Below are 56,083 nucleotides of genomic sequence, written 5' to 3'. Positions count from 1 at the left end.
TGGCCGCCTGTTCCTGTACGGCCTTGACCCAGTGCGGGTGGCAATGGCCAATCGAAGTGACCGCGATCCCCGCCCCGAAGTCGAGCAGGCGACGCCCCTCGGAGTCCCACACATAGACGCCTTCGCCGCGCGTCAGCGTGCAGGCGGGCGTGCCGTAATTGCCCAGTACAAACGAGGCATACAGGTCGGAAGTGGAATCCGGGGTGGTTACGTTCATGATTTGCGCTTACTGATTGACGATTTCTGTGCCGATACCTTTGTCGGTAAAGATTTCCAGCAGGATGCTGTGGGGCTGCCGGCCATCAACGAAGTGGACCCGGTGCACACCGTTGTGCAGGGCACCGACTGCGCTGTTGACCTTCGGAAGCATGCCCCGGGAGATAGTCCCGTCCTTGGTCAACGTCTCGACCTCGTCGATGTGGAGCGAGGAGATGAGCGTGGAGGGGTCGTTCGGGTCCCGCAGCAGGCCGGGGACGTCGGAAAGATAAACCAACCGCCGCGCCCGCAGGGCAGAGGCGACCGCCGCGGCGGCCACATCGGCGTTGGTGTTGTAGGGGTGGCCCAGTTCGTCCACTGCGATGGGGGAAACAATCGGCGTGTAGCCGTCGGCGATGGCCTTCTTGATCAGCTTGGCCTTCACGTACTGGATCTGCCCGACGAAACCGAGGTCCACCGGCTGCCCTTCGGCGTCTTCGGAGAGCATCTTGTCGCAGACGAGCACGTTGTTGCCGTGCATGCCCAGCGGCTTGCCACCCCGCGCCTGGATCAGCTCGCAGATGTCGAGGTTGACCGTTTGGTTGAGCGTTTTCTCGACAATCTTGATCGTCTCCTCGTCGGTCACCCGCAGGCCGTTGCGGAAGACCGGCTCCAGCCCGGCCTCGGCCATGCCCCGGGAGATCGCCTTGCCGCCGCCGTGCACGACGACGACGTGAATCCCCACCGCGGCCAGGAACACGATGTCCGTGGCCACCCGGATGCGTACCGCCGGGTCCGGATCGTCCATGAAACTGCCGCCGTACTTGACGACGAAGGTCGAGCCCCGGAAGCGCAGGATGTACGGCAACGCCTCCAGCAGCACCTGGGCCTTGGTCGTGATGTCGATATTTTCGGTAATCTTCACGTCTATGTGGTTATTCGCTCTTGTTGAAATCGACGTAACCCTCGGAAAGATCGGTGCTCAGCAGGCTGTATGCCCCCTGCCCGATATTCAGGTTGATCGAGATGGAAAAATGCTTCTTGGACACGGCCTGCTTCCACTGGGGGAGGTTGTCGTGCTGCGGTGTGCCCGCGAGGATGACCGGGATGTCGTCGTAGTGCATGTCCAGCCGCTCCTCGACCAGCCCGACCCGGGCGTACCCGGCGGCGTCGAGCAACCGGCCCCAGTTGGGGTCGTTGCCGAACCACGAGGTCTTGACCAGCAGGGAGTTGCCCACGGCCCGCGCCACCTTTTCGGCGGCGGTGTTATCCGGTGCGCCAGAGACATTGACCATGACCACCTTCGTGATCCGTTCGCCGTCGCCGACGATCTTCTCGGCCAGCTTCCGGCAGACCTGTCCCAGTGCCTCGCGGAAGGCTTCGCCCGCCTCGGAACCGGTATCCTCGACCGAGACCCCGCTCTGGCCGTTGGCCAGGACGAGCACAGTGTCGTTCGTGCTCATGTCGCCGTCCACCGTGATCGAGTTGAAGCTCGACCGCACGGCCGCGGCCAGCGCGGCCTGGAGCCCGGCCCGCGAAATTTCCGCGTCCGTACCGACAAAGGCGAGCATGGTGGCCATGTTCGGCTCGATCATTCCAGCGCCCTTGGCCATGCCGGAGACGGTCACCGTCTGACCGCCGACCTCGAACTTCGCGGTCACGGTCTTGGGCTTTGTGTCCGAAGTCAGGATGGCCCAGGCGGCGTTGAGCGAGTGCCCGGAATCGCTGGACAACCCGGCCGCAGCCTCGGCGATGCCGGAACGGATCTTGTCCATCGGCAGCGACCGGCCAATCCGCCCCGTCGAGCAGACAAACACCTGATCGGCGGAAATCCCGAGTCCCCGCGCGGCTTCGGCGGCCATTTCTTCACAGTCGGCCATACCTTGTGCACCGGTACAGGCGTTGGCGTTGCCGCTGTTGGCGACGATGGCCCGGAAGTCGTCCCGGCCCGCCAGAATCGCCTGGCAATGCCGGACCGGAGCGGCCTTGACATCGTTGGTAGTAAAAACTCCGGCGGCGACGGCGGGCTGCTCCGAGAAGATCAGCGCCAGGTCGAGCCGCTTGTTACCGGTCCCGCGCACGTCGCAATGGACGCCCGCCAGTTGGAAGCCCGGCACATCGCCCAGGCCCGGTGAATCATCCGTCAACGTCACATGCGTGCTCATCGTTTTTATCGGTTAGAGAAGTCCGTCCGTTTCCTTGAAGCCGAGCCAGAGGTTCATGATCTGAACCGCCTGGCCGCTGGCGCCTTTGACGACATTGTCCTCGGCGCTGGTGATGATAAAGTTCTTCGTCCGCTCGTCGTAAACCGCGGACATGTCCACCCGGTTCGTCCCGGTCACGTGCAGCGTGTCCGGGCAGGTGCCGCTGGGCAGCAAACCGATGAAGGGCCGACCGGCAAAGGCCGTCTCCCAGGCCGCGTAGAGTGCCGCCAGGTTGGGCTTGGCCGCCGGGACCGTGATGGTGGTCGCTATCCCCCTCTTCATCGGGGCCAGATGCGGGTTAAACTGGATAATGACCGGCTCGCCCGCCGCCGCGCCGAGTTGCTCCTCGATCTCGGACAGGTGCCGGTGTTTGGGCAAGCCGTAGGCTTTGACACTCTCGTTACGCTCGCAGTACAGGTAGGCTTCGGCCAGTTTTTTGCCCGCGCCGCTGACGCCGCTCATCGAGTTCACCACGATCCCCTGGCTGGAAACGATCCCCGCCCGCAGCAGCGGGGTCAGCGGGGTGATGATACTCGTCGGGTAGCAGCCGGGGCTGGCGATGAGCGGAGCCTTTTCCCAACCAGCGGGTGTAATCTCGGGGATGACGTAGGCAGCCTGTTCCAGCAGGGCCGGGGCGGGGTGCGCCTGGCCGTAAAATTCCTCATAGAGCGCGGTCGATCCCAGCCGGAAGTCGGCTGAGAGGTCGATCACCTTCCGCCCGGCCTCGACGAGCGGTACGGCGAATTCAGCCGCCACGCCGTGCGGGAGGGCGAGGAAAAACACATCGATGTCGTCCCGCGCAGCCAGCGTCGCCGGGTCCGAGTCACTGAAAACCAGATCCGCCGGGACCAAGCCCCGGAACTGTGGCATAACCGAGACCAGCGGCTTACCCACGAGCGAGCGCGAGGAGACCAGCGCAAGCTCCACCTGCGGATGCCGGGACAGCAGCCGCACGAGTTCTTCACCTGAGTATCCAGAGGCTCCAACAATCGCGGTTTTCATATAATTATTAATAATGAATTAAACGAAAATAAATGGGGCTAATTCATACCCCAAAAAACAAAAAGCCCTCCGGGCAAGCGCACGCGGAGGGCAGGAAAGCCGAGTCGGTACGCTTACCGCTTGGAGAACTGGAATCGCTTACGGGCACCCGGCTGACCGGACTTCTTACGTTCCTTCATGCGGGGGTCACGGGTGATCAGGCCAGCCTTCTTGAGGGCCGGACGCAGTTCCGGATTGTACTTCTGGAGGGCGCGGGCCAAGGCATGGGAGACGGCTCCGGCCTGGCTGACGCTGCCGCCACCTTCAACGAGGAAGGTCGCGTCCATCTGGCCAGCAAGTTCAGCCACGTCCAGCGGACGGGTGGCGCGCTTGGCCAGCATTTCAGTGAAGAAATAGTTTTCGAGCGGACGGCCATTGACCGTGAGCTTGCCCTCGCCCCGGCTGAGGCGGATGCGGGCCACGGCGGTCTTGCGCCGTCCCACGGCGGTAAAAGTTTCGCTGTCAGTTGCGGTACTCATGGGAATTAACCTTCGAAGGTGATGGGCTGCTGGGCTTCGTGCGGGTGTTCTTCACCGGCATAGACCTTGAGCTTCTTGATCATGGCGTTGGCCAGCTTGTTGCGGGGGAGCATGCCCTTGACGGCGTGCTCGATGATGAAGGCAGGCTTCTTCTCACGCATGGCGGCGGCACTGCGATAGTACTCATTGCCGAACCAGCCAGTGTGGAACATGTATAGCTTCTGCTCTTCTTTCTTACCGGTCAGCTTCACCTTGTCGGCGTTGATCACGACGACATAATCACCAGCGTCAATGTGCGGTGTATAGATAGGCTTGTGCCGGCCGCGCAGGATATTGGCGATTTTGACCGCCAAACGGCCCAGCGTCTGCCCGGAGGCGTCAACGACGTACCACTTCCTGTCGATATCGGGTTTGGCAAGAGTTGTCTTCATTTTGGGAAAAGCGTGCAAAGATAGATGTGCACCCACCCCTGTCAACGACTTTCCTTCGCTTTTGTGGAAAAAGATAAAAATCCAGCTCTGCGGCAGCCGCCACAGACCTTGAAGGAAAGCCGATCTCCAACCGGACAGCATCTGCTGCCAGCCGGGCCGGGAAAAATGCAAGCTCGCATCCAGTACATTTTTCCCATCAAGGGCAAGCACGGACTTCAAGATTCCGCACATTGCACCCAAGTTACCACCAGCCCGTACAACGACTCCCCGAAAGCGGGAAAAGAAAATCGCCCGCGAAGCCACGCGAAGGGACGCGAAGAAGAAAGAAGGCATGCGGCAGTACAGCCCCGCCGCCATCTTAAAAAGGATATAAAAAGGGGACGCACACGGAACGAAGCTCCCTAGCCCGACGTGACTCTTCGCGCATACTTCGGGTGGCTTCGCGGGCAACTCACCTCTCCCCCCCTTCCCTGACGCGTGCGTCCCAGCGCCGCGCATCAGTCGGGCATAAAAAAAGCCCGCGGCGATGGCCGCGGGCTCGAAAGTTCAGAGTCAACTACGATTAGTAGGTGAAGCCAACCGAGGCACCCATCCAGATGTTGTTCTGGTTGGGGGCGAAACCGCTACCCGAGTAGGGAGGGGTGACGGAGTTGCCGGACTGCGAGTAGTTGGAGTAACGGACACCGATGGAGGCGCTCACGTTTTCATTGAAAGCGTAAACGAGGTCACCGGTAACACCAGCGTAGATGAAGCTGGTGGTGCCGTTCATGGCGCTGGAGTCATTCGGGATACCCATGCCGATGTAGGCACCGGTGTCGAAGGACAGACCTTCCACGGTCATGTACTGGCTCAGGTCGAAGCTGTAACCGATGGAGGCTTCGATCGTGAGGATGCCGGAGTCGGGGCCGGAGCCGCCAGCCTTGGTGAGCTGGTCGACCGAGTAGTACACGTAGATCGCCGGGCTCAGGAGGACGTCGAAGGAAGCACCGATGTAGGGCTCGACGTAGGAGGTGGCATTGTTACCCATGGACGGGGCATTCACGTACCAGTAGTAGATGAAGCCGGCATCGAGGGTCACCATGTCGGTGATCGGGTAAGCGTAACCAGCATAGATGTCGATTTCGTTGGCATTGCCCATCAGGGTACCAGCGGCACCGCCACCGTTCTTGCCGGAGATCGGGAGGTTGCTCCAGATACCGACGTAGAGGTCACCACCGACAACCGGGAAGCCGAATTCGAGGCTCGGCTGGAAGGAGTCGTAGTTCAGCTTGACGCCACGGAACACGTACTGGGATTCGTAGGCGAAGGAGCTCGTGATCGAAAGGTCTTCGATGGAATTACCCGTCTGCGCAAACAGACCGGAGGTTCCAGCCGCCCCAACGATCGCCAGAGTTGCAATCAGTTTCTTCATTGTTTTGAGTTTGTTTAGGTTATTGGTGAGCAGAAAAATTGCTCAAGGACGACTATCTCTCATTTTCGTTCAATAAATCAAGCAGTTTTTTTGCCCCGCCACGGGAGAGAATGGCATCCCACAAACCATCCTAACGCACTGAAATAAAACACTTTAAGAACAACCAGCCACAATGACTACAAAAAACCAGACCGGCTCCTGTGAAAAATTGCTGTTAAAAATTCTGCTCTGGGCGGCCCTTTTCGGGTTTATCGGCGTGGCGCTTGGGGCCTTCGGGGCGCACGCCCTGAAGGATCTCCTGACCGAACGCGGCACCGCCGCCAACTGGCAGACCGCGGTCAAGTACCAGTTCGTGCACGCAGTGGCATTGCTCGCCCTGGCAAGCTGGACGCGCCTTGAGCCCGCCGCCCTCAAGTGCTGCCAGTGGACAGCCCGCCTCTGGATCGCGGGCACGGTTCTTTTCAGCGGGTCACTCTATTTGCTGTGTACCGTGGGCTGGAAATGGCTCGGCCCAGTCACCCCGCTGGGAGGGCTTTGCCTGCTCGGCGGTTGGGCGACTCTGGCGGCTTGCGCGTTTAAATGTTTGAAAAAGGGGCAGAATCACCAATAGATTGGACGGAATTACACCCTCTGGGGCTATCCCAGTACTGTCTAACATTAAATAATCACCCATTCCTATGGATTCTAAGACTGCCGCCACTCAACTTGAGCAGCTCAAGCAATTCACCAAAGTCGTGGCCGACACCGGCGACTTTTCCTCGATGAAGGCCTACAAGCCGCAGGACGCCACCACCAACCCGTCCCTGATCTTCAAGGCCGTGCAGATGGAGGAATACGCTCCGCTGCTGAAAAAGGCCATCGAAGAAACCAAGGACCTCGGCCTCAGCGGCGAAGCTCGCGTCAAGACCATCGTTGACCACCTGCTGGTGCTCTTCGGGAGCGAAATCCTCCAGATCGTCCCCGGCCGCGTCTCCACCGAAGTGGACGCCCGCCTGTCCTTCGACACCGAGGCGACCATCGCCAAGGCCCGCGAGATCATCAAGCTGTACGAAGACCGTGGCATCTCGCGCGACCGCATCCTGATCAAGATCGCCTCCACCTGGGAAGGCATCAAAGCCGCCGAGGTCGTGACCAAGGAAGGCATCCACTGCAACATGACGCTGCTCTTCTCCATGGCTCAGGCCATCGCCTGCGCCGAGGCCCACGCCCAGCTCATCTCGCCCTTCGTCGGGCGCATCATGGACTGGTACAAGGCCAAGACCGGCGAAACCTACTCCGGCGAGAACGACCCCGGCGTCCTCTCCGTGCAGAAGATTTACACCTATTACAAGAAGTTCGGCTACAAGACCGAAGTCATGGGTGCGAGCTTCCGTAACACCGACGAAATCGTCGAACTGGCCGGCTGCGACCTGCTCACTATCAGCCCGAACCTGCTGAAGGAACTGGCCGAATCCGACGCCCCGGTCGAGCGCAAGCTCAGCCCCGAGGCCTCCGCCAAGGCCGACATCGATAAGATCTCGATAGACGAAAAGACCTTCCGCTGGATGCTCAACGAAGACGCCATGGCCACCGAAAAGCTGGCCGACGGCATCCGCCTCTTCGCCGCCGACATCAACAAGCTCGAAGCCATCATCGCCAAGAGCCTGTAAACGCTCGCGCGCACAGCCGCTTTGCACACAAACCCGCAGCCCAACGGCTGCGGGTTTTTTTTATGCTGCCATGCCTGGGGGACAGACGGCTCTCGCCGCAATGCACCCATTTGACACCTAGGCACACACCAATCCGTCATCAACAATCATAAATTCGCAGTTTACAATTGAGCCGGTCGCCATAAGCTCATCATCGGACCTCACCTCCACGCCTATCCTGTATTGATGAAAAAAGTTCTGGTCATTGAGGATCAAGTCGTCCTGCGAGAGTTCATCTGTCGGCTGTTGCGGGACTTCCCTACCCTGAAACTCGAAGAAGCTTGCGGCGACGGGCAGGAAGGCTGGAAAGCCTACGAGCGCATCCGGCCCGAATTTGTGATTCTGGACGTGTTCCTGCCCGGGCTCAACGGCGTGGAAATCCTGCGCCGCCTCAAGCGCGACAACCCCGACGTTCTCGTGATGGGCTTTTCGGCCTTTCCGAACCGGCGCATCGTCAAAGACATGATCGAGGCCGGGGCCGACGGGCTGGTCCAAAAGTCCGAAGGGCTCGACGTGCTGGAGAAAGCCATCGCTATGGTCGCCAACGGGCAGACCTTTTACAGTCCGAACGTCTCCTCCATGCTCAAGCAGATCATGCTCAACCCGGATCAGGCCGACTCCATGGCCGGGCTCAGCGGACGCGAAAAAGAGATCCTCCAGCTCATTGCCGAGAGCAACTCAAACAAGGAAATCGCCGACAAGCTGCACATCAGCGTCAAAACCGCCGAGACCCACCGCAACAACATCATGCGCAAGCTCGACATCCACGACGCCGTCGGCCTCACCCGCTACGCCATCGAAAACGGCCTCATCAGCGGCACCCTCTACGAGTAAGCCTGCCCCCTGCTTTGATTAAAAAGAAGATTTAACAGGAAGGCCGGCAAAACCGGAACAGCCGCCCTACTCGCTGATGGAGAAAACGCGGTGCAGGCGCAGCAGCTCGATCACGCTGACGACATTGGGCTTGGCATTGAGCACACGGATAGGTTGACCGTCTCCGCGGAGCCGCTTTTGCACCCCCAGCAGGGCACCGATGCCCGAACTGTCGATAAAGTCCACTTGGAAAAAGTCGATATCCACATGGATGATCGTGTCCTGCCAGGTTTCTTCCAACTGCTGCTTGAATCCACTGACGCAGGAGGCATCGAATTTATTCGCGCCGATGGTGATAAGCAGCTGCGTGCCGCCTTCGGTCAGTTTAAACGTATAGTCAGCCATTTTTTAGTATCCATGAGCAGAACTTCACTCGCAGGCCCTGTCAAGGCCGTTTCGGATTGGCTTGGCCTTGGGCCGGGAAGTGTCATGGTAGTGATAATGGCCTCTCGTAACTCTCTTATTGTTTCTTCTCATGGCTGATGAACCGGTAAAAGGCGACCTCCGCATCCTGAGCGCCCGCGTGGAACTGGTCGAAACCCTGCGCGAAGATTTCGGTCTTTTCCTGCGCGATCTGGGCGTGAATGACAAACAACTGGCGTTCTGGCAGCTCATCCTGAGCGAGGCGACCGTCAACGCCATCCAACACGGCTGTAAAAGCGACCCCTGCCTCAAGGTGGAGGTCAAGTGGATGCGCCACGGGCGGGAAGTCCTGCTCGAAGTCAAAGACCCTGGCCCCGGCCCCGCCGAGGACGTGATCCGCTCCCCCGAACTGCCGGAAGACCCGTACCAGTCCCACGGACGCGGCGTGTTTTTGATCGAGAGCTTCGCCGACCGGGTGGAACACTGGAAGAGTGCCCACGGCTACTGCCTGCGCATTACCAAAACCCACGCCGAGATCGATTTGGAGGACGAGATCGACACCGTGCTTGAGCAGGCGCTCAACGAGCTGTCCGTCTGCTACGAGAGCCTGGCCGCTTTTTACCGCCTGGGTGACGGGCTGGTCCGGGCCGAGAGCGTCAGCCACTTCATTTCGCAGGCCATCGACGATTTGAAAAAGCCGTCGGCGACGCCCGCATGACGCTGTTTTTCAGCGACTCGCTGCAAGACCCGCTCCACGAGGAAATTTCCTCCCAGCCCTTTACCCGTATGTGGAGCAGCCTCGAAGGCCGGCTGGCAGAGGTGATAAAAACCCGCTCCGAGTTCGTCTGGGAGCATCCCGAGGAGGTCGCCGCCGACCCGGAACTGTCCGCCTACGCCTGCGGCATCTGCTGCCCGATCCAGGCCGCGGGCAAGCTTTACGGGGTCTTTGCCGTCGTGCGCAAGGAACTGCCCTACTTCAACGCCGGGGAGCTGAACAACGTGCGGACCTTCTCCGATCTCTTCGGCATCGCCCTTGCCAACGCCGACAACACCATTGTCCGCGCCCGCGAGCAGCGCGCCTTTCAGGAACTGGAAATCGCCGCCGAAATCCAGAAAATGCTCCTGCCCCTGCCCACCATCACCTGCCCGCCGCAGTGGCAGGTCTTCACCGCCCGCCGCTCGGCCCGCGACGTGGCCGGGGATTACCTGGAAGCCCTCCGCACCGACCACGGCGACACCTATTTCGCCGTGGTGGACGTCATGGGCAAGGGCGTCTCGGCCGCCTTCCTGGCGGCAATGTTCCGCACCGCCTTCAACATTCTCCAGCACATGGACTACACGCTGCTTGGCCTCGCCCAGCAGCTCAACCGCATCCTCTGCGAGCAGGTCGGCGACATGACACTGTTCGCCACCTGCGCCCTCGCCCGGCTGCCTGCTTCGCTCGACCGGATCGAGCTCATCAATGCCGGGCACTGCCCCGTCATGCTGGTGGACAAGGACGGCAAGCTTCGCGAATCCCACCCCTCGGGGCCGCCGTTCGGGCTTTTCAAGGACGCCCACTACCAGTGCGACAGCTTCCCCATCGCTCATGGGGACCGGCTTTTAATGATCACGGACGGGCTGTATGAATGGGAAACCGAAAAAGGTGTCTGGGGCTGGGAAGCCTTTCTGGCACTGGTCCAGGAGGAAGCCGCCACCCCCCCGGAAGAGTTTTGGAACAAACTTCAGGCTAAAATGCAGCGGGAATGTCCCGATATAGAGGCAACGAGGGACGATCAGACTCTACTTATCTGGGAATATTCCCCAGTGCGGTGCCCCTCTCACGCATAATGAAGACAATTCTCATCGCCGACGACGACCCCGTCATGGTCAAACTCCTCGAATTTAATCTCAAACGGGGGGGCTACCGCGTGGAAATCTGCCGCGAGGGATTGTCGGTCGCGGCCAAGGCGCACGATGTGAACCCGGACCTGGCCATTTTCGACCTGATGCTTCCGGGCCGTTCGGGACTGGAGTTGATCGTGGACTTCAAAAGTGATGACGCCCTGAAGAACATCCCCATCATCGTCGTCACTGGCCAGGGCAAGGGCAGCACCCGCCATGAATTGCTCGAAGCCGGAGCCAGTACCGTTTTTACCAAACCATTCAGCCCTACCATTCTTATTAACCGCATCAGCGAACTGCTGAACGGCTGATACCCTACCCCGCCAGAAGAAAAAGGCCCTGGTAATATGTGTTATTCATTTGTCTAAACCGGAACTTTCCGTCATTTCTACACAGACCTCCCAACGCCCATGTCGGACCAGCTCATCGCCCAGGAATCAGCACTTTTCTCACTCTCTCCGGAGCTGGAGCTCCTTGATCAGGAACAGATAGACCTGCTCACGGAAGCTTCCGAGAGCGATCCGGCCTTCATGCGCGAAATCGTGGATACCTTCCGGGGCGAATCCGGCTCCAAGCTTGAACAAATCGCAACCAGCGCAGCCGCCCATGACCCCTCGGCCCTGCGACCAGGCATCCACTTCATCGCGGGCAGCGCCGCCAACACCGGCCTGCTGCGCCTCTCCGAGCTTTGCCGCCGCATCGAGGAGCAGATTGACGGCGGGGTCTTCACCGCCTACGACGCCGTTCCCGCGCTGGTAAGGTTCGAGCACGACCGCGCCCTCGAAGCCATCGAGCGCAAAATCGGCTAGCCAAGCTCTTGCACTAAGTTTGTGCGGTGCGTGGCCGCACTCGACCATGAGAGACTGCTCCTCCACCCGGCACAAAGCGGCGGGGGTCATTAATCAGCGGGCCAGACCGCCGCACCGCCACCTTGTGGGCGTCACACGGCGATAAATGTGCCTGCCCATTGACCATTGACTAATGGCCGATGAGAAATGACTAATGGTCAGCTTCCCATGAGCACGTCCGCCCAAGACCAGCGCCGCCCGCGCGCCAGCCTGCACACGCTCGGTTGCCGACTCAACCAGAGCGAGACGCTGGCGCTGCGCGAAAAGCTGGTCGAAGCGGGCTACGAGATCGTGCCCTTCGGGCAGGAGGCCGACCTCGGGATCATCAACACCTGCACCGTCACCGCGCAGGCCGACTCGAAGTGCCGCCAGACCATCCGCAACTTCATCAAGCGCAACCCGGAAGCCTTCACCGCCGTGGTCGGGTGCTACTCGCAGATGGGCGCAAAAGAGGTGGCCTCCATCGAAGGAGTGGACTTGATCGTGGGCAATCAGGACAAGCTCGGCGTCCTCGACTACATCGGCGACGGCGAGAAAAACGATCTGCCCGTCATTGTGCGGGAAAAAATCGACCGCCGCGATTTTACCATGAATTTCGCCGGGGAGCGGCCCTTCAACCAGCGGGCCAACCTCAAAGTGCAGGACGGCTGCGACTTCGTGTGCTCGTTTTGCATTATCCCCTTTGCCCGGGGGCGGGCGCGCAGCCGCGACCTGGCCGACCTCATGCGCGAGGTGGACAGTCAGGTCTCGCGCGGGGTACGCGAACTCGTCCTCACCGGCGTCAACATCGGCACCTACGACAACTCCGGCCTCGACATCCTCGGGCTGGTCGATGCCCTCGACCGGGTGGACGGTCTCGACCGCATCCGCATCAGCAGCATCGAGCCAACCACCGTGCCGTGGGCGCTTTTCGAGCGGATGGCCGACCCGGCACACGCCCTCCTGCCCTACCTGCACCTGCCCCTCCAGAGCGGTTCGGACAAGGTTTTAGAGCAAATGCGCCGCCGCTACGACGCGACCGCCTGGGCGGACTTCGTCCAGCGCGCGGCCGAGGCTGTGCCGGATCTCTTTGTCGGGACGGACGTCATGGTCGGCTTTCCGGGTGAGACCGAGGAAGACTTTCAGGACAGTTGCCGCCTGCTTTTGGACAATCCCGTGGCCTGGGCGCACGTCTTTACCTACTCTGAACGCGAAGGCACCCTCGCCGCCCGCCGGGACGACCACGTCCCGATGCGCGAACGGCACAGGCGCTCCGCCCGCCTGCGGGCGCTGGCCGAACGTCTCCGCCAACGCTGGCACGAGGCACACCTGGGCCGCGAAATGCGTGTGCTCTTTGAAGACCCGCGCGAGGGCATCGCCCCGGGCCTGACCGACAACTACGTGCGCGTGGTGGTCCCCATGCCCGACCCGGTCTCGGTCCGCAACCGCCTCGGGCGCGTCCGCCTGCAACGCGTCAGTGCGGATTTCGTCGAGGGCGAGTTGGTCGAAGTGCTGGGGTAGCGTGCGCAGAAGGGTAATGCTATCCGTCTAATACCGTTTTTAAACAGGAAGGGCGGGAAGTGAGGAAAGCCAAGTCTCCGAACTGACTTTGCGTTCTTTCCGGCCTTCCTGTTAAATCCCTGACTTTATCAAGACTATTTGAAAGTGCTCTAACTCTCCTCATCCGGTGTGTGGTCCTGAATCCCCTTTATGTGCTCGGTTTCGTTGGGCGTGCATACCACTTTCCACATGCACCACACGAACAGCGTGCAAACAGTCCCGACCGAGAGAATCATCACTATCCAGCCGGCGGAGGTCATGAGTCGGCCTCCTGCTTCTGGTAGTCCTTGTAGCGCTGGACGGTTGAAACGATGAGCAAAAAGGCCACCCCGAGCGTCGCCATCAGCCCGACACTGAGCCAGGCGGCAACGTTCGGCTCGACAAACAGGTCCACGATGTAGCTGCTCAGCTCGGATTCGCCACTGGTGAGATTGAGGCCAAAGACGCTGGTCAGCACCCAGAGCACAAAAACTGTAATCAGAAACAGCGGGCACAGGAACTTGATAACGAACCGGTAAATACGCGGGATGCGGATGGCCGCCCCCCGACTGGCTTCGGACAGCCCGCGGTCCACCCCGAAGATCCAGCCGAACATGATGATCTGGATCGTGGCCAGCACGAAGATGAGGAAGTTCGCCGCCCAGAAATCCAGCGTGTCGAGCGCCTTGGCGTCCGCGCTGAAGTACACCACAAACGCGCTGCCCACCGCCGTGACAAACCCCAGGATCGCGGTCGAACGCTTACGGTCGGTCTTGAACGCCTCCTCGATAAACGCGATCCCCGGCTGGAGCATCGAAATCGAACTGGTCATGGCCGCCAGGAAGAGGAGGAAAAACCACAGAAAGCCGAACACATTCCCCAAGGGCATTTCCGAAAACACCAGCGGGAGCACCTTAAAGCCTAGGTCGAACGTGCTCAGGCCGATACCGGACAGCCCGGCCACCCCGATGAAAGCGACCGCCGCCGGGACGGTAATCAACCCCCCGAGCGCCACTTCGCAAAACTCGTTCGCGCTGGTGGCCGCCAGGCCGCTGAGCACGATGTCGTCGTCCTTGCGCATGTAGCTGGAGTACGTGATAATCACCCCGAAGCCGACCGAGAGGGAGAAAAATATCTGCCCGGCGGCGGCCAGCCAGAGCTGCGGATTGGCCAGCTGGGTCCAGATCGAGACCTCCCTGACCGTGTAACGCTCCGGGTCTTGCGCGGCCTGCTGGCGAAATTCCGCGATCAGGTGCTTGTCCACCACCTCGCGCTTATAGACCACCTCCCCGGTTGCCGGATCGGTCTCCTCGAAAAAGGTTTTGTTCGGGTTCCAGAGAAAACCGAGGCCGTTGTTGACGTTCTCGGCCGGCTCAGCGGGATCAGGCGCGCCCAACGTCATCACCCGGATCAGCACGACCAGCGCCAGCACCACCAGCGTCGGCACGGCCACCTTGCAGAACAGCTCGATCCCCCCGGAAACACCCCGGTAGATGAGCAGGAAATTCAGGGCAAAAACCGCCAGCAGGTACACGCCCACCCCTTGCAGCGGCCCCATTCCCTCCTTGGCCCCGCCAACGAGGGCCGCCCCATTTTCCCCGGCACCGATAAAGCTGGCCCACCAGCCCGTCGATTCCTTCGCCGAATCAAAGTCGAGATTACCGGCCAGAAAATTGACCGCGTAGCCCAGGCACCACGCCTCGATATTGACGTAGTACATGTAGATGATAACCGGGATCAGCACCCCGATGATGCCCACGTATTTGGCCGCCGGGCTGCGCCAGATGGCATTGAAAATACCGGGGCAGGAGTTGAAGCCCTTGCTTCCGCCGTGCCGCCCCAGCGTCCATTCCGACCAGCACATCGGCAGACCGATAATCAAAAACGAAATCACGTAGGCGATCATGAACGCCCCACCGCCATGCTCGGCCGCCTGACCGGGAAAGCGCAGGAAATTCCCCAGTCCAACCGCGCTGCCCGCCACCGCGAGGATGACACCGAGCCGGGAATTCCACCCTTCCTGTGAGCCGGAACAAGACATGAGTGCCTTGCATTCAACAGCTTCCATGCCACGGAGCCAGAAAAAAATCGACTTGCCCCCCGCCCGGGGTAAGCTGGCCGCTTGCATTAATCCATGAGCCTGCTTGACCGTTACGTCTTTTCCGAGTGGCTGAAAATCTTCGTGCTGGCGCTGGCGGCCACCCTGGGGATTCTGCTGCTGGAGCGCCTCTACGACGACCTGCCCGACTTCATCGGCTGGGGGGCGACGACGTGGGAGGTGCTCAAGTACTTCGGGCTCTACACCCCGAGCTTCCTGCCGACGATCATCCCGATCAGCCTGCTCATTTCGCTGCTGTTTTCCCTGGGTAATCTTCACCGCAACAACGAGATCGTCGCCATGCGCTCGGCCGGGATGAACCTCTGGCGCATCACCCGCAGCCTGTGGGTGGCCGGGGCCGTACTCTCGGCCCTGCTGCTGTACCTGAACGCCCGGCTCGTCCCCTGGTCGGTCGAGCAGAGCCGCATCCTCAAGGACAACCTCCACTTCGCCTCCGAGGAGGAGCGCGTGGACAAGCGCTACATCGGCAACATCCCCCTGCTGTGCTTCGACAACCAAAGCGAAGGCCGCATGTGGTTCATGAACAATTTCAGCGAGTACTCCTATGAGGGCTTCGGCATCAACGTGTACCAGCACGACGCCTACGGCCGCGAGACGGGCCGCGTCATGGCCCGCGAAGGCTACTTCGACGACGTGGACAACCACTGGGTCTTTATCGACGGGCGCGACCAGAAAATCGACCCCGCCAGCGGCGAGGTTTATTTCTCCCGGCCCTTTGAAAAGAAAGCCTACCCGGATTTCACCGAAGACCCGGTGCTGATGAAGACCCTGAGCAAGAAGCCGCAGGACCTTTCCTACTTCGAGCTGGAAATGCTGCTGGACAAGATCCCGGTCGAGTCCAACCCGAAAATGAAGTCCTACGAGATTCGCCTCATGAACATTCTGGCCAGCCCCTTCCGGTGCCTGGTCGTGGTGGGCATCGCCATCCCCTTTGCGGTGGCCGGGGTGCGGACCAACCCGCTCGTCGGCGTGTCAAAATCGGTCGGGCTCTTCGTCCTGTACTACGTGATCTCCAGCATCAGCCGCCTCCTCGGCGAGCAGGAACTGATCCCGCTGGCCATCTCGGCCTGGCTGCCGCTCGTGCTCATGCTTGGGCTCTCCGTCCACCTCTTCCGCAAGGTCTCCTGAGCGAAGGGCTTCCCCGCTCCCGAATTAACTCGTCAAGCCGGGCGCTTTAGCGTTTAGCCAGTGTTTACAAAAAAAACCGGGCAGCCGGATCAGCCCGCCATCGGCCCCGGGCACGGCCCTTTCTCTTTTCCCTTTAAATCAACCAGCCAATGAGCGCGTCCTTAAAACTCAAACCGGGTCCGTCCCCCCGCGTCCAGCGCGGGCACCCCTGGGTCTTCAGTGGGGAAGTCACCCGCCTGCTGCCCGACGAACACAACGGCCGGGAGGTCGAACTGCGCGACTCGCGCGGACGCTTCATGGGCATGGGCCTGTACAACGCCAAGTCGCAGATCATCTGGCGGCGCTACAGCCGCGACAAGGTCGCCTTCGACGAGTCCTTTCTCAAGGCCGCACTGGAAGCCGCCATCGCCCGACGCGCCCCCGATACGGCTCGCCGCCTGGTCTGGTCCGAGGCCGACGGCCTGCCGGGGCTGGTCGTTGACCAGTTCGGCCAGGTGCTCGTCGTGCAGGCCCTGACCGCCGGTATGGACCAGGCCCTGCCGATCATCACCACCTGCCTCCAGCGCCTGCTCTCGCCAGCTGATATTGTTTACCGCAACGACGCCCCCAGCCGCAAGCTGGAGGGGCTGGAAACCTCTGTCACCACCCTGAGCGGCAACCCCGCCGAGGCCGCCTGGCTGATGTTGGACGGGATCGAGTTCTTCATCGACCTGCACAGCGGCCATAAAACGGGCTTCTACCTCGACCAGCGCGCCCAACACCTGCGCGTGGCTGAGCTGGCCAAGGGCCGCCGCGTGCTCGACGGCTTCTGCCATCAGGGCGGCTTCGCCCTCCACTGCGCCAAGGCCGGAGCCGAGTCCGTGCTCGCCGTCGATATCTCTGAGGAGTGCGTGCAGGCCGCTCGTCTCAACGCGGGCAAGAACCAGCTCGCGGTGGATTTTTCCGTCATGAACATGTTCGACTGGTTCACCGCCAACCGGCAGGAGAACTTCGACCTGATCGTGCTCGACCCGCCCTCCTTCGCCCGGAGCAAGAAGTCGCTCGACGGTGCGCTGCGCGGCTACAAGGAGCTGAACCTGCGGGCTATGCGGATGCTCCCGCCCGGCGGCATTCTCGCCACCTACTCCTGCTCCCAGAATGTCTCCCCCGCCCAGTTCATGAGCGTGCTGGCCGAAGCCGCCGGAGACGCCCGCCGCGACTTCGTGGTGATCGAGGAAACCGGCCAACCCGCCGACCACCCGGTCCTCCTGACCATGCCCGAAAGCCACTACCTCAAGGGCGCGATCCTGCAACTGCGGTAGTGTGCCGAGTCTTAAGTTCCCGGCATAATTATTGCGGGCTTACGCAGCCCGCACCCGCGGCAGGCGAAGCCTGCACTTTCGATGCTTCCGCATCGCGTCAGGGATTACGGCTTTCAGTAAAACTGAAAGCCGTAATCCCTGAGGGGGCATCCAAACTGAGTTGCACCCTCAAAACTTATGCCGAGGACTTAAGACTCGGGACACTAGCGGTGTCGCTCCGGGGTCCAGGTGCGGTAGGAGGGTTCGTTGACCCGGTAGAGGCCGGGGGCTTCGACGGGCGAAAGCAGCCCGGGAGACGCAAGCAACTCGGGGTGGCTGCTCAGGTCGTTAGCGATGGCCTCCGCCCCCGCGGGTGGCGTGTGCCAGGATTTACGCTGGCGCAGGTAAAACACGGGACCAGCCAGCGCGTCGAGAGCCTCGGGCTCGACCTCGACGATATCGCCCCCGGGGACGGTGAGCAGATTCCAACAGGTCTGGCGTGCCTCCGAAATGACATGAAACGTCCCCTCCGGCTGCCTGCTGGCAGCGACCAGCGCGGCCGTCAGGTCCAGACTCCGGAAGGCCAGCACCTCTGCCCCGGCCCAGGCGGGCAGAGCAAGCCAGCTACGAATTGCCATACCCGCCAGCCGAATTCCCAGCACAGAGCCCGGCCCCTCGCAGTGGACAAAGCCCTGCACCGCGTCGAGCGGTTGCGCGGCGTCATCAAGGCAGCCCTGCACGAGGGTAAAAATACTCTCCAGCGCCGGGCTGTTTTCACTCCGGTAGGCGAGCCAGCACCCCTTACGCCAGAGCCCGGCCTGCACGCTGACTGAGCTGGCGTCGAGATAAAGGTATAGGCGGTCGTTATCCACAGGCCGGTAGTATTACCGCAAGTCCGGCCATTTTGGCAATATAATGGGCGGCGAACACGCAAAGAGATTGGCCACGCGGCCCATGGAACCCATCCCCCACTTAACTTTCAAACTCTCAAACCTTCAAACTTTCAAACTCCCCCCTCCCATAGGCAGGGGAGAGGGGTTGATTACACTTGCCGCCCGGGCAAGCGTGGTCCTCGATAATCCTTTGTCATGAAATCCGCTCTCTCCAGTTTCGTCCACGGACTTCTTTCGCCCGTCAGCCGCCACAAGGGCGCAGGCCGCCTGATGGGCGTCTTCGCGCTGGCCGTCGTGCTGGCCGGTCACAGCGCGAGAGCCGATTTCTTTGACAGCATCTACGACGGTCTTTTCGGCGACGACGAAGAGGAAACCGCCCCTGCCCAACCCGAGTCAAGCGCCCCCGCGGTGGACACAGCGCCCCCCGCCACAGACTCCGACGGCGAGCACGAACCCTACCGCCAAACACTCTCCGAATCTCGCCTGATCGGCATCATCGAAGAGCAGGACGCGCTCTTCAAGGAAATCGAAACCGACCCGGCCCGCCGCGACCAACTCGAATACGAACGCCGCCTTCAGGGTATCGCCACCCAGTACGACTCCTTCCTGCTCGACAACCCCGACTACGTGTACGGCTACCTGCTCTACGGGAAATTCCTGCGCCGCATCGGCGAGAACAAGTCCGCCAACAACGCCTTCATGAAGGCCAATATGCTCGACCCCAACCTCGCCGTGGCCAAGCAGCAGATCGGGAATTTTCTGGCCGAGGAGGGTGAGTACGCACTCGCCCTGCCCTACTACATCGCCGCCATCGACCTTGAGCCCGAAGTACCGCTTTACCGCTACGAACTGGGCGAACTGCTCTCCCACTACCGCCAGTACTACATCGACAACGGTGTGCTCACGGCCGAGACCCTCGACCGCAACATGCTCGACGCTTTCCACGAAGCCTCAAGCATGGAGCCTTCCAACCGCGATTACCACATCCGTTACGCGGAAGCCTTTTTCCAGGTGGCAAACCCCGACTGGCAGGACGCCCTCAACCAGTGGACCATCCTCGCCAAGGGGGTGACCGACCCGCTCAAGCTCGACCTCATCCGGCTTCAGCAGGCCCGCGTCCTCATCGAAATGGGCCGCCTCGACGAGGCCCGAAAGATCCTCGCCAGTGTGGACCGATCCGCCCTACAGGACGCCCGCGAAGAACTGGAAGCCCGCATCGCCAGCGCCAGCGCCCGGGCTCAGTAGCTTGCACCGTGCACATCTGCCGGCCCTCGGCTTATTTTCAAACAAGGATGCGAAAAAGATGTGATTTCAATGCCATGCCCATTTATTGCAACCAATATGCATTTAAGGCCTTGACGCATAAATGCAAATAAGTTGCATTTCAGGCTTCATGAAGCAGCAACATCTTCTTTTCTCACTGGGTCTTTTGTTCTCAGCCGCGTCCGCGCAGGCGGAAGTCAGCCTTACCTCCGGCCACGCCGACCTCGGGTTGGGCGAAGGCAGTAACCTGGAACTGCACCTGCACATCCACGGCATCGGTGAAGTCGAGCCGGACGAGGCCGTCATCGTTGTGCCCAACAGCAGCTACGTTTTTGCAAACTCGAACGGCGGACGCCCAGCCGGCTCGGACTGGGATCAGATCGGCGTCGACGCGGGTCAGAGCTTCTGGTACCTGCCGCAGTCCGGCAGCGGCCAAGGCAGCGCGTCCGCCCTCGGCGCCCCGCACCTGGGCATCGGCGGAGAGGAAATCACCCTCGGCGCGTTTGACGGCAACAGCTTCACCCTCACCCTGACCGGCGCAGCCATGCCCGAGGGCGGAAACTTCTCGCTCTGGCAGGACGGCCTTAGCCCGGTCTTCTACATGAGCACAGTGGACGGTATCAGCGCCGCCGACGCCTTTACGCTCGACCTCGACAATTCCGACCACGTCCACGCCAATTGGGGATTCACCCAGGCCGGGATTTATGAGCTGACCTTCACCGTCTCCGCCTACGTCGAAGGCATTGAGCAGAGCGATACCGCCACCTTCACCTTCAACGTCGTGCCCGAGCCCTCCACTTACGCCGCGTTGGCCGGAGCCGCCGCCCTCGGGCTCGTCCTCCTGCGCCGCCGTACCCAGCGCGAAAACCGATCCACATCGACGCGTCAGGGGTAACGCCCTCCACCAGAATAAAGCACGGCCCGGCGGCATCACCCGTGCCGAATTTGCTGACCGGCATCGCCACTGTAGCGGTGCCGGTTTTGCTGTGTCCGACATCGGCGATACGCATGCAATCCGCATCCGCCCGATGACACCACCGCACGGCGCAGACTTCGCGGACAAGCCAAACCCGGTTTCGACGGCTTTAAAAAGAAGGGGTACAGTCCCCCTCTACCCCGCCAGCGGCAAAAGAAAAATCACACCGATGTGCAAGAGCACGCAGGTGACAATGGCGGCGGCGATATCGTCGGCCACTACCCCATAGCCGCCGGGCAGGTCCTGTAGTTTGGAGATGCCGAAGGGCTTGGTGATGTCGAAGAGCCGGAACAGCGCGAACCCGGCCAGCAAGAGTGTCCAGGCCCAGCCGCCAAGCCCGGCGATGACCCCTTGCAGCCCGATAAAGCAGACCGGGATGGCGACGAATTCGTCCAAAATGACTTCGCCCGGGTCGCGCTTGCGCATACGTACCTCGGCCTCGCCGCAAAACCCGATGGCCGCGTAAATAAACAGCGCCAGCAGTATCAGGTAAGCCAGCGGCCCGGCGTAGTGAAACAGCAGCGTGTAGCCGACGACACCCGCGACCGAGCCGATGGTGCCCGGTGCCTTGAAGCGCGTGCCCAACGGCCCGAGCGTGGCGACGTTGACCACGACGGACGTGGGCAATAGCTTCACCCACGGGCAATAGTCTTTCCAGGCTCCTTCGCTCATGAGCGTTTCCCTGCGCCGCTGTCGCCCTGGAAAAGCGACCAGTATTTAACCATATAAACGCTGCCGGACTGCACAGTGAGAATCGCGGCCAGGACAAAGGCGATCATCCCGACCCAGTAGAAAAATCCGTAAACGCCCGCGTTCACCCCGAAGTCCACCGCCAGCGAGCGGGCGAAGAGCAGCACGGCGGCGGCCACGATCTGGACCACGGTCTTGATCTTGCCACCTTTTTCCGCCGCCAGCACCTTGCCCTGCGAGGCCGCCACCAGCCGCAGGCCGGTGATAAGGAACTCCCGCATGATAATCAGCAGGACCAGAAAAATGCTCCACCACGGCAGGAAGCCCGGCAGCGCCAGCAGCGAGACGAAGATGCCCACCATAAGCACCTTGTCGGCCAGGGCGTCCATCAGCTTGCCGAAGTCCGAGATCTGGCCGGTCTTCCGGGCCATGTAGCCGTCGGCCCAATCCGTCACCGCCGCGATGATGAACAAGACAAAGGCCAGCACTCCGGCCCCCCTGAACGGGGCGTAGAGCAGGGCGACGATCACGAACAGAAACGCGATCCGCGACAGGGTCAGCAGGTTAGGCAGATTCATCGAGATTTCAGAGTTTTCCGTCTTGAGGGGGGCTTGGCGAGAATTTTCGCCCCCATCGGCGGCCCTTGCCCCGAGAAAGCTTGCCATCGGACGGGCCGCGGAGTTACCAGCTTAAGCCCATGCGACGCGCCCTATACGCAGGAACTTTCGACCCGGTCACCAACGGCCACCTGGACGTGCTCCGGCGCGCCTGCGAACTCTTTGACGAGGTCATCATGGCCGCGGCCCCCAACCGCGAAAAGCACCCCCTGCTCCCCGTTGAGCAGCGCGCGCAACTCATCGAGGAAAACCTTGCCGGTATCCCCAATGCCCGCGTCGCCATCCTCAGCGGGTTGACGGTGGACTTCGCCCGCAAGATGGGCGCGCAGACGATCGTGCGCGGGCTGCGGGCCATTTCGGACTTCGAGTTCGAGTTCCAGCTCGCCCAGATGAACCGCGACCTCGCCCCCGAAATCGAAACCATTTTTCTCATGCCCAAACAGGAGCACTTCTATACCTCCTCCAGCCTCGTCAAGGCCGTCGCCCAGTACGACCCGGCCCGCACAAGGAAATTTGTTCCCGCAAACGCGCTCGCGGCCTTGCAAGAAGCCCTCGGCAGTTAAAAGTAAGCTCCATCATGCCTAAAGCCCCGAGCAACCGGCACGCCCTCAGCGTCGTCTTCCTCGTCCTGTTCATCGACCTGATGGGATTCTCCATCATCTTTCCGCTGTACCCGGCGATGCTCGACCACTACCTCGGGCCGGACGGCGGAGGCTGGCTGGGCGAAACCTTTGCCAACGAGCGCTCCCGCTTCCTGGTCACGGTGCTCTTCGGGGGCATCCTCGGCTCGCTCTACTCGATCCTCCAGTTCGCCTTCTCGCCCATCTGGGGCCGCCTCTCGGACCGCATCGGCCGTCGCCCCGTACTTCTGCTCACGCAGGCCGCCACCGCCCTGAGCTACCTGGGCTGGGTCTTTTCCGGGGAGCTGTGGATGCTCCTGGCCACCCGCGTGCTGGCCGGGATCATGAGCGGCAACATCGCCGTGGCCACGGCCGCTGTCTCCGACGTGACGGGCCGCGACAAGCGCTCCAGGGGTATGGCCCTCGTCGGGGTGGCCTTCGCGCTGGGTTTCCTGCTCGGGCCGGCCATCGGCGGTCTCAGCGCGCAGTGGAACTGGCTGGCCGCCCACCCCGAGTGGGCCGCCTGGGGGATCAACCCCTTCTCCGTCCCCGCCGCCTTCGCCATGATCCTCTCCTTCGCCAACCTGGTTTTCATCCAGTGGGGTTTTAAGGAAACGCTCAGCCCCGAGGACCGCGAAGCCGCCCGGCGCGAACGCTCCGCCACCGGCAGCCGCCTGCGCGCGCTTTTCCACATCCCGGTGCCGGACATCCGTCGCGCCTGCAACGCGAACTTCTGGTACACGCTGTCCTTCAGCGGGATGGAGTTCATGCTGGCCTTTTACGTAGTCGAGCACTTCGCCTACTCGGCCAAGGACATCGGCATGATGTTCCTCTTCATCGGGTTCATGCTGATCCTCGTGCAGGGCGGCTTCGTTCGCCGGATGGGGCCGAAAATGGGCGAAAAGCGCCTCACCCTGATCGGCGTCGTCGCCATGATTATCGCCTTCCTGCTGATCGCGGCCATCATCCGCCAAAGCTCGTTCTTCGTCGCGCTGGGCTTCATGTCCATCGGCTCCGGGCTGGTCTTCCCCTGCCTGGTCGCGCTGGTCTCGCTCCACGCCGGAAGCGCCGAGCAGGGCCGCTACCTGGGGCTGTTCCGCAGCGCCGGGTCGCTGGCCCGCGCCATCGGCCCGCTCCTCGCCGCCGTGGCCTACTACTTCCTCGGCTCGAGCGTGACCTACGCCGCCGGGGCCGCCGTGCTCATCCTCCCGCTCATGCTCCTGGCCAAACTCCGCCAGCCCCAGCGGGAAGACTGAAGCCGTTTTCGCCATGAAGTTCACGGTTTCACTCAAAAAGCAGGCAATCAAGGACCTGAAGGCAATCCCCCTGAGTGACCGGGAACGGCTCATTGAACGCATTTCCGGCCTGGAAAACGACCTGGCCGGTGACGTTAAAAAACTGACAAATCACACGCCGGAATATCGCCTGCGCTCCGGCAACTGGCGCGTGCTCTTCGAAGTTGAACAAAATGCGATAATCATCTACCGTGTTGTTCACCGCAAGGAAGCATACCGATGAGCATCCACCCGCAGATTATTGAAAAGGAAGGGAAGAAGGAATTTGTCGTCCTCCCCTACGAGGAGTTTTTGAAGATTCAGGAAGCCCTCAACGACTTTCAGGACTTGCAGGATCTGCGTGCAGCCAAGGCCGAGGCCGAAGCCTCCCCGGCCACACCGCTCCACGCCATCCGCGACGACTTGCTCAGCGACTAAGCCCCGCCTTCCTCGTCGTTCTCTGCTCGCAATCACCTGCGCACCAGCAGGGCCACACCCGCGCCGTCGTGCCCGGTCTCCCAGGGCAGGGAAACCGTCTGCGAGCGGCAGGAAAAATCCTTCCCCGCCACGCTGCCGAGGAAAGCCTTGATCACGGCCTGATTCTCCTCCGGCTCAACCGAGCAGGTCGAGTAAACCAGCCGTCCGCCCGGCTTGACTCGTTCGGCGGCGACGGCCAGCAGTTCGCCTTGAAGCTCGGCGCTGGCGGCGATGTCGCCCGGCTCCAGCCGCCACTTGGCGTCGGGGCGACGACGCAGGACGCCGGTGTTTGAGCAGGGGGCGTCGAGCAGGACCGCGTCGAATGTTTCCGGAAAGCCCTCGCGCCGCAGCAATTCCGGGCTGAGCCGACGCACATCAATCCCCAGCAGGCTGACCGCCGGGCCGGACCGGCGTCCGAGTTTTTGCAAATTCTCGTTCAACGGTTCCAGTCGCGGGCCGGGCAGGTCCACCGCCAGCATCAGCCCGTCCCGGTCGCTCTCCAGAGCGTCGATCAGCATCAGGGCCTTGCCACCGGGGGCCGCGCACAAGTCGAGCACTTTTTCGCCGGGGCGTACGGCCAGCGCCTCCGGGGCCAGCCGCGTCGAGGGATCCTGAGCGTAGAGACGGCCCGCGTTCAGAAGCGGTTCCACCCGTGCCCATTCGCCCGCCAGCTTGTAAAAACCGGGCCAGGCCGCCGGTTCCAGCGGGAGCCCGGCAGGGAGTTCCCCGCGCGCCCGAAAAAGCACGGGCGGCGGTTCCAGGTTCCAGGCCATGAACGTTTCCGCCGACTCGGGACCATAATGCTCCTGCCAGCGCCGCGCCAACCAGTCCGGATGGCTGAGACGGACCGCCGCCGGGGCTTCCTGGTCGAGCTTGGCGGCCTCGGCGGGGATTTTCCGCAGCACGGCGTTGGCCAGCCCGGCCTCCGAGCGGCTCATGATCCGCCGGATCTGCCCCACCGCGTAGTCCACTACCTTCGGCTGGCGGGCGGGCTCTGCCGCCATCAACTCGAAAACCGCCACCTGGAGCATGGCCGCCAGCCGGGGCTTCGGGGGCCGGGAAATCAGCCGGGCGAGCAGTTCATCGATGCGCCTGCGGTGCCGCAGAACACCGTAGAACAGGAATTGACAACGGCGCCGTTCCGCACTGGAATGAAAGTTGATATCCGTTATCAGCGTTTCCGCCTTGGCGGGCTGCGCCTGGTAACTTTCACATAGACCTGCGGCTTTCCGCCACGGCGATTCCGTTGGTTTAAATTGAGTCATGGCCTTTTATTAGTCAAAAGGTTATCGGCTTGATTTTCTATTATAAAGACAAGAAATTCCGCTCATGGACAAAGATGTGATCGATACGATCATCGCAAAAAAGCCCGGTATGAAACGCTTGCGCTCCAAATTGGAAGCCATGCAACCGGGCACCTATTGCATGCACCGCAGTTGGGGCTTCGGCCAGATTACCGCCTATGACGAGGCGCAGGACAAGCTTATCATCGACTTCGACGAAAAGCCCGGTCATGCCATGGACCCCGCCTTTTGCGCCGACAAGCTCGAACTGCTCGACGAAAGCAGCATCCTTGTGCGCCAGCGCACCGAGCCCGACGTCATCGCCGACATGATCAAGAAGCGTCCGGGCGACCTCGTCGTCGATATCCTGGCCCGCTGTCCGGACCAGAGCGCCAGCCCGACCGAGCTGGAAAACCTCCTGGCCCGCCTGCTGGGCCCCGTCAAGTTCAAGAAGTGGTGGACCGCGACCAAGAAGGCCCTCGTTAAGGATCCCCGCATCGCCACCCCCTCCCGCAAGACCGATCCGTACACGCTGCGCGACGAACCCCTCAAGCCCGAGCAGGAAATCCTTGAGGATTTCTACATGGTCAAGCAGCCCAAGAAGAAGATCGCGCTGGCCGAAAAGCTTTACCAAATCTCCGAAAACGTCGAAGAGATCGCCAGCGACCTGCCCAATATTTTCGAGCACCTGACCGAAGCGGTCAAGGACGCCATGGGCCTCAGCTACGCCGAGCGTCTGCACGGGGTCTGGGTCCGCAACGACCTCGCCCGTCACCTCGACGAAGACCCCGAAACCATCGAGCCCACCTCGAAGTCCCTCATCCTCGGCGCCAACGACCTCAACCAGCTCGCCGCCGAGATCCCCAACGGCTACCACAAGCGCTTCCTCGATCTGCTCACCCGCGTTTACCCGGAAGACTGGAAGGGCGTCCTCATCGACATCCTCAAGAATTCCGAGGGCAAGATGACCAGCGAATCGATCAGCTTCCTGGTCGAGCGCGACTGCGGCGAGATGGTTCACGAGCACTTCGTGCGCTGGCTCAACGAGCAAAACCTCAAGGGCCCGGTCCTGTACTGGATCGTCAAGAACCGCAATTCGCGCAAGTTCGCCAAGCTGGTTGACGGCATGGTCAGCCCGCGCATGTTGAACGCCATCCTTTACGCCATCGACTACGAGGCGCTCCAGAGCACCGGCAACCGCCGCATCCAGCTCGCCGACGTCCTCAGCGACGACCAGGAGCTCATCCCCGACATGCTGGCCGAAGCCAATGACGAGATCGCCCGTGACCTCGCCCAGGGCCTCATCCTCAACCAGGGCTTCGAGGACCTGACCAAGAAGTCCCTGCTGGCCCGCTTCATCAAGCGTTTCCCGAGCATCCAGAAGCTCGTCTCCGGCGAGGCCGAACAGAAGGTGGACGAGCTTATCGTCTCCCAGAAGAGCCTCGACGACCGCAAGGCCGAGTACGAAGAGCTGGTCAACGTCAAGATCCCCGAAAACAAGGAGGCCATCGAGGTCGCCCGCGAACATGGGGACTTGCGCGAAAACGCCGAGTACAAGATGGCCCGCCAGGACCAGGAAACCCTCATGGCCCGCAAGGCCCTGCTGGAAAAGGACTTCGCCCGCGCCCGCGTGACCGACTTCACCAACGTGACCAACGACGCGGTCGGCATCGGCTCTATCGTCGAGATCGAGGACACCGACTCCGGCGAGGTTCAGAACTACGCCCTCATGGGTGCCTGGGACTCCGCCCCCGAGGACAACATCCTCTCCTACAAGACCCCGCTCGGTCAGGCCCTCATGAACAAGCAGGCCGGCAACACCGTCCAGACCGAGATCGACGGCCAGGTCCACAACTGGAAGCTCAAGAGCATCAGCCGCTGGATCGACTCCGGTCGGAAGCTCTAAGAGCGAAATTTATATTATTAAAAAAGGCCGGAGAATTCTCCGGCCTTTTTGCATATTCATGTCAGAAATCACATCTCCCGCAACTCATCGTATAAGCGGCTGATCGAGCGCATGGCTCTTGTACGGCGCTCCTCATTTACGCTATTTACGCAATTTTTAAAATAAATAATATTGCTCTTTGTTCCCTCAATTTGAGGCGCGGTACCCATAGACTTCTCATTACTTAAGGTAAGCTTTAGTTGACGTGAATCCCGGTTTTTAGTTTTTGCTGCCATTTCCGACTAGTTGCTTACGTTTTAGCGATTCAACAACAATCGATTCCAACTGAGGATACGATCGCATTGAAAAACTTGACCGAAGTATAGCGCTTTTTTCCCTCGTGGGAATCATTTTCCCGTTTTTTTTCCTCCCACCTTCAGGCATTTTGAAAAAGCGAGCAAACATCTCCGGTCCAATACCTTCGTACGGAATAACCCTTACCATATTTGAGTTATTAACATTTTCAGTAATTGCATCTTCATGAAGTCTAATAGCCATACTTTTACTATATGGCTCCAGATAATAGACGTTATGGATCCCTGCAGCGACAATATGGCGCGCACAATTATGGCACGGATACGTGGTAACATAAATGCTACCTCCCTTGATCCTTAGGCCACCGCCCTTCGCGCTCGAATCGAGGATTGCATACATCTCGGCGTGAACAGAACGCGAAAATTCCAATAGCTGACCTATTCGGCCCCGGCGAAGTCTATCACGCAAGCGATCTAGATCTTCAGTTTTCATACTAGATCTTAGATCTTCTACGATTGAGTCAATGATGACATTTTTTTCAAAGTCATTATGACAGACACAATCCTTTATCTTAAAGCAACGCTTATCCTGCTCACTATTCTCACTATACAACCCCCCTCCAAATTGAGGGACATCATTCCATCCAATCCCAATAAGATCGCCGTTAGAATCTGCCAATGACGCACCAACCTGCCTCGACAAACAAGCCGAATTAAGCCCTGCGTAATATGCATGGCACATATTTCTTTCATCGTTAGTAGGAGTAACAAGACTACTACCAGTAATCAATCCCAAGAACCTATCAACCTTAGCCTGAATATCTTCAACATCATCACTGCAATTAATAAAGTAGTCACATTGAGGAAAAACTTTTCGGACGGATTGTCCATTATCATATTCTTCACCAGAATCACGATCAATGAGCCGATACACATCCTCCTCACTGACGCCTTTTCTTTTCAACGAAGCAACTCTTCGATCCTTATCATCATATGCACCAACTGTAACCAAAACATCAGAATACACAGACCTTAAGAGCGTTAATTCATGTACATTCTTAATAGAGTCGATAATGTGGCAAAATCGGACGGGACCGGGATGAACTTGCCTCTCACTCATCTTAGAGTGACGTTTAATACTAATGTAATGAACGGCCAATTCAGCAAGAACGCCAGCACCGTACGCATTCCGCATAGAATTTCCACTGTTTATAAAATGCTCAATTTTGGAGAAATGCTCAGCTTCTCGTCCCTTAAATGGGTGTTTTTCAGCAATAAAACTGCTTAGTTTAACAACTTCAGAATCATAGCAGTAATGTTCATTTAGCCGCTCATTCATTAACTCGGCTATTTGGTGAATTTGAGTGCCGATAGGGCCACATAGAGCGATGACTAATTCTTGAGAACGCTCAGCCTCCAATAGCTCTATTGTAGACTCATTATAAGATCGAGATTCAATCGGTTTTTCCTTTTGCGCAGGCACAGCCATAGGAGATGTTGATCACAATCCATACAACATGTCAACTACACATACATGCGTCATCATAGTCCCTCACCCCTCCATTCGCATTGACCCCGGCCTGACGACTCGCGAACATGGCCCGCGATGTCCGACCCGCTTGAGACGCTGAAACTCCTGGCCGACCCCACCCGCCTGCGCGTGGTGGCCCTGCTCGTGCAAGAAGAGCTATCCGTGGCGGAGCTTCAGGAAATCCTCGGCATGGGCCAGTCGCGCATCTCCTCGCACCTCTCCCTGTTGCGCAAGGGCGGGCTGACCTCCGACCGCCGCGACGGCAAGCGCAGCTTTTACTCCCTCGCGCGCAACCTCCCCGCTGGCGAGCGCCAGCTCATCGAGGCCGCCTGCCGCGCCACGGCCCACCAGCCCGAGCTGGAAATCGATGCCGCCAACCTCGCCCGCATCCTCGACAAGCGCCGCCGCCAGGCCGAGCAGTATTTTAACCAGGTCGCCGGGCGTTTGGGCAAAAACTACTGCCCCGGCCGCTCCTGGGAGGGCATCGGGCATTTCCTCCTCCACCTGACCCCCAAAATCAAGATCGCCGACCTCGGCGCGGGCGAAGGCGTCCTGGCGCAATTGCTGGCCCAGCGGGCCGAAGCGGTTTACTGCATCGACAACTCCCCCAAAATGGTCGAAGTCGGCACCGACCTGGCCGAACGTCACGGCATTGACAACCTTTACTACCAGCTCGGCGACATCGAGGACGTCCCGCTGAAGGATGCCAGCGTGGATCTCGCCTACCTCAGCCAGGCCCTCCACCACGCCCGCAAGCCCTTCCGTGCCCTCTCCGAGGCGCACCGCATCCTCAAGCCCGGCGGGCGGCTCATCGTGCTCGACCTCAAGGAGCACGCCTTTGAAAAAGCCCGCGACCTCTACGCCGACACCTGGCTGGGCTTCGCCGAAAACACCCTCTACCAGTGGCTCAAGGAACTGGGCTTCGAGCACGTCGATGTCTCTATCGTCGCCCGCGAAGAGCAGGAACCGTATTTCGAGACTTTGCTGGCCAGCGGTGTGCGACCTCTCGAATAAGGTCACGTCCACCGGCCTCGACAGAACAAGGAGGTTCATCCACTCCAATGCTGCGGTGAAAATATTATGACATCGCGGCTTGGCGGAACGCCGGGCGGGAATTAACCTCTGCGCATGGAAAATCCCCTGATCGTCATCACTGGCGGCGGACGCGGCATCGGCGCGGCCATCGCACTGGCTTTTGCGCAAAAGGGCAACTGTCGCCTCGCCCTCACCGCCCGCTCCACCGACCAACTCTCGGCCACCGCCAAAGCCTGTCAGGCGCTCGGCGTGGAAGCCCGCGCCTACACCTGCGATGTCTCCGACGCCGACGCCGTCACCGCCTTGGCCGAAGCTGTCCGCAACACTCAGGGCGAGCCCGACGGCATCGTCAACAACGCCGGTTTCTTCCTCGCCAAACCTTTTCTGGATCTCAACACCGAGGAGTTCGACACCGTTATCGCGGCCAATCTACGCAGCGCCTTTCTCGTGTCGCGGGCCTTCGCCCCCGGCATGGCCGAGCGCAAACGCGGCACGATCATCAACATCGCCTCCTCCGCCTCGCGCAAGATTTTCCCCGGCATGGCCGCGTACAGCGCCGCCAAGTACGGCCTGCTCGGGATGACCCGCGTCATGCGCCAGGAGCTAACCCCACACGGCGTGCGCGTGATCTGCATCCTGCCCGGCCCCACCCACACCAACGCCTGGGACATGTCCGGCCTGGACGAGGCGACCAAGCACGAACGCCTCATGCCCGCCGCCGATGTGGCGCAGGCCGTCGTGAATGCCTGGGAACTCCCGGCCAAAACCGTGGTCGATGAAATCTGGCTGCAACCACTCGGCGGCGACCTCTAAACTTTTGACCGCAGTCATTCATACATCCGGAACAACCTGACTCATCCACAACGGAAGCCCCATCCGTATCCATTTTCCACTACATAACTATCTCGTCCCCCACCCTCGCCATGCCTTCCAATCCAGACGAACCTTTCGACGTCGTAAACCAGCGCGACCAAGTCATCATGCAGCTACCCCGGCATGAAGTCCACCGGCGGCGGCTTTTCCACCGCGCCGTGCACATCCTGGTCTTCAACAGCCGGGGGGACATCTACATGCAGCGTCGCTCTCCGACCAAAGACACCTACCCCAACCGCTGGACCACCTCGTGCTCCGGCCATGTGGATGCCGGGGAAAACTACAGCACCGCGGCCGTCCGCGAGCTGGGCGAAGAGCTTGGCATCAGCATTCCCGGCGTCGATGCCCTCGACACCCTCTTCTCGCACAGCCCCTGCCGGGCCACAGGCTATGAATTTATCTTTGTCTACAAGCTCGTCTGGGATGGAGAGATCACCTTTGACCCGGAGGAAATCAGCGAAGGGCGCTGGTTCACGCCCCCGGAACTCACCGCTGACATGGCGGGCCATCCCGATGGTTACGCGCCCAGTTTCCATCTGGTCTGGCAAGATTATCAAAAAACGGCCTGAGCGCATTACCCCGCCTCCGGCACCCGTAAGCCACTCACAGTCGCGCATGGCGGCCTGAAACAGCGGTTGACCTTGGGGTAAAAAAAGCCGTCAGGCTTTGCATCAAGCGGGAAGTTGGCCTATACTGGCTATCGTTACAGAAAATAGTCTGCACTGGATCATCATAAACAACATCCAACTATTATCATTATGAAATCATTGACCCGCTTACTGACTGCACTCATGGCCGCCGGACTTATTCTGTTCGTCGCAGGTTGTGAAAAATCGACCGGCGACCATCTCGAAGACGCCGGAGACAGCATTTCCAAAGCCGCCGACAAGGCTGGTGACGCCGTGGGTGATGCCGTCGAAGACGCTGGTGACAGCGTGGAAGACGCCGCCGACAAGGCCAACTAACGCCGCCAGAGTTCAGAACAATTCCCTCCTGCGCCGGATGTACACCATCCGGCGCTTTTTTATGCCCGCAATCATCACTCCAGACTCGTCTGGATTTCCCGGCCGGGGGCAATCAAACGAGTAAAAGCTCATCTTTTTTGTCATTGCAGCCATGAAAGGCTGTGACATGCTGGTGGGATAGTCTTCGCGACTATCACGACAACAACCAGATAACCATCTATTCATCATGAAATCACTTATCCGCTTTTTGACAGCTCTCACCGCCGCTGCCGCCCTCACCTTTGCCGCTGGTTGCAGCAAGGACGCCAAGCAAGACATGAAGGACGCCGGTGACCATATCTCCGAGGCCGCCGACAAGACTGGTGACGCCATCAGCAAGACCGCTGACCAAACCGGCGATGCCATCAAGGACGCCTACGACGACACCAAGGAAAAGGTCAAGGACGCAACCGAGTAAACTTCGTATCCGTTTTTGGATACATATTTAATAAAACGCCGGGCACCCTTGGGTGCCCGGCGTTTTTTTGTCGTCGTCTTTAAGCTACATTGTGCTCAGCGCCCGCCGCCGGTTCGCAGCACCTCGTAGTACTCTTCGGATACAGCAGTCAGGAATCGCGAGGGCTCCATGATCTGGGGCGGCCCGCCGGACGTCGTCACGCGCGGGAAGCACAGGTAGAGCTCCTCCATCGCTCGGGTCACGGCCACATAGAGCAGGCGGCGCTCCTCCTCGACATCACCGTCTTCGATAGCCCGCTTGAGCGGGAGCAGCCCTTCGGACAAGCCGAGCACGAACACGACCGGGAACTCCAGCCCCTTCGACTGGTGAATGGTCGTCAGCTTGACCGTCTCCTCCTCCGGGTCGATCCGGCGGTCGCTGGTCTCGGAGTTGAGCAAAACCAGTTGGGCGAGCAGCTCCGTCATGTCCTCGTAGCGGGCAGCGAACCCGAGTAAACTGTCGAGATCGTCACGGCGGCTTTGCCAGTTATCATAAAGGTTGCGCAGGTAGTCGCCGTACCAGCCTTCGATGGCGAGTTTGACCACTTCCTGCGGCGTAGCTGCCACACGCGTCTCACCCGGTTGCTGTTTTTTGGCGTGGTCGAAGAGGTCGGGATCGAGCTTTTCCGGCGGGGCCACCGCTGGGCCGCCCATAGCACGCTCCATGTCGAGCAGGCTTTGCGCCATCTGCGTCCAGTCCTCGCGGGCATCGGCGGGGACTTTTTTCAGAACCGGCTCGCCCAGCAACGCCCAGACGAGCGAAGTGCGTTCCTTTTCCGCCAGCTCGTGCGCCTGCTTGTAGAGTTTTTTCGCGGTGACTGCGCCCACCCGCGGCAGGAGCATGACCAGCCGCTCAAAGGCGGCGCTATCACGCGGATTGGCCACCAACCGCAACTGCGCTACGAGATCGCGGATGTGCGCCTGCTCGAAGAAACGCACGCCACTGGTAATCGTGTAGGGCACGCCACGGCGGGAAAGCTCCATCTGAAGATCCATCGCCTGATAGTGGGCGCGGTAGAGGACGGCCACGTCCTTGAGCGAGCGCCCTTCCTCTCGCAGCCCCTCCAGCCGCCGGATAACGATGTCCGCCTGCTGGCGCGTGTCCATACACGGCAACACGTAGGGCCGGTCCCGCGACGGCTGGTGCGCCTGAAGCTCCAGCGGGTAGCCGGGGATGGACGGGTGACCACCCATCATGTGGTTGGCGAAATTCAGGATCTGCGGGCTGGAACGGTAGTTGGTCTCGATCTTGTAAATCGTGCGCTCGGGAAAAACGTCGGCGAAGTCCTCCATGTTGGCGAACTCGGCCCCGCGCCAGGTGTAGATGCACTGCCAGTTGTCGCCCACGACCATGACGTTGCGGCGCTTGGCCGCGAGCAGGTTGACAATGGAGCCCTGAAGTTTGTTCGTGTCCTGAAACTCGTCCACCAGGACGTAGCGGAAGCGGTCCTGATAATAATCGCGGGCCTGCGCATCGGTTTCCAGAAGCTTGAGCCAGTACTCCAGCAAGTCGTCGTAATCGAGCGTCTGCTGGCGCAGCTTGCGTTCGGCGTAGCCACGGGCAAAGCCCAGCAGCGTCTCGACCATGTCCTCCAGCCACGGGTAGCGCGAGAGGATGACGTTCTCCAGCGGCTGCCGCGTGTTGCGGGCATAGCTGATCATCTCGGCCACGACGCGGGCCTTCGGGTGGTCCTTGTTTTTGAGAAACGTGCTGTCGCGCTCGCGGATGACATCGCCGAGGAGGGACTCGGCGTCGCCCTGGTCGAGGATCGTAAAGCCCTTCTCGATCCCGACCGTCGCGCCGTGCGTACGCAGCGTGCGCTGCCCGATGGAGTGAAAAGTCCCGCCCCAGAACTTCCAGCGGGGCACGCCGGTCAGGTCCTCCACCCGACCGAGCATCTCACGGGCGGCCTTGTTGGTGAAGGTGAGCAGGAGAATCTCCCCGGCGTAAACGCCCTGCTCCAGCAGCCAGGCCACGCGGTAGGTCAGCGTCCGCGTCTTGCCCGAGCCCGCCCCGGCCAGCACCAGCGCCGGCCCGTCAGCGGCCTTGACCGCGGCCAGTTGCTGCGGGTTAAGCTCGCGCTCGTAGTCGATGGGGGCGAACTGGTCGCCAATGCTGACACTGGGTCCGGAAAAATCCATGCCCCTCACCATGTCCACGCCCGCGAGCGCGCGCCAGTTCTTTTTCGCGGGGCAGAAGGAAAGCCGCCCCTTATAAAAGCTTACACCACTTTTTCACCCAATTCGACACCTTTCAAAGAATTAACAGGAAGGCCGGGAAGAAAGGAAAGAGGCACCTCCGGCCTTACTTAGCGTTCTTTCCGCTCTTCCTGTTAAATCCCTTGTCTGATCAAGACAGTTGGGAATCAGGTATCATTTCTGTTGAGAAACGGTATTACTCGACCGTTTCCTCCTCATCGTCGGGGCCGAGCGGGCGGACGGAAACATCGTCAAACGCGATGCTCCCCTTGCCCGGAAAAGTCCCCAGCTCCAGCGCGAACTCGTCCATCTTACGCAAGCCGCGCAGCCGGGCCGTAACCGGCATCCACTCGCCCCGCTCGGTGAGGCGCAGGGTCAGCGTCACCGCGCTGCCACTGGGGCGGACCAGCCGCACCCGCACACCTTCGCCGGTGTAGTCTTCACTGATAAGACACCTGAAACGCAGTACGAGCACATCCAGCCCTTTTCCGTCGAGCTTGTCCTGCACGACAACGGCGGGCTCATCGTCGTCGGCCTCGACGAGCATGTATTTGTTGCCCTCGCCGTCCTGCTGGATTTTGCGGTCGCCCTTCCAGCCGCTGGTGCCGCGGGAAAAGTCGCCGTTGCGCAAAATCTCATCGTCCGCACGGAGTGAAACGAGCGCCCCCGTCATCCAGACAAACGCAAAGACCAGACAAGCAACAGGGATACGAGACATGCCACCGTCCTATAACCCATCCGCTCCCGACACAAGCCTCATCTTAGTCCAACGCAGGTGCTCATTTGGCGGCTATGCACCCCCAGTAAATTAAGGATTCGGTACGCTAGCAGATAAGGTCGTGGAAATCGCGGGTGTCGGCGGTGAAGCCGCCGGGCAGGCCCTTGTTGATCACAGCCACGGCATCGTGCGAGTGGAGCGACTCCAAGTGCGCGCAGGTGACCTGGAAGTCGCGGATACGCGGCTCGGCGTCGAGCTGCTCGTAGAGGAGCCGGGCGGCATCCTCGACGAACTTGACGTACGCGCCGTTCAACTCGGCGAAAGCCTGCTCGTCCTCGCGCTTGACCATGACCTGGGTCTCGGTCTTGAGAGCTTCGAGGCAGAGCTGCTGGAGATCTTCCAGCGGCAGGTCGGAGCCGTCGCGCACCTCCACGCTGACCCGCGCCTTACTGCGCTGGGAGTGCGGGATGCTGTAGATGTCGCGCTCGGCGCGGGCGTGCTCGGAGAGCTCCGAGGAGCACGGGCAGGCCGAGGAGTACACGAAATCAAAATGGATAAAGCGGCGGTAGCGGTCGAGATCGTCGATGAAGCCCTCGTAGGCGACCTTGTAGTACTGGAAGCCCTCCAGCCCGCTGCGCAGGCTTTTCTGCACGATCGGGTAGTTGAAATTAAGCTTCAGGCGGGCACGGCTGCTGCCGATCTCGCGCTTGTAGCGCAGGAGGATCTCTTCGAGCAATTCCAGCGAAAAGACACGGTCCTTGAAGTCGTAGAACGTGCGCATGATGCGGGACATGTTGATGCCCTTGGCATCGGCGCCGAGTGAGACCGTCCCCGTGACCGAGGTCTCCAGCGAACGCTTTTCGCAGGCCTTGGTCAGGTACGTCAGAGGCAGGCGGAAATTGGAGATGCCCACCTGCATGATCGGCACGTTCGCCCCCTGGATTTCCGAGGAGTCACAGTTCTGCATGTCGGGCAGAGTCTGCCGGTAGGCGTCCGTGACCTGGAAATCCTTGTCGTAATACGCCTTCGGCTTGCGCGCGGACGTACTTTTCAGGCTGGATGTAACTTGATCGCTCATCGTCTTTTCAGTCGTAACCCCTAGGCTTACCTTACATGTCCCCGCCGTGCAACAGCGGAATGTTTTTTAATTAAAAGGTACAGAATCCAGGGTCGCGTTAAGGTTAATACGTTCGGAATCAGTCAATTGTAACGTTTCAAGAGAGTTTGAAGGCAAAATGATCAAATGGTTAAATGGCTGGGGGCTGAACCCGGCGAACAACAATCAACCATTTAACCATTCAGCCATTCTGCGCTCAGCGGCGACGACCAATCTATCTCCCAACACAACCTACTCCATCCCGACAGCCTCAACCCGCCGGGCGAGGGCGACATCCTTGTCTGTGACCTTGCTCCCCGCATCGTGCGTGGCCAGAGCCAGCTCGACCCGGTTATAAACGTTAAAAAGCTCCGGATGGTGGTTCATTTTCTCGGCCTCCAGCCCCACGCGGACGATGAAGCCCAGCGCCTGCGAGAAGTCCGCAAAGGTGAAGGACTTTTTTAGCCGATTATCCTGATGGGCCCAACCGGGCAGGCCCGCCAGCGCGGTTGCGACGGCGGCATCGTCAAGTGCTTTAGACATATTCAAACAATACCCCACAAAAAACTCCCTGTCAAACCGCTCCCCGGCGACACGCAAGAGCACGATTGGGATTTGCATTCCCGATTCAATCCCTTATAGGGTGGGAAGATAAAGGGCAAACCAGCCCTCCGCCGGAGACGGCAAACATCTGTCCGTTTCCAGCGTCTAACTCTCCACCTGTGACCGATTCCACCAGCCAACCCTCCGGTATGCCGGGCCTCCAGCATGTCGCCATCATCATGGATGGCAACGGACGGTGGGCGCGGCAGCGCGGCCTGCCCCGGATCGAGGGCCACCGCCGCGGCGTCAGCAATGTACGGGAGATCCTCAAGGTCGCCCGCGACCTGAAAATCCGCACCTTGACGCTGTTCGCCTTCTCGGTGGAGAACTGGCAGCGCCCGCCGGAGGAAATCTCCTCCCTGATGGGGCTGCTGGAGTTTTTTCTGGAGCGCAACACCCGCGAACTGGTCAAGAACAAGGTCCGCCTGCGCGTGATCGGACGCCCCGAGGAACTGCCCGAAGGCGTGCAGAAAAAACTCCACGCCGCGCTGGAAGCGACCAAGGATTTCAAGGACTATGTCCTGCAAGTGGCGCTCAACTACGGCTCCCGCACCGAGGTGCTGGACGCCGTGCGGGCCTTTTCCGAGGACGTGGCCAAGGGCAAAGCCGACCCCAACCACCTCGACTGGCCGCTGTTCTCGCGCTACCTCTACACCGACGGCATCCCCGACCCGGACCTGCTCATCCGCACCTCCGGTGAGACCCGGATCAGTAATTTTCTCCTCCTTCAGTGCGCCTATTCCGAGATGTTTTTCAGCCCGGTTTTCTGGCCCGATTTCGGTCGCCAGCACTTTATCGACGCCGTGGAGAGCTTCCACCGTCGCCAGCGCCGCTTTGGCAAGACCGGAGAGCAGGTCACCGAAGCCCCCACGGACGAAGCCGCCCTTAACCGGTGAGGAAACGCATCGCCAGCACCCTTGGCCTGTGGGCCGTCATCGTCGCCGTGCTCGCCTTTTTCGGGCAGGACGGCGGCCTCCTGCTCCTGACGGCCCTCGCCGCCCTGACCCAGATCGAGTTTTACAAGCTGCTGGAGAAAATGGGGCCATACCGCCCGCTCAAGGCAGTCGGCGTCGGCCTCGGGCTGTTCATCATGCTGGGCACGTACTACCTGCCCGTGCAGCACGCCCTCGACGTGACCGCGCTGGCCATGATCGTGCTTTCCTTTACCCTGCTGGCGGTGCCACAGATCCGCAACACGTTCATGCCCACGTTGTTCGGGGTGATCTATGTGCCGTTTATGTTCCAGTTCTACGGGTTGCTGATGCAGGACTACGGCACGGTCATGGTGCCGGTCTGGATCGTGGCGGTCTCGAAATTCTCCGACGTGGGCGGGCTGCTGGTCGGCATGGCCATCGGCAAGCACAAGCTTTGCCCCCACATCAGCCCGAACAAGACCATCGAGGGCGCACTGGGCGGGATCGCCTTCTCCGCACTGGTCGGGGTCATCCTGCTGGCCTGCTTCCCGTCCTACCTGCCCGAAATGGGCTGGATCAAGGCGGCCCTGATCGCGGCCATCCTCGGTGACATCGCGCTCGTCTCCGACCTGATCGAGTCGATGGTCAAGCGCAAGGCGGGCGTCAAGGACTCCGGCAGCGCCATCCCCGGCATTGGCGGCATCTTTGACCTGACCGACAGCCTGATCTTGACCGCGCCCGCCGGGTATCTCTTATTCAATTACCTGGTCTAAACCCTGCTACGGGTTGCCTGCATCGCACTTTCTGTTCCATGTCCAGTCCCAAAAAGATCGTCCTGCTCGGGGCCACCGGCTCCATTGGTGAAAATACGCTACGCGTCGTCGCCAAGCACCCGGACAAACTCGAACTGCTCGCCATCGCCGGACGCCGCCGCTGGCGCGACCTGGCCCGCATCGCGCGGGAGTTCAACGTCCCCCACGTCGCCATCTACGACGAAGCCGTCTGCGCCGAGGCCAGGGCCTCGGGCGAGTTCCCCGCCGGGACGAAGCTCTACTGCGGGCTGGAGGGGCTGATCGCCGTCTCCGTGCTCGGAGAGGCGCAACTGGTGGTCCCCGCCATCGTCGGGACGCTTTCGCTCAAGCCGACCCTCGCCGCCCTCGAAAAGGGCAAGGACATCGCCCTGGCGAGCAAGGAAATCCTCGTGCTGGCGGGCAAGTTCGTCATGGAGACGGCCAGCCGCTCCGGCTCGCGGATGCTTCCGCTCGACAGCGAGCACAACGCCATTTTCCAATGCCTCCAGGGCGAGCGCAAGGTGGACGTGGACCGGCTCATCCTGACTGCCTCGGGCGGGCCCTTCCGCGACTTCAGCCGCGAGCAAATGGCCACCGTGACCAAGGAAATGGCCCTCAAGCACCCCAACTGGGACATGGGTCCGAAGATCACCATCGACTCCTCCACGATGGCCAACAAAGGGCTGGAGCTAATCGAGGCCCGCTGGCTCTTTGACCTGCCTGCCGACCGCATCGACGTGACCATCCACCCCCAGAGCATCGTCCACTCGATGGTGCAGTACGTGGACGGCTCCATCCTGGCCCAACTCTGCCCGCCGGTCATGACCTTTGCCATCCAGCACACCCTCCTGTACCCCGAACGGGCCGCGGGCGTGGACGCCACCCTCGACTTTTCCCAACTGCTCAACCTCGAATTCCGCCCGCCGGACGAGGTGCAGTTCCCCTGCCTGCGGCTGGCCCGCGAGGCCGCCCTGGCCGGAGGGATCGCCACCGGAGCCTTCAACGCCGCCAACGAGATCGCGGTGGAAGCCTTTGTCGCCGACCGCATCGGCTACCTCGACATCCCCCGGGTGATCGAGCGGACCCTCGAATCCATCTCCAACCATGACCCGGACAACCTCGACGACCTCCTGGCCGCCGACGCCGAGGCCCGCCGCATCGCCGGGGAGAAAGTCGCTGCCGGCCTGACTCCCATCACGAAATAATCCGCCAATCTTTCACCCGCAGGCGAACTTTTCTCTCACCAACCGGTTATAGTGATAGACTATAGCTGCACCCGAAAACGCCCGTCTCTGGCCGTGCGCCTGATTTCTGCTGTAAAACAAGACCGATGAACACTCTCACCCCGCGTATTTTGACTTTTTCCCGTTCCGCCATTCCGTATCTCCACGGTAATCATTAAAAAACCATGAGCGGCGACGGCAACCTCCTGCAATCCCTCTTCACCAACGCGTGGGGCTGGGTGCTTATTATCCTTTTCTTCAACGGCGCCATCGTCATCCACGAGCTGGGGCACTTCCTCGCCGCCAAGTGGCGCGGGCTCAAGGTCGAGCGTTTCTCGATTTTCGGGCTGGGACCGAAGATCTTCGGCTGGCGCGGCAAGGATGGCGTCGAGTACTGCTTTTGCTGGATTCCGTTCGGGGCCTTCGTCGCCCTGCCACAGTTGGCGGACATGAAAGCCCTCGAAGGCGACAGTGACGACGCCGACAAGCTTCCCCCGATCAGCTACGCCGACAAGATGATCGTGGCCTTCGCCGGGCCATTCTTTAACCTCATCCTGGCCCTCGTGCTGGCCACCGTGGTCTGGCTCGCGGGCACGCCGATCCTCAAGTCCTCTCAGACCAATATGATCGGCTACGTCCAGACGCAGGTCGCAATCGACGCCGAAACCACCGTCCCCTCGCCCGCCGCGCAGGCCGGGCTCCAGCCCGGGGACCGCATCCTCCAGATTGATGGCGAGCCTGTCAACGACTGGCAGGACGTGAGCATGTACATCGCCACTGGCTCGGGCCGCGACGCCGCCGGAAACCCCCGTGCCAAGCTCCTCATTGAGCGCGACGGCGACATCCTGCCAGTCGAGGTCTTCCCGGTCCTGATGACCTATAACGAACGCTCCGGGCGCGAGCTTCGCATCATCGGCATCAGCCAGGCCCAGACCCTGCGTGTGGGCGGCATCATGCCCGACTCCCCCGCCCAGATCGCTGGGCTTGAGTCCGGGGACTTGATCGAAGCCGTTGATGGTCAGAAACTTTACAACCTAGTCACCCTGAACGACTACATCAACGCCCAGCCCGGCAAAGCCGTCACCCTGGACATCCTCCGCGACGGCGAACCGACCCAGCTCACCGTCAAGCCGGAGGCGGTCGCCTGGACCAAGCCGCTGGCCCGCCTCGCCCCCGCCGGGCAGCCGGAAGCCGCCATTGAAGTCATGCCGATTTACGCACCAGACGAAGCCGGTGACCCGGCCTCTGCGGACACGCCGGGACAGCTCGTGCTTTTCGACATCGCGGAGGCCAGCCCGCTGGAAGGGCAGTTCAAACCGGGCGACGTGCTCACCGCCGTCAACGGCCAGCCCGTGGACAGCCTGGCCTCCCTCATCGCCGCCTTCAATAGCGCCGGGGTCGACCCGCAACTGAGCTTCCGCCAGGAGGGCAAGGACTACGTTTACCAGGCCGGGGGCGAGTGGGACGCCTCGCTCGTCAACCCCGTGACCCGCGCCATGATCGGCTTCCGCCTGCAGGACGACTTCATCATCGCCCACCCCACGCCGGGCCAGCAGTTCACCGCCAGCGTCAAAATGATCGGCCGCGTTCTGGGCAGCCTGGTCAGCCCCCGATCGGACATCGGCTTCAAAGACCTCAACGGTGCCATCGGCATCGGGCGGCTGGTGCATCGTTTTTCCAGCCCGGACATGTTTGACACCAAATGGGACGGCTTCCGGGCCGCGCTGGCCTTCGCCGTCATCCTCAACGTCAACCTCGCCCTGCTCAATCTGTTGCCCATCCCCGTCCTCGACGGCGGGCACATGACCATCGCCACCATTTCCAAACTGCTGGGACGCCCCATGCCGCGCAGCCTGATCGAGGCCGCCACCGGGGCCTTTGTCGTGCTGCTGTTCGGGCTCATGGCGTATATCACGCTCTTCGACTCGCTCGACTGGGTGGGCGATGTCGAAGCCAAAAAACAGGCCCTCCGCGAGCAGCAGTATCAGATCGACATTGCGTTCCCGAACGACAAACCCGCCGAGTAAAAGTTACTTAAATTCCCCCGCCACCGTTAAATTGTCACCGGACAAATCGGCGTTTTCGCTTGTTATCAGGGGGCAGTCATTTTAATTGCGTTAAGGATGAGGCTTTACTGTCAGTCGCGTTTCCAGGCTCTGCGCCGTCCCACCTCCGAGGTAAAAGTCGGACCCGTCGGCGTGGGCGCCAACAACCCGATCCGGGTCCAGTCCATGACGACCAGCCTCACCCAGGACGTGGCCGCCACTGTGAAGCAGTGCATCCGCCTGGCCGAAGCCGGGTGCGAGATCGTCCGCATCACCGCCCCCAACAAGGCCGCCGCCCAGGCGCTCAAGGACATTCGCGAGGGCTTCACCGCCGCCGGGTTTGGAAACATCCCGCTGGTGGCCGACATCCACTTCCTGCCCAACGCGGCCATGGTCGCCATCGAGCACGTCGAAAAAGTCCGCGTCAACCCCGGCAACTACGCCGACAAGAAGAAATTCGCGGTCAAGGAGTACACCGACTCCGAATACGACAGCGAACTCCAGCGCCTCCACGAAGCTTTTTCCCCGCTGGTCAAGCGGGCCAAGGAACTGGGCCGCGCCCTGCGCATCGGCACCAACCACGGCTCCCTCTCCGACCGCATCATGAACCGCTACGGGGACTCCCCGCTGGGCATGGTCGAGAGCGCCCTGGAGTTCATGCGCATCGCCGACGACCATAATTTCCGCGACATCATCGTCTCGATGAAGGCCAGCAACACCAAGGTCATGATAGAGGCCTACCGCCTGGCCACGGCCCGCATGGACGAGGCCGGGTTCAACTACCCGCTCCACCTCGGCGTGACCGAGGCCGGGGACGGCGAAGACGCCCGTATCAAGAGCGCCATCGGCATCGGCGCGCTGCTTTACGACGGCCTCGGGGACACCATCCGCGTCTCCCTGACCGAAGACCCGTGGTACGAAGTCCCCGTCGCTCGCGACCTGGCCGACCGCGCCCACGCCCTCTGGGAAAATTCCAAAAACCTGCCCGCCCCCGAGCGCGAGCCCGAGGCGGTCAACCCCTACGAGTACCGCCGCCGCGAAGTCGTCAACCTGAGCTTCGGCGAGGACTGCCCGATCAACGCACTGGAGCCGCCGCGCGTCATCGCCCCGAGCCACCGCCCGCTTTCCGAACACGCCCAGATCACCAAGGACGTGCTCGCCGCCCACAAGGTGCTCAAGGACGCCCGCATCGAGGGCTTGCTGGTACAGGTCAAGCAGGACACCGACCTGATCCACCTGCTGAGCCTGCAAAAGACCCTCGCCCCGGCGATCAAGACCCTCGTGGCCGAGATCGGCGAAGGCGTCACCACCGCCGCGCTCGACGCCTTCGACTGGAACGACCGCTGCGGCTGGATGCTCGTCAAGCGCTTCGGAGCCGGTGACACCGAGTCGCTGAAAAGCTTCCTTTCCCTCACGCAGTCCCACGGGCTGCTGCTGGCCGTCGATGCCGACGCCGCCACCGTCTCCGCCCTCAACGACACCCTCGCCGGGCAGGAGAACGTCGTCCACACCCTTTCCGCCCCCGACGCCAGCACCCACCCCGTCGGCGCGATCCGCGCTCTCGGCGACGTGCTTTTAAAGAAAAACCTCCGCGGCCCGCTGTGGCTGCGCATGCGCGGGGATTTCGAGATCCTGCACCAGGAGGGCTTCGGACGCCAGTTGCTGGAAGCCGCCATGTACACCGGCCCGGCCTTCGCGGACGGCTTCGGCGACCTGCTCAGCATCGACACGGTGGACGACCTCGCCCGCTGCACCGCCCTGGCCTACAACATCCTCCAAGGCGCGCGCATGCGCACGGTCAAGACCGAGTACGTGGCCTGCCCGAGTTGCGGGCGCACGCTCTTTGACCTGCAGGAAGTCACGGGCCGGATCAAGGCCCGCACCGGCCACCTCAAGGGCGTGACCATCGCCGTCATGGGCTGCATCGTCAACGGCCCCGGCGAAATGGCGGACGCGGACTTCGGCTACGTCGGCGGCGCTCCGGCCAAGATCAACCTCTACGTGGGCAAGGAATGCGTCGAAGTCGGCATCCCCGAGGCCGAAGCCCTCGACCGCCTCGTCGATCTCATCCGCTCCCACGGCAAGTGGGTTGAACCCGAGCCCGAAGAAGTCGAAGCGTAGAGTTATTTCACCGCAGAGGCGCAAAGACGCAGAGAACTTAAGATGGGCCCGCCAGATGAGTACAACCATCTCTCCGGCCTGGTTGTTGATTCTGCCTTTAAAGTTCACACCACCTTGGGCCCGGGGCTTATTGAGTCCGTTTACGAGGCTTGCATGCTCCATGAACTGAGAAAAAGAGGTGTACATGCCGAGTCACAAGTCAGCCTTCCCATCCGTTACGATGATGTCACCTTGGACGCCGGGTTGAGATTGGATATATGGGTGGAGCGCAAACTCATCGTAGAGCTTAAAGCCACTGAGAGTCTTCTTCCGGTCCATAAAGCCCAACTCCTCACTTACTTGAAACTAAGTAGATGCAGACTGGGCCTGTTGATTAACTTTAACTCTGCGCTCATCAAAGACGGTATTCAGCGGTTGGCACTGTAAACGCCAGACCTTCACCTCTCTGTGCCTTTGTGCCTCTGTGGTGAAAAAGCACCCCTCAGATCATGCTGAAGCGGTGCTTTCCCGTTGCCCCGGGGGCGTAAACCGTCAATGGTGCGCGGCGTATGTCCACAGAAAAGCGACTTGACGGACGCCTTCCCCATGAGCTCCGCCCCCTTTCTTTTGAACCCGGGTTCGCCCCCCATGCCACCGGCTCCGTGCTGGCCTGCTTCGGCAACACGCGGGTCATCTGCGCGGCCACGCTGGAGAAGCGCGTCCCCGGCTGGATGCGGGAACAGGGCGTCGAGGGTGGCTGGATCACGGCGGAGTATTCCATGCTCCCCTACTCTACCCACGACCGCAAAGCCCGCGACATCGCCAAGGGCCGGCTCGACGGCCGCTCGGTAGAGATCCAACGCCTCATCGGCCGCTCCATGCGCGCCGTGGTGGACCTGAAAAAGCTCCCCGGCTACACGCTGTGGATCGACTGTGATGTGCTCCAGGCCGACGGCGGCACCCGCACCGCCTCCATCTCCGGAGCCTACGTCGCCTCGCAGCTCGCCGTGCGCCGCCTCATGGCCGACGGCGTCCTGGCCGAGAGCCCCTTCACCGACTCGGTGGCGGCGGTCAGCGTCGGGATTTTCCACGACCTGGAGATTGCCGACCTGAATTACCACGAGGACCGCGAAGCCTCGGTTGACTTTAATATTGTCATGACCGGCGGCGGCCAGTACGTAGAAGTACAGGGCACGGGCGAAGAAGCCACCTTCTCGTCCGAGCAATTGGCCCGTCTGCTGGACATGGGGAAGCATGCCGTCGCGCAGATTACGGCCAGACAAGCTGAAGTACTCGGTTAAGAGTGCTTCTAATACCTGCAATCGCAAAAAATTGGTTGCCATGCCGGGCCAATCCCCCGTCATTGTGATAAACGCACAGCACACAACATGAACATTCATGAATATCAGGCCAAGGAACTGTTTACGGAGTTCGGCATCCCGGTGCCGGCAGGTAAGGCAGTTCAAAATGTAGAACAATTCCAAGCGGCTGTTGACAGCATCTCCGGCGAGAAAATCGTCGTGAAGTCACAGATCCATGCCGGTGGCCGCGGCAAAGGCACCTTTACCGACGGGTACAAGGGCGGCGTCAAGGTCGTGGACAGCAAGGAGGCCGCGCTCGATGCCGGCAAGGCCATGCTCGGCAACACCCTCGTCACCCACCAGACCGGCCCCAAGGGCCGCGAGGTCAAAACCGTGTACTTCACCGAAGCCAGCGCGATCGCCAAGGAGTACTACCTGGCCATCCTGCTCGACCGCGAGAATTCGCAGCCGGTCTTCATCGCCTCGACCGAGGGCGGCATGGACATTGAGAAGGTCGCCGCCGAGACCCCCGAGAAGATCGCCCGTATCCACGTCGATCCCGCCGGCGGACTTCACCCCTTCCACAAGCGCGCCGTAGCCTTCGCCCTGGGGCTGACCACCAAGGAGCAGCTCAAGCAGATGGACAAGCTCCTGACCGGCCTCTACGACCTTTTCTGGGCCAAGGATTGCGCGCTGGTTGAAATCAACCCGCTCATCACCACCCCCGAAGGCGACATCGTCGCGCTCGACGCCAAGGTCAACTTCGACAGCAACGCCCTCTATCGCCACCCCGAAATCGTCGCCCTGCGCGACCTCGGCGAAGAAGACCCCAAGGAAATCGAAGCCTCCAAGTCCGGCCTCAGCTACATCGCGCTGGACGGCAACATCGCCTGCCTCGTCAACGGCGCGGGCCTGGCCATGGCCACGATGGACATCATCAAGCACTTCGGCGGCAACCCGGCCAACTTCCTCGACGTGGGTGGCGGTGCCAACGAGCAGCAGGTGACCGAAGCCTTCCGCATCATCCTCAGCGACCCGAATGTCGAAGGCATCCTGGTCAACATTTTCGGCGGTATCATGAGCTGCAAGACGATCGCCCTGGGCATCATCGGCGCGGCCAAGAACGTCGAGCTGAATGTCCCGCTGGTCGTCCGCCTCGAAGGCAACGAAGTCAAGGAAGGCAAGAAGCTGCTCGACGAAAGCGGCCTCAAACTGACCTCGGCCGATTCCCTGGCCGACGCGGCCAAAAAGATCGTCGAGCTGATCCAGAAGTAAGCCGCCCTCCGGCAATCACCCAATCCTTCATTATCAAACTTTCGTTACAATGAGCGTACTCGTCGGAAAAGACACCAGAGTCGTCGGACAGGGCATCACCGGCAAGGCCGGCACCCTGCACGCCCTCAACAACATCGCCTACGGCACCAACTACGTGGCCGCCGTCACACCGGGCAAGGGCGGAACCAAATGGGAGGACAAGCTCCCCATCTTCAACACGGTCAGGGACGCCGTCGAAAAGGAAGGCGCCAACACCTCCGTTATTTTCGTGCCGCCGCCCTTCGCCGCCGACTCCATCCTGGAGGCGATTGACGCCGGGATCGAGACCGTCATCTGCATCACCGAGGGCATCCCGGTGCGCGACATGACCATCGTCAAGGACGCCTTGCGCAAGAGCAAGACGCGCCTCATCGGCCCGAACTGCCCCGGCATCATGACCCCCGGCCAGTGCAACATCGGCATCATGCCTGGCTACATCGCCCAGCCCGGCAAGGTTGGCGTGGTCAGCCGCTCCGGCACCCTGACCTACGAGGCGATGTACCAACTCACCGTGCGCGGTCACGGCCAGAGCACCTGCATCGGTATCGGCGGGGACCCGGTCAACGGCACCAGCCACCTCGACGCGGTCAAGCTCTTCAATGAAGACCCGGCCACCGAGGCCATCATTCTTATCGGAGAAATCGGCGGCAGTGCCGAAGAAGAAGCCGCCGCCTACATCAAGGCCAATGTAAAAAAACCCGTCGCAGCCTTTATCGCGGGCACGACTGCTCCCCCCGGACGCCGCATGGGCCACGCGGGAGCCATCGTCTCCGGCAGCAGTGGCTCGGCGGAAACGAAAATCGCCGCTCTCAAAGACGCGGGTATCGCCGTCGCACCGACACCGTCGGAAATCGCTGATACCTTACTTGAAATCTACAAAGGTTAGTTATAAACTAACCGTACTGCCTCCTCCCAGTGGAGGGGGTAGTTAAATAGACAGCGGAATATATCGAGATAACCCGTATCTTACCACATATGGCATGAATGATATTTTTGTTGAAAATCATTTCTGCCAGTGTAAAAGAGAAAGGTTTATCAATAAGCACACTGCATATGGCACAAAGAAAACAAAACCACGGGCGTGCGCCCGGAAAAACCCAAATCTCCATCAGCCTACCGCAGAACTTGGTTGAGCGTATCGACAAGCTCGCGGAAGAGGAGAATCGCAATCGTTCCAATTACATTGCGACTCATCTCGAAAGGCTCGCGGACGGCGTAGTTGCCAGCGAACCGGCAGCGGCGTTCAAAACCGCCCGTAAAAAATAGCACTCGTCTCGGCGAGTTTTAAAAACCCGGCAACCGGTTATCTTGCATCAGGTTGCACAATCACCAAAGCCCGCAAGGGCACGAGTTACTAAGTGGGCCATCGTTTGCGTGCGCGATGGTGCCATTAAGGCAATAATTGGGGATTTGGAATTAGCAACCGGTCATCTGCGCCTTTCATTGACCGATTTTATCCGCTAAGCTAAGCGTTATTAATCTTACCAAGCAAACAGGCGGACAGTTTACTGTCCGCCTGTTTTTTTATACCTACCACCGAACTCCCGGCTCGATAAAAAAGAGGGAATATAAAAGAAACTCACACGGAGGCACAAAGGCACCGAGATCTGCAAACGGACCCACTGAATGGTCCGTGCTCATCACTGGGATAGCGATTCTCTCCGGATTTAAAGGCTCCCCCCATTCCTGCGAAGGAACGAAGTTCCGGCTCAAAAGTTCTTTGGGGAGAGCGCGAGAGGGTCCTCACGCAGCGGCATCAGCGACGCCCGGTGCCTTTCTTTTTACGCGAAGCCGATTTCCTGCGGCCGGAAAAACCGCTTTTGGCTTCGCCGCTCTTGAGTGCGTCGATCTGGTCGCGCAAGATAGCGGCCCGCTCGAACTCCAGGTTCGCCGCCGCCTCCAGCATTTCGGTTTCCAGTTCGGCCAGGACAACGGCCACATCCTCGTCGCCACCCGCCTCGGCCACGTTGACCATGTCGGGCTCATCTGTTGCGCCCGGCACGTGCAGACTGGCCTGCAAGCCGCGCTTGACCGAGCGCGGGGTGATCCCGTGCTCAGCGTTGTAAGCCGCCTGGCGCTCGCGGCGCTTCTCGGTGACCTCCAGCGTCCGGCGCAGGGAGTCGTTCATCACATCGGCGTAGAGAATGACCCGGCCCTTCTCGTGGCGGGCGGCACGCCCGGCGGTCTGGATAAGGCTCGTCTCGCTGCGCAGGAAGCCTTCCTTGTCCGCGTCGAGGATCGCCACTAGCGAAACCTCGGGCAAGTCCAGCCCTTCGCGCAGGAGATTGACCCCGACCAGCACGTCGAAGTCACCCCGCCGCAGGTTCCGTAAAATCTCGACCCGCTCGATGGCGTCGATATCCGAGTGCAGGTACTCCACGCGGATGCCAGACTCGCGCAAGTACGTCGTAAGGTCCTCGGACATGCGCTTGGTCAGGGTGGTCACGAGCACGCGCTCGCCGCGCTCGGTCACGTTTTTGACCTCGCCGATGAGGTCTTCGACCTGGCCCTTGATCGGGCGGATCTCCATCACCGGGTCGAGCAAGCCGGTCGGGCGGATAACCTGCTCGGCGATCACACTGGAGTTTTGCAGCTCGTAGGCCGCCGGAGTGGCCGACACAAAAATCGTCTGTCCCACCACATCCTGAAACTCGTTCGCCTGCAAGGGGCGGTTGTCCAGCGCGGAGGGCAGCCGAAAGCCGTACTCGACCAGCCGCTCCTTGCGCGAACGGTCGCCCTTGTACATGGCCCCGATCTGCGGCCAGGTCGCATGGCTCTCGTCGATCACGAGCAGAAAATCTTTCGGGAAAAAGTCGATCAGGCACCAGGGCCGGTCGCCAGGGTTGCGCCCGCTGAGGTGGCGTGAGTAGTTCTCGATCCCGCTGCAAAAGCCCATCTCCTGTAGCAGCTCGATATCATACTCGGTGCGCATGCGCAGGCGCTGCGCCTCGACCAGCCGCTGGTTTTTCTCCAGTTCGTGCACGCGCCCGTCGAGCTCCTCGCGGATGGCCTTGACGGCGGTTTCGAGCTTGCGACGCGGGGTGATGTACTGGTTCGCGGGGTAGAGCTGGAAGTGCTCCATGCGCTCGCCGGTGTTGCCGGTCAGGGGGTCAAGCGCCTGAATCGACTCTACCTCATCGCCCCAGAACTCGATCCGGATCGCACTCTCCATGTAGGCGGGGAAAACGTCCACCACCTCGCCGCGTACGCGGAAGTTCCCCCGTGAGAGGACGACATCGTTGCGCGTGTAGAGGTTTTCCACCAGCCGCTCCAGAAAGTGATCGCGCCCCAGTTCCTCGCCCACGCGGATCGGGATCATCATCTCCTCGAAGTCCTCCGGCGAGCCCAGGCCGTAAATGCACGAGACACTCGCCACCACGATCACGTCCCGGCGACTGATGAGCGAACTGGTCGCGGCGATACGCAGGCGCTCGATCTCCTCGTTGATGGACGAGTCCTTTTCGATGTACGTGTCGGTCTGCGGAACGTAAGCCTCGGGCTGGTAATAGTCGTAGTAGCTGACGAAATACTCGACCGCGTTGTTGGGAAAAAAGTTTTTCAGTTCCGAATAAAGCTGAGCCGCGAGCGTCTTGTTGTGCGAAATGAGCAAGGTCGGCCGCTGCACGCGCTCGACCACGTTGGCCACGGTAAAGGTCTTCCCCGAGCCGGTCACACCGAGCAGGGTCTGGTAGCGGTTGCCCGCCTGGATCGAGTCCACGAGTTTGTCGATAGCCGCGGGCTGGTCCCCCATCGGCTTGTACTCGGCTGCCAGTTCAAAACGCACGCCCCAGCCTTGCCCAACTCCCCCCAAACCGCAAGCTCCGGCTGTGCAAACGCCTCGGTGCCAGTTCCAACGATGTCAGCCTAAAAGCGTAAGCTCCGGATAACGAAAAGCTCCCGCTCCCGTTTCGGAATCGACGGAGCGGTTCTCTCCGGGCTCGTCAACAAGCGGCACTGGCTAGCCAATCGTCGAAACCCTCCCCCCGGTCTCGGCGCTGAGCCACGAAACATCCAGCCGTCTTTTCAGGGGTGTCACACCCGATCGGGTGTGGCTCTTTTTTTGAGCACTTTTAGCTTCCCGCCAGGCATCTTCAAAACAATGAAGCTACATCTAAAAGTACGCATTAAGAAATAAATACTATAATTTCAGAAATTTATTGAAAAAACAAATCAAGCATGCAGCCTGAACAAGAACAACCTCCCATACACAAAGCCCAGAGCTTCTTTCCCAAGTTAGTCGCGCAAACAAGCTTCGGAGTGCCTTGACCAGCCTGTCGGAGCCCAGTGCCCGGTAACCGCCTTGCCCTTATGAAACTATCCCTGATCGATGTCGCCGTACTCGTGCTGTTTTTCGCCAGTCAAATCGCGATTGGCCTGTACGTGGGGCGCAAGAACACGTCGGCCAGCCAATACTTCCTGGCGGGCAAGTCCTTCTCCGGCCTGTTGGTCGGGGTGAGCTTCATCGGCTCGGTCATCAGCTCGGTCACGTTCATGGCGACGCCCGCCGACGCTTTTAAAACGGCCTGGTTCCGCTTCATCCCGAACTTCGCCTTCCCGGTCATCGCCCTCTTGGCGGCCTGGCTACTCATTCCCTTCTTCCGCCGGGGCACCCTGACCTCCGCCTACCAATACCTGGCCCTGCGCTTCCATAATTCAGTATCCGCCTACGCCTCGGTCGTCTTCATCGTCACCCAGGTCGTGCGCACCAGCATGATCGCCTACTTGCTGTCGCTGCTGGTCGGGGAAATCACAGGCTGGGGCTTCAGTTGGTCGTTGATCCTGGTCATCATCGTAACCGGCGTGTACACGGTCAAAGGCGGGATCCGCGCTGTGATCTGGACCGACGCGGTGCAGGCGGTGATCCTGGCCGGTGGCGGTATCGCGTGCATTGTCGTGGCGGTGATGGGCATTCCCGACGGGCTGGCCACCGTGTTCAGTGACGGCATCGCGCACCACAAATTTTCCTTCTGGGATCTCGACCCGGTCACAAAGGAACTCGCCCCTACGGCGTGGTTCGGCGGCTTCGGGGAAAAGACCGTCCTGATGGTTTTTCTGGTCGGACTCTTTCAATACCTGAACCTCCAGTTCGACCAGTCCACAGTCCAGCGCTGGTGCACAGCGCGGACGGCGAAGGATGCGCGCAAGTCGATGTACGTGCTCGGACTGGGCTGCATCCCAATCTGGGCCTCTTTCCAGTTCCTGGGCATCTGCCTGTTCGTATTCTTCCTTTACCATAAGTCGGCTGTGGCCGAGGCCGCCCTCAACGGCACGGAAAAGGCGGAGGTCATCGTCCCGTATTTCATCATGAACTACCTGCCTGTAGGGATCGTAGGGCTGGTGATTTCAGCCGCCTTCGCCGCCGCCATGTCCACGCTCAGCTCGTCGATCAACGTCGGCAGCATGGTGGGTGTCAACGACCTGTACAAAAAGTACCTCAACCCCGGCATGAGCGAACGCCGGGGTCTGATCCTGGGAAAAATCCTCTCCGTAGTGGCGGCGCTCCTCATGTTCCTGGGGGCCCAGCTCGTCCACACGATGGACACCATGACGCTGGCCGACCTCATGCTGTCCGTCGGTGTCGTCATCACCATCGGCATCCCCTCCTTTTTCGTCGCGGGGATGTTCACCCGCCGGATCGGGACCGCGTCCATCTGGACGGGGGTGCTTTGCGCCCTGGCGTTTGCTAGCTGGGTCATGCTCAGCAACGCGGGAGCCATTCCGGATCACCTGGCCATCCGCATCCCCGCCTACTACGTGTCGGTCATCGGCAACTGCATGGCCCTCGGCATCGCGGTGGTGCTGTCGTTGTGGATCAAGCCCGCCCCGGCGGACCTGACCAACCTCACGGTCTGGGATCAGGACGGAAAAGCGCTCGACTAGGGCGGCGAGTCCCAAGCTCGCGGCAAGTCCAACTCGGCCAGTACTTTAGCCTGAACTTTCGATGCGAACGCATCGTCGCGGGGAGCTTGCCACGCTCACCCACCACGTGAGACATGCAAGATCCAAATATAAATTCATCCATTACCCACTATTAATAAATGAGAAACAAACTATTCATTCGTTTATTTCCAGCAACTATCAAAAGTAGTTTCATTATTTATTTGATTTTTATTTCAGAATTATCATTTTAATTTCAAGAACGACGTTCACGCCTCGACCAAGCCACAGGCACGCACCTGTCGCCGAGAGCACGAACGCGAGGACTTCACAACCCACACTCCCCACTCCCGCTTTTCCCATGAACCTTGACCTGAGCACGATCGAACGCGGCGTCTGGCCGGCAATGTTAACTCCGTTTAAGTCCGACCTCAGCGTCGATTTTGACGGACTGGCCAGCCTGGTCGATTTCTATGTCGGCCACGGCGTGCACGGCCTGCTGTCCACCTGCTGGTCGAGTGAAACCGAGTACCTCAGCTTCGACGAAGCCCTGGAGATCAACCGGCAGACGGTACGCCTGACCCAGGGCCGCATCCCCGTGGCTGCCACCCCGCATGCGATGGCGGCGGCGGAAACGCCCTCCCTGGAAGAGCGGATACAAATGCTCTTCGACATTGGTGTCACCTACGTCGTCCTCGTGGCCGCCCGCCTGGCCGAGCCGGACCAAAGCGATGAAGAACTATGCGACCGCCTCGAAGCCATGCCCTGGGACGGGCTGGGCATCTACGAATCCCCCTCGCCCTACCACCGGCTGCTGTCGGCGCAGGCGATGAGCCGGATTGCCGCGACCGGGCGCTTCTTTTTCCACAAGGACACCTCCTGCAACATCGACAGCATCCGGGCAAAGGTGGACGCCGTTCGCGGCACACCGCTACGCTTCTACAATGCACACAGCCCGACCCTGCTCGACTCCCTGCGCTGGGGCGGCAATGGCTACTGTGGCGTGGGCGCAAATTTCCACCCCGAGGTTTATGTGGAGCTGTGCGACTGCGTGGGGCGTGATCCGTCCCGTGCCGAGAGCATCCAGCACTTCCTCAACACCGTCGAAACCATGAGCGGCAACAACACCTACCCCAGCAATGCCAAGGTTCACCTGCAACGCCGGGGGGTCCGCATCGGGACGCAGACACGGATCACCTGCCCCTTTACCCCCGAAAGCGAAAAGCTGCTCGACGGACTCGCCCTGTGCTACGAAGAGCACTACGGGCCGATGTGCCGGTAATCGCGCAGCGTTGCCTAACCGATGACGGTTTTTGCTTAACCGCAAAGGCGCAAAGACGCAGAGGTTTTTATGAGAGGACGCCACTGTACACATAGAGCGGTTTAAACAAAACCGTAGCCGTCCACCGAAAGACGGAATGGCTAAATGATAAAATGGCTAATTGTTGTTTTCCCCGTTCCGCATCCAACAATTAACAATTGGCCATTTAGCCATTCAACCACTGCCTGCAATTCGCGATGCTTGAATAACATCATCACCACCCAGCGCAGAAAGCACCGGGTCCGTCGCGAAAAAACCCTCTTTGCGCCTCTGCGCCTTTGCGGTTAATCCACCATCCACCGCGATTAGCATTCGCGGCAGTCATTTATAAACACGCCAAAGCGCAGCACGCTGGCCGGCCCGTGGATTCAGTCGCCCGACGCCCCCGGAACCGAAACGATGTAGATCTGCTCGTTGCCATCCGCGTCGAGACGCTCATAGGCGATATGACGCCCGTCGGGAGAAAACACGCAGGCATAGGGCAGCGGGGCGGTTTCGTCCGGGCTGCGGGCAGTCAGCCGCCGGTCTTCGCCCGTAGCCACTTCGGTGATAAAGATACTGTTGTCCCGCGCGCAGGCGATGAAGCGCCCATCCGGACTCCAACTGAACGCCGAGGACACGCCAAAGGGCGATTCGGAAATCTGACGCGGCTCACCGCCATTGGGAGAAATACTGAAAAGCTGAGGCAGGCCATCCTGGTCTTTCATCAGGAAAGCAATCTGCGAACCATCGGGCGAACTTAGCAGCCAGTGCCGAGGCCCCTGAAGCCCGGGGTATTCGCGCCCCGCCGTGAAAGTCAACCGACGCTGGCCAATCCCACGGGGCGGCGACGGCGGCTGCGTGAGCGTGCCCTCCAGCGGTGTGCCCGGCCGGGCCTCCGGAACCAGCCCCTCCGGTATATCCGTAATGAAAACCTCATAATGCCGGGTGCCATCGGGAGCCGTGACCAGCCCCTTGAACGCCACGGCGTAAGCTTGCCGCGTACCGTCGGGCTTCAGGTATCCCCCCGTGCCGACCCAGCCATTTTCGCAGGCACGGCTGATCTCGTCACTGCCGGGAACAGGGGCAGCCACGGTCTCACTGATTTGCACACTGAAATAATCACCGTCGCTATTGTGGGGATGATCCGGCGAGACTTCAACCGGCCCGGCGGGGAAGAGCACGCCGATATTCCGCTGTGACGGTGGAGCCCCCTCGCGGCCGTCCAGTTGCCGCAGGATTTCATCCTCATACGTGAAGCTGACAAGCTGGCCGTCGCCACTGAAAACATGCACATGAGAGCCACCCCGCAACGCCCCGGGCGTGAACGGAGCACTATAGTCCATCGCATCGAGACTCCGGCACTCCCCCGGCGAACGTACATCGACCAGCCCCCCGCGGCGCCGACTGGCAGCGTAGGTCCACTCCGGGTCCGGCCCCTTCGGGCTGAGAATAAAAGTCACATAATCCGCACGCGGGTGATAGAAAGAGGCTCCGCAATGGCTGCCTTCGGGCGAACTATAGAGGGTCTGTACCCCCGATGTCTCGATATTAACCCGCCGGATGTCACTGCCGTTAAAGTCCTCTCCCGTGCGCCCGTCGTAAACAATCCACTGGCTGTCAGGAGACCAGACATTGCTGTTGCTGATGCGGTGTCCCTCAGGCCCCGCGGTCAATTGCGTCTCAACCGGAAATGAGGTCGCCCCATCCCCTGACTCCGGCGAGGCATGAAAAGCAAAGACAACCGGAGAAATCACAACACCGGAACACAGCACAAATATCAGCGAAAGCATGGGACGATGAGACATGGCAGACAAGGGGACAAGGAAAGAAAACGTGAACGGCCTGAATGAAAAAAAAGTTGTTGTTTCAGGAGGACAAGGTAAAACATCAAATATAGTTCAAGCTCAAGAGTCATTCACCGCCAGCCAATATTACCCAACATTTCA

56 protein-coding genes (2 of these 56 cut by a window edge) are annotated in these 56,083 nt (G+C 60.6%); 35 read left to right on the top strand and 21 right to left on the bottom strand.

Translation table 11 applies throughout. From position 1 onward, the window contains the following. The 7 genes from H5P28_RS19405 to H5P28_RS19375 all read right to left on the bottom strand — a co-directional run. A protein-coding gene (locus H5P28_RS19405; RefSeq protein ID WP_185677346.1) for an aspartate aminotransferase family protein crosses the window boundary here: on the bottom strand, positions 1-217 show its 5' portion. The gene continues 1,001 nt to the left of window position 1, outside the view; 217 of the gene's 1,218 nt are visible here — the first part of the coding sequence; its start codon is at positions 215-217; its stop codon lies beyond the left edge, outside the window. A 9-nt stretch (positions 218-226) separates the two neighbouring features. Beyond that, positions 227-1,126, bottom strand: a complete 900-nt coding sequence (gene argB / locus H5P28_RS19400; RefSeq protein WP_185677388.1) for an acetylglutamate kinase — start codon at positions 1,124-1,126, stop codon at positions 227-229. A gap of 4 nt (positions 1,127-1,130) precedes the next feature. Further along, positions 1,131-2,360, bottom strand: coding sequence for a bifunctional glutamate N-acetyltransferase/amino-acid acetyltransferase ArgJ (gene argJ / locus H5P28_RS19395; protein ID WP_185677345.1), 1,230 nt, complete (start codon positions 2,358-2,360; stop codon positions 1,131-1,133). A 12-nt stretch (positions 2,361-2,372) separates the two neighbouring features. After that, the gene (gene argC / locus H5P28_RS19390) at positions 2,373-3,401 is read right to left on the bottom strand and encodes an N-acetyl-gamma-glutamyl-phosphate reductase (protein ID WP_185677344.1); all 1,029 of its coding nucleotides are present in this window, start codon (positions 3,399-3,401) and stop codon (positions 2,373-2,375) included. Between the two features lie 113 nt (positions 3,402-3,514). Beyond that, a complete protein-coding gene (gene rpsI, locus H5P28_RS19385; RefSeq protein WP_185677343.1) occupies positions 3,515-3,919 on the bottom strand; it encodes a 30S ribosomal protein S9 in 405 nt (134 codons plus the stop codon). A 5-nt stretch (positions 3,920-3,924) separates the two neighbouring features. After that, positions 3,925-4,350 (bottom strand): 50S ribosomal protein L13, encoded by a 426-nt coding sequence (rplM, locus tag H5P28_RS19380; RefSeq protein ID WP_185677387.1) that lies wholly within the window; start codon positions 4,348-4,350, stop codon positions 3,925-3,927. Positions 4,351-4,912: 562 nt separating this feature from the next. Further along, positions 4,913-5,761 (bottom strand): TorF family putative porin, encoded by an 849-nt coding sequence (locus tag H5P28_RS19375; protein ID WP_185677342.1) that lies wholly within the window; start codon positions 5,759-5,761, stop codon positions 4,913-4,915. A 172-nt stretch (positions 5,762-5,933) separates the two neighbouring features. Here H5P28_RS19375 and H5P28_RS19370 point away from each other — a divergent pair, with 172 nt between their 5' ends. The 3 genes from H5P28_RS19370 (at position 5,934) to H5P28_RS19360 (ending at position 8,283) form a co-directional block, all read left to right on the top strand. Next, a complete protein-coding gene (locus H5P28_RS19370; protein ID WP_185677341.1) occupies positions 5,934-6,371 on the top strand; it encodes a DUF423 domain-containing protein in 438 nt (145 codons plus the stop codon). A gap of 67 nt (positions 6,372-6,438) precedes the next feature. After that, on the top strand, positions 6,439-7,410 hold the full coding sequence (gene tal / locus H5P28_RS19365; RefSeq protein WP_185677340.1) for a transaldolase: 972 nt from the start codon (positions 6,439-6,441) through the stop codon (positions 7,408-7,410). A gap of 225 nt (positions 7,411-7,635) precedes the next feature. Further along, entirely contained in the window at positions 7,636-8,283 is a 648-nt protein-coding gene (locus tag H5P28_RS19360) for a LuxR C-terminal-related transcriptional regulator (protein ID WP_185677339.1), read from the top strand. Between the two features lie 66 nt (positions 8,284-8,349). Here H5P28_RS19360 and H5P28_RS19355 read toward each other — a convergent pair whose 3' ends face one another. Further along, positions 8,350-8,667: an STAS domain-containing protein gene (locus tag H5P28_RS19355; RefSeq protein ID WP_185677338.1), complete on the bottom strand. Its 318-nt coding sequence runs from the start codon at positions 8,665-8,667 to the stop codon at positions 8,350-8,352. Positions 8,668-8,797: 130 nt separating this feature from the next. On the opposite strand from H5P28_RS19355, the gene H5P28_RS19350 reads away from it, so the two are divergent. The 5 genes from H5P28_RS19350 to mtaB all read left to right on the top strand — a co-directional run bounded on the left by H5P28_RS19350 (position 8,798) and on the right by mtaB (position 12,917). Then, the gene (locus tag H5P28_RS19350) at positions 8,798-9,403 is read left to right on the top strand and encodes an ATP-binding protein (RefSeq protein ID WP_185677337.1); all 606 of its coding nucleotides are present in this window, start codon (positions 8,798-8,800) and stop codon (positions 9,401-9,403) included. Then, the gene (locus tag H5P28_RS19345; protein WP_185677336.1) at positions 9,400-10,515 is read left to right on the top strand and encodes a PP2C family protein-serine/threonine phosphatase; all 1,116 of its coding nucleotides are present in this window, start codon (positions 9,400-9,402) and stop codon (positions 10,513-10,515) included. Before H5P28_RS19350 ends, H5P28_RS19345 begins: the two co-directional genes overlap by 4 nt. Further along, positions 10,515-10,880, top strand: a complete 366-nt coding sequence (locus tag H5P28_RS19340) for a response regulator transcription factor (protein WP_185677335.1) — start codon at positions 10,515-10,517, stop codon at positions 10,878-10,880. Before H5P28_RS19345 ends, H5P28_RS19340 begins: the two co-directional genes overlap by 1 nt. A gap of 99 nt (positions 10,881-10,979) precedes the next feature. Next, positions 10,980-11,378 carry an Hpt domain-containing protein gene (locus tag H5P28_RS19335; RefSeq protein WP_185677334.1) on the top strand — a complete coding sequence of 133 codons (399 nt, stop codon included), beginning with the start codon at positions 10,980-10,982 and terminating at the stop codon, positions 11,376-11,378. A 207-nt stretch (positions 11,379-11,585) separates the two neighbouring features. After that, positions 11,586-12,917 (top strand): tRNA (N(6)-L-threonylcarbamoyladenosine(37)-C(2))-methylthiotransferase MtaB, encoded by a 1,332-nt coding sequence (mtaB, locus tag H5P28_RS19330; protein ID WP_185677333.1) that lies wholly within the window; start codon positions 11,586-11,588, stop codon positions 12,915-12,917. Between the two features lie 295 nt (positions 12,918-13,212). Here mtaB and H5P28_RS19325 read toward each other — a convergent pair whose 3' ends face one another. Next, the gene (locus H5P28_RS19325; RefSeq protein ID WP_246456607.1) at positions 13,213-15,003 is read right to left on the bottom strand and encodes an SLC5/6 family protein; all 1,791 of its coding nucleotides are present in this window, start codon (positions 15,001-15,003) and stop codon (positions 13,213-13,215) included. Between the two features lie 66 nt (positions 15,004-15,069). Between H5P28_RS19325 and H5P28_RS19320 the strand changes: the two genes are divergently transcribed. After that, positions 15,070-16,182, top strand: a complete 1,113-nt coding sequence (locus H5P28_RS19320; RefSeq protein ID WP_185677332.1) for an LptF/LptG family permease — start codon at positions 15,070-15,072, stop codon at positions 16,180-16,182. A gap of 149 nt (positions 16,183-16,331) precedes the next feature. After that, positions 16,332-17,483, top strand: coding sequence for a class I SAM-dependent rRNA methyltransferase (locus H5P28_RS19315; RefSeq protein WP_185677331.1), 1,152 nt, complete (start codon positions 16,332-16,334; stop codon positions 17,481-17,483). Between the two features lie 203 nt (positions 17,484-17,686). Here the strand turns inward: H5P28_RS19315 and H5P28_RS19310 are convergent, their stop codons facing one another. Next, a complete protein-coding gene (locus tag H5P28_RS19310) occupies positions 17,687-18,334 on the bottom strand; it encodes a hypothetical protein (RefSeq protein WP_185677330.1) in 648 nt (215 codons plus the stop codon). 216 nt (positions 18,335-18,550) lie between these two features. Between H5P28_RS19310 and H5P28_RS19305 the strand changes: the two genes are divergently transcribed. Together H5P28_RS19305 and H5P28_RS19300 are read left to right on the top strand one after the other, a co-directional pair. Continuing rightward, positions 18,551-19,600 (top strand): hypothetical protein, encoded by a 1,050-nt coding sequence (locus tag H5P28_RS19305; protein ID WP_185677329.1) that lies wholly within the window; start codon positions 18,551-18,553, stop codon positions 19,598-19,600. A 148-nt stretch (positions 19,601-19,748) separates the two neighbouring features. After that, complete coding sequence (locus tag H5P28_RS19300) at positions 19,749-20,513, top strand: choice-of-anchor M domain-containing protein (RefSeq protein ID WP_185677328.1); 765 nt, start codon at positions 19,749-19,751, stop codon at positions 20,511-20,513. Positions 20,514-20,729: 216 nt separating this feature from the next. Here H5P28_RS19300 and H5P28_RS19295 read toward each other — a convergent pair whose 3' ends face one another. Both H5P28_RS19295 and pgsA read right to left on the bottom strand, forming a co-directional pair. Continuing rightward, positions 20,730-21,266, bottom strand: a complete 537-nt coding sequence (locus tag H5P28_RS19295; protein ID WP_185677327.1) for a phosphatidylglycerophosphatase A family protein — start codon at positions 21,264-21,266, stop codon at positions 20,730-20,732. Then, positions 21,263-21,862: a CDP-diacylglycerol--glycerol-3-phosphate 3-phosphatidyltransferase gene (gene pgsA / locus H5P28_RS19290; protein ID WP_185677326.1), complete on the bottom strand. Its 600-nt coding sequence runs from the start codon at positions 21,860-21,862 to the stop codon at positions 21,263-21,265. The genes H5P28_RS19295 and pgsA overlap by 4 nt, the downstream gene beginning before the upstream one ends. 119 nt (positions 21,863-21,981) lie before the next feature. Here pgsA and coaD point away from each other — a divergent pair, with 119 nt between their 5' ends. The 4 genes from coaD to H5P28_RS19270 are packed head-to-tail and all read left to right on the top strand — an operon-like array spanning position 21,982 to position 24,233. After that, positions 21,982-22,464, top strand: a complete 483-nt coding sequence (gene coaD / locus H5P28_RS19285) for a pantetheine-phosphate adenylyltransferase (RefSeq protein WP_185677325.1) — start codon at positions 21,982-21,984, stop codon at positions 22,462-22,464. Positions 22,465-22,478: 14 nt separating this feature from the next. Next, positions 22,479-23,777: an MFS transporter gene (locus H5P28_RS19280; protein ID WP_185677324.1), complete on the top strand. Its 1,299-nt coding sequence runs from the start codon at positions 22,479-22,481 to the stop codon at positions 23,775-23,777. A 13-nt stretch (positions 23,778-23,790) separates the two neighbouring features. Beyond that, positions 23,791-24,039 (top strand): type II toxin-antitoxin system RelE family toxin, encoded by a 249-nt coding sequence (locus H5P28_RS19275; protein ID WP_185677323.1) that lies wholly within the window; start codon positions 23,791-23,793, stop codon positions 24,037-24,039. Further along, positions 24,036-24,233 (top strand): type II toxin-antitoxin system Phd/YefM family antitoxin, encoded by a 198-nt coding sequence (locus H5P28_RS19270; RefSeq protein WP_185677322.1) that lies wholly within the window; start codon positions 24,036-24,038, stop codon positions 24,231-24,233. The genes H5P28_RS19275 and H5P28_RS19270 overlap by 4 nt, the downstream gene beginning before the upstream one ends. A 32-nt stretch (positions 24,234-24,265) precedes the next feature. On the opposite strand, the gene H5P28_RS19265 is transcribed toward H5P28_RS19270, so the two are convergent. Next, positions 24,266-25,537 (bottom strand): RsmB/NOP family class I SAM-dependent RNA methyltransferase, encoded by a 1,272-nt coding sequence (locus H5P28_RS19265; RefSeq protein WP_185677321.1) that lies wholly within the window; start codon positions 25,535-25,537, stop codon positions 24,266-24,268. Positions 25,538-25,601: 64 nt separating this feature from the next. Between H5P28_RS19265 and H5P28_RS19260 the strand changes: the two genes are divergently transcribed. Then, positions 25,602-27,461, top strand: a complete 1,860-nt coding sequence (locus tag H5P28_RS19260) for a GreA/GreB family elongation factor (RefSeq protein ID WP_185677320.1) — start codon at positions 25,602-25,604, stop codon at positions 27,459-27,461. A gap of 68 nt (positions 27,462-27,529) precedes the next feature. Here H5P28_RS19260 and H5P28_RS19255 read toward each other — a convergent pair whose 3' ends face one another. Together H5P28_RS19255 and H5P28_RS19250 are read right to left on the bottom strand one after the other, a co-directional pair. Further along, positions 27,530-27,736: a hypothetical protein gene (locus H5P28_RS19255; RefSeq protein ID WP_185677319.1), complete on the bottom strand. Its 207-nt coding sequence runs from the start codon at positions 27,734-27,736 to the stop codon at positions 27,530-27,532. Next, positions 27,720-29,243 carry an anti-phage dCTP deaminase gene (locus H5P28_RS19250; protein ID WP_185677318.1) on the bottom strand — a complete coding sequence of 508 codons (1,524 nt, stop codon included), beginning with the start codon at positions 29,241-29,243 and terminating at the stop codon, positions 27,720-27,722. Before H5P28_RS19250 ends, H5P28_RS19255 begins: the two co-directional genes overlap by 17 nt. A 117-nt stretch (positions 29,244-29,360) precedes the next feature. Between H5P28_RS19250 and H5P28_RS19245 the strand changes: the two genes are divergently transcribed. From H5P28_RS19245 to H5P28_RS19225, 5 genes are all read left to right on the top strand, one after another. After that, positions 29,361-30,299 carry an ArsR/SmtB family transcription factor gene (locus H5P28_RS19245; RefSeq protein ID WP_185677317.1) on the top strand — a complete coding sequence of 313 codons (939 nt, stop codon included), beginning with the start codon at positions 29,361-29,363 and terminating at the stop codon, positions 30,297-30,299. A gap of 114 nt (positions 30,300-30,413) precedes the next feature. Further along, positions 30,414-31,133, top strand: a complete 720-nt coding sequence (locus H5P28_RS19240; protein WP_185677316.1) for an SDR family oxidoreductase — start codon at positions 30,414-30,416, stop codon at positions 31,131-31,133. A gap of 110 nt (positions 31,134-31,243) precedes the next feature. Next, positions 31,244-31,762, top strand: a complete 519-nt coding sequence (locus H5P28_RS19235) for an NUDIX hydrolase (RefSeq protein ID WP_185677315.1) — start codon at positions 31,244-31,246, stop codon at positions 31,760-31,762. 189 nt (positions 31,763-31,951) lie between these two features. Further along, positions 31,952-32,158, top strand: coding sequence for a YtxH domain-containing protein (locus tag H5P28_RS19230; RefSeq protein WP_185677314.1), 207 nt, complete (start codon positions 31,952-31,954; stop codon positions 32,156-32,158). Positions 32,159-32,384: 226 nt separating this feature from the next. Next, entirely contained in the window at positions 32,385-32,615 is a 231-nt protein-coding gene (locus H5P28_RS19225) for a hypothetical protein (RefSeq protein ID WP_185677313.1), read from the top strand. Positions 32,616-32,710: 95 nt separating this feature from the next. Here the strand turns inward: H5P28_RS19225 and H5P28_RS19220 are convergent, their stop codons facing one another. The 4 genes from H5P28_RS19220 to H5P28_RS19205 all read right to left on the bottom strand — a co-directional run bounded on the left by H5P28_RS19220 (position 32,711) and on the right by H5P28_RS19205 (position 37,209). Beyond that, on the bottom strand, positions 32,711-34,795 hold the full coding sequence (locus H5P28_RS19220) for an ATP-dependent helicase (RefSeq protein ID WP_185677312.1): 2,085 nt from the start codon (positions 34,793-34,795) through the stop codon (positions 32,711-32,713). A 253-nt stretch (positions 34,796-35,048) separates the two neighbouring features. Next, positions 35,049-35,570: a hypothetical protein gene (locus H5P28_RS19215; protein WP_185677311.1), complete on the bottom strand. Its 522-nt coding sequence runs from the start codon at positions 35,568-35,570 to the stop codon at positions 35,049-35,051. A 106-nt stretch (positions 35,571-35,676) separates the two neighbouring features. Next, positions 35,677-36,648: a GTP cyclohydrolase FolE2 gene (gene folE2, locus H5P28_RS19210; protein WP_185677310.1), complete on the bottom strand. Its 972-nt coding sequence runs from the start codon at positions 36,646-36,648 to the stop codon at positions 35,677-35,679. A 270-nt stretch (positions 36,649-36,918) separates the two neighbouring features. Next, positions 36,919-37,209, bottom strand: a complete 291-nt coding sequence (locus H5P28_RS19205; protein WP_185677309.1) for a 4a-hydroxytetrahydrobiopterin dehydratase — start codon at positions 37,207-37,209, stop codon at positions 36,919-36,921. A gap of 179 nt (positions 37,210-37,388) precedes the next feature. On the opposite strand from H5P28_RS19205, the gene uppS reads away from it, so the two are divergent. From uppS to H5P28_RS19155, 10 genes are all read left to right on the top strand, one after another. Beyond that, on the top strand, positions 37,389-38,165 hold the full coding sequence (uppS, locus tag H5P28_RS19200) for a polyprenyl diphosphate synthase (RefSeq protein ID WP_343075490.1): 777 nt from the start codon (positions 37,389-37,391) through the stop codon (positions 38,163-38,165). After that, positions 38,162-38,956: a phosphatidate cytidylyltransferase gene (locus H5P28_RS19195; protein ID WP_185677308.1), complete on the top strand. Its 795-nt coding sequence runs from the start codon at positions 38,162-38,164 to the stop codon at positions 38,954-38,956. The genes uppS and H5P28_RS19195 overlap by 4 nt, the downstream gene beginning before the upstream one ends. A 38-nt stretch (positions 38,957-38,994) precedes the next feature. Further along, positions 38,995-40,179 carry a 1-deoxy-D-xylulose-5-phosphate reductoisomerase gene (gene dxr / locus H5P28_RS19190; protein ID WP_185677307.1) on the top strand — a complete coding sequence of 395 codons (1,185 nt, stop codon included), beginning with the start codon at positions 38,995-38,997 and terminating at the stop codon, positions 40,177-40,179. A 203-nt stretch (positions 40,180-40,382) separates the two neighbouring features. After that, the gene (locus H5P28_RS19185; RefSeq protein ID WP_185677306.1) at positions 40,383-42,224 is read left to right on the top strand and encodes a site-2 protease family protein; all 1,842 of its coding nucleotides are present in this window, start codon (positions 40,383-40,385) and stop codon (positions 42,222-42,224) included. Positions 42,225-42,320: 96 nt separating this feature from the next. Further along, positions 42,321-44,363 (top strand): (E)-4-hydroxy-3-methylbut-2-enyl-diphosphate synthase, encoded by a 2,043-nt coding sequence (gene ispG / locus H5P28_RS19180; protein ID WP_185677305.1) that lies wholly within the window; start codon positions 42,321-42,323, stop codon positions 44,361-44,363. A 42-nt stretch (positions 44,364-44,405) separates the two neighbouring features. Next, positions 44,406-44,789, top strand: coding sequence for a GxxExxY protein (locus tag H5P28_RS19175; protein WP_185677304.1), 384 nt, complete (start codon positions 44,406-44,408; stop codon positions 44,787-44,789). Positions 44,790-44,911: 122 nt separating this feature from the next. Beyond that, complete coding sequence (gene rph, locus H5P28_RS19170) at positions 44,912-45,643, top strand: ribonuclease PH (protein WP_185677303.1); 732 nt, start codon at positions 44,912-44,914, stop codon at positions 45,641-45,643. A gap of 87 nt (positions 45,644-45,730) precedes the next feature. Then, positions 45,731-46,918, top strand: coding sequence for an ADP-forming succinate--CoA ligase subunit beta (gene sucC, locus H5P28_RS19165; RefSeq protein ID WP_185677302.1), 1,188 nt, complete (start codon positions 45,731-45,733; stop codon positions 46,916-46,918). A 49-nt stretch (positions 46,919-46,967) separates the two neighbouring features. Beyond that, a complete protein-coding gene (gene sucD, locus H5P28_RS19160; RefSeq protein WP_185677301.1) occupies positions 46,968-47,843 on the top strand; it encodes a succinate--CoA ligase subunit alpha in 876 nt (291 codons plus the stop codon). 110 nt (positions 47,844-47,953) lie between these two features. Then, on the top strand, positions 47,954-48,223 hold the full coding sequence (locus H5P28_RS19155; protein ID WP_185677300.1) for a CopG family ribbon-helix-helix protein: 270 nt from the start codon (positions 47,954-47,956) through the stop codon (positions 48,221-48,223). A 490-nt stretch (positions 48,224-48,713) separates the two neighbouring features. Here the strand turns inward: H5P28_RS19155 and uvrB are convergent, their stop codons facing one another. Beyond that, positions 48,714-50,741 (bottom strand): excinuclease ABC subunit UvrB, encoded by a 2,028-nt coding sequence (gene uvrB / locus H5P28_RS19150; protein WP_185677299.1) that lies wholly within the window; start codon positions 50,739-50,741, stop codon positions 48,714-48,716. 524 nt (positions 50,742-51,265) lie between these two features. Here uvrB and H5P28_RS19145 point away from each other — a divergent pair. After that, positions 51,266-52,837, top strand: coding sequence for a sodium:solute symporter family transporter (locus tag H5P28_RS19145; protein WP_185677298.1), 1,572 nt, complete (start codon positions 51,266-51,268; stop codon positions 52,835-52,837). 358 nt (positions 52,838-53,195) lie between these two features. Continuing rightward, positions 53,196-54,116 carry a dihydrodipicolinate synthase family protein gene (locus H5P28_RS19140; protein ID WP_185677297.1) on the top strand — a complete coding sequence of 307 codons (921 nt, stop codon included), beginning with the start codon at positions 53,196-53,198 and terminating at the stop codon, positions 54,114-54,116. A gap of 407 nt (positions 54,117-54,523) precedes the next feature. Here the strand turns inward: H5P28_RS19140 and H5P28_RS19135 are convergent, their stop codons facing one another. Next, complete coding sequence (locus H5P28_RS19135) at positions 54,524-55,942, bottom strand: DUF3748 domain-containing protein (protein WP_221773490.1); 1,419 nt, start codon at positions 55,940-55,942, stop codon at positions 54,524-54,526. On the opposite strand from H5P28_RS19135, the gene H5P28_RS19130 reads away from it, so the two are divergent. Then, positions 55,941-56,083: the 5' portion of a hypothetical protein gene (locus H5P28_RS19130; RefSeq protein ID WP_185677296.1), read on the top strand. It continues 43 nt past the right edge of the window; only the first 143 of its 186 coding nucleotides appear in the window; the start codon lies at positions 55,941-55,943; its stop codon lies beyond the right edge, outside the window. The two genes, H5P28_RS19135 and H5P28_RS19130, sit on opposite strands and share 2 nt — an antisense overlap.

This window comes from Ruficoccus amylovorans (genome assembly GCF_014230085.1).
Classification (GTDB): domain Bacteria; phylum Verrucomicrobiota; class Verrucomicrobiia; order Opitutales; family Cerasicoccaceae; genus Ruficoccus; species Ruficoccus amylovorans.
The sequence above is the reverse complement of the archived record's forward strand: the minus strand, read 5'-3'. Positions and strand labels throughout refer to the sequence as shown.

Coding starts and splice junctions, on each gene's coding strand:
- argJ (WP_185677345.1), bottom strand. CDS start 2,360: ATGAGCACGCATGTGACGTTGACGGATGATTCACCGGGCCTGGGCGAT.
- argC (WP_185677344.1), bottom strand. CDS start 3,401: ATGAAAACCGCGATTGTTGGAGCCTCTGGATACTCAGGTGAAGAACTC.
- rpsI (WP_185677343.1), bottom strand. CDS start 3,919: ATGAGTACCGCAACTGACAGCGAAACTTTTACCGCCGTGGGACGGCGC.
- rplM (WP_185677387.1), bottom strand. CDS start 4,350: ATGAAGACAACTCTTGCCAAACCCGATATCGACAGGAAGTGGTACGTC.
- H5P28_RS19375 (WP_185677342.1), bottom strand. CDS start 5,761: ATGAAGAAACTGATTGCAACTCTGGCGATCGTTGGGGCGGCTGGAACC.
- H5P28_RS19370 (WP_185677341.1), top strand. CDS start 5,934: ATGACTACAAAAAACCAGACCGGCTCCTGTGAAAAATTGCTGTTAAAA.
- tal (WP_185677340.1), top strand. CDS start 6,439: ATGGATTCTAAGACTGCCGCCACTCAACTTGAGCAGCTCAAGCAATTC.
- H5P28_RS19360 (WP_185677339.1), top strand. CDS start 7,636: ATGAAAAAAGTTCTGGTCATTGAGGATCAAGTCGTCCTGCGAGAGTTC.
- H5P28_RS19355 (WP_185677338.1), bottom strand. CDS start 8,667: ATGGCTGACTATACGTTTAAACTGACCGAAGGCGGCACGCAGCTGCTT.
- H5P28_RS19350 (WP_185677337.1), top strand. CDS start 8,798: ATGGCTGATGAACCGGTAAAAGGCGACCTCCGCATCCTGAGCGCCCGC.
- H5P28_RS19345 (WP_185677336.1), top strand. CDS start 9,400: ATGACGCTGTTTTTCAGCGACTCGCTGCAAGACCCGCTCCACGAGGAA.
- H5P28_RS19340 (WP_185677335.1), top strand. CDS start 10,515: ATGAAGACAATTCTCATCGCCGACGACGACCCCGTCATGGTCAAACTC.
- H5P28_RS19335 (WP_185677334.1), top strand. CDS start 10,980: ATGTCGGACCAGCTCATCGCCCAGGAATCAGCACTTTTCTCACTCTCT.
- mtaB (WP_185677333.1), top strand. CDS start 11,586: ATGAGCACGTCCGCCCAAGACCAGCGCCGCCCGCGCGCCAGCCTGCAC.
- H5P28_RS19325 (WP_246456607.1), bottom strand. CDS start 15,003: ATGGAAGCTGTTGAATGCAAGGCACTCATGTCTTGTTCCGGCTCACAG.
- H5P28_RS19320 (WP_185677332.1), top strand. CDS start 15,070: ATGAGCCTGCTTGACCGTTACGTCTTTTCCGAGTGGCTGAAAATCTTC.
- H5P28_RS19315 (WP_185677331.1), top strand. CDS start 16,332: ATGAGCGCGTCCTTAAAACTCAAACCGGGTCCGTCCCCCCGCGTCCAG.
- H5P28_RS19305 (WP_185677329.1), top strand. CDS start 18,551: ATGAAATCCGCTCTCTCCAGTTTCGTCCACGGACTTCTTTCGCCCGTC.
- H5P28_RS19300 (WP_185677328.1), top strand. CDS start 19,749: ATGAAGCAGCAACATCTTCTTTTCTCACTGGGTCTTTTGTTCTCAGCC.
- H5P28_RS19295 (WP_185677327.1), bottom strand. CDS start 21,266: ATGAGCGAAGGAGCCTGGAAAGACTATTGCCCGTGGGTGAAGCTATTG.
- pgsA (WP_185677326.1), bottom strand. CDS start 21,862: ATGAATCTGCCTAACCTGCTGACCCTGTCGCGGATCGCGTTTCTGTTC.
- coaD (WP_185677325.1), top strand. CDS start 21,982: ATGCGACGCGCCCTATACGCAGGAACTTTCGACCCGGTCACCAACGGC.
- H5P28_RS19280 (WP_185677324.1), top strand. CDS start 22,479: ATGCCTAAAGCCCCGAGCAACCGGCACGCCCTCAGCGTCGTCTTCCTC.
- H5P28_RS19275 (WP_185677323.1), top strand. CDS start 23,791: ATGAAGTTCACGGTTTCACTCAAAAAGCAGGCAATCAAGGACCTGAAG.
- H5P28_RS19270 (WP_185677322.1), top strand. CDS start 24,036: ATGAGCATCCACCCGCAGATTATTGAAAAGGAAGGGAAGAAGGAATTT.
- H5P28_RS19265 (WP_185677321.1), bottom strand. CDS start 25,537: ATGACTCAATTTAAACCAACGGAATCGCCGTGGCGGAAAGCCGCAGGT.
- H5P28_RS19260 (WP_185677320.1), top strand. CDS start 25,602: ATGGACAAAGATGTGATCGATACGATCATCGCAAAAAAGCCCGGTATG.
- H5P28_RS19255 (WP_185677319.1), bottom strand. CDS start 27,736: ATGGCAGCAAAAACTAAAAACCGGGATTCACGTCAACTAAAGCTTACC.
- H5P28_RS19250 (WP_185677318.1), bottom strand. CDS start 29,243: ATGGCTGTGCCTGCGCAAAAGGAAAAACCGATTGAATCTCGATCTTAT.
- H5P28_RS19245 (WP_185677317.1), top strand. CDS start 29,361: ATGTCCGACCCGCTTGAGACGCTGAAACTCCTGGCCGACCCCACCCGC.
- H5P28_RS19240 (WP_185677316.1), top strand. CDS start 30,414: ATGGAAAATCCCCTGATCGTCATCACTGGCGGCGGACGCGGCATCGGC.
- H5P28_RS19235 (WP_185677315.1), top strand. CDS start 31,244: ATGCCTTCCAATCCAGACGAACCTTTCGACGTCGTAAACCAGCGCGAC.
- H5P28_RS19230 (WP_185677314.1), top strand. CDS start 31,952: ATGAAATCATTGACCCGCTTACTGACTGCACTCATGGCCGCCGGACTT.
- H5P28_RS19225 (WP_185677313.1), top strand. CDS start 32,385: ATGAAATCACTTATCCGCTTTTTGACAGCTCTCACCGCCGCTGCCGCC.
- H5P28_RS19220 (WP_185677312.1), bottom strand. CDS start 34,795: ATGGATTTTTCCGGACCCAGTGTCAGCATTGGCGACCAGTTCGCCCCC.
- H5P28_RS19215 (WP_185677311.1), bottom strand. CDS start 35,570: ATGTCTCGTATCCCTGTTGCTTGTCTGGTCTTTGCGTTTGTCTGGATG.
- folE2 (WP_185677310.1), bottom strand. CDS start 36,648: ATGAGCGATCAAGTTACATCCAGCCTGAAAAGTACGTCCGCGCGCAAG.
- H5P28_RS19205 (WP_185677309.1), bottom strand. CDS start 37,209: ATGTCTAAAGCACTTGACGATGCCGCCGTCGCAACCGCGCTGGCGGGC.
- dxr (WP_185677307.1), top strand. CDS start 38,995: ATGTCCAGTCCCAAAAAGATCGTCCTGCTCGGGGCCACCGGCTCCATT.
- H5P28_RS19185 (WP_185677306.1), top strand. CDS start 40,383: ATGAGCGGCGACGGCAACCTCCTGCAATCCCTCTTCACCAACGCGTGG.
- ispG (WP_185677305.1), top strand. CDS start 42,321: ATGAGGCTTTACTGTCAGTCGCGTTTCCAGGCTCTGCGCCGTCCCACC.
- H5P28_RS19175 (WP_185677304.1), top strand. CDS start 44,406: ATGGGCCCGCCAGATGAGTACAACCATCTCTCCGGCCTGGTTGTTGAT.
- rph (WP_185677303.1), top strand. CDS start 44,912: ATGTCCACAGAAAAGCGACTTGACGGACGCCTTCCCCATGAGCTCCGC.
- sucC (WP_185677302.1), top strand. CDS start 45,731: ATGAACATTCATGAATATCAGGCCAAGGAACTGTTTACGGAGTTCGGC.
- sucD (WP_185677301.1), top strand. CDS start 46,968: ATGAGCGTACTCGTCGGAAAAGACACCAGAGTCGTCGGACAGGGCATC.
- H5P28_RS19145 (WP_185677298.1), top strand. CDS start 51,266: ATGAAACTATCCCTGATCGATGTCGCCGTACTCGTGCTGTTTTTCGCC.
- H5P28_RS19140 (WP_185677297.1), top strand. CDS start 53,196: ATGAACCTTGACCTGAGCACGATCGAACGCGGCGTCTGGCCGGCAATG.
- H5P28_RS19135 (WP_221773490.1), bottom strand. CDS start 55,942: ATGTCTCATCGTCCCATGCTTTCGCTGATATTTGTGCTGTGTTCCGGT.